At 65.7% G+C, this 54,191-nt stretch carries 62 protein-coding genes and 2 pseudogenes (2 of these 64 running past the window's edge); 37 read left to right on the forward strand and 27 right to left on the reverse strand.

What is annotated here, in order from left to right:
* Window positions 1-149, reverse strand: partial view of a tyrosine--tRNA ligase gene (tyrS, locus tag EBS_RS10630; protein WP_043108630.1) — the start only. The gene continues 1,063 nt to the left of window position 1, outside the view; only the first 149 of its 1,212 coding nucleotides appear in the window; its start codon is at window positions 147-149; its stop codon lies beyond the left edge, outside the window.
* 231 nt (window positions 150-380) lie between these two features.
* Here tyrS and EBS_RS13725 point away from each other — a divergent pair, with 231 nt between their 5' ends.
* Window positions 381-2,390 carry a peptidoglycan DD-metalloendopeptidase family protein gene (locus tag EBS_RS13725; protein WP_052199527.1) on the forward strand — a complete coding sequence of 670 codons (2,010 nt, stop codon included), beginning with the start codon at window positions 381-383 and terminating at the stop codon, window positions 2,388-2,390.
* A 1-nt stretch (window position 2,391) separates the two neighbouring features.
* Entirely contained in the window at window positions 2,392-3,483 is a 1,092-nt protein-coding gene (locus EBS_RS10640; RefSeq protein ID WP_043108632.1) for an anhydro-N-acetylmuramic acid kinase, read from the forward strand.
* Window positions 3,484-3,553: 70 nt separating this feature from the next.
* On the opposite strand, the gene erpA is transcribed toward EBS_RS10640, so the two are convergent.
* The 4 genes from erpA to argC form a co-directional block, all read right to left on the reverse strand.
* On the reverse strand, window positions 3,554-3,907 hold the full coding sequence (gene erpA, locus EBS_RS10645) for an iron-sulfur cluster insertion protein ErpA (protein ID WP_043108636.1): 354 nt from the start codon (window positions 3,905-3,907) through the stop codon (window positions 3,554-3,556).
* Window positions 3,908-3,996: 89 nt separating this feature from the next.
* Window positions 3,997-4,422, reverse strand: coding sequence for a bactofilin family protein (locus tag EBS_RS10650; RefSeq protein WP_043108637.1), 426 nt, complete (start codon window positions 4,420-4,422; stop codon window positions 3,997-3,999).
* Between the two features lie 34 nt (window positions 4,423-4,456).
* Complete coding sequence (locus EBS_RS10655) at window positions 4,457-5,140, reverse strand: DUF6776 family protein (protein ID WP_148307743.1); 684 nt, start codon at window positions 5,138-5,140, stop codon at window positions 4,457-4,459.
* Between the two features lie 28 nt (window positions 5,141-5,168).
* On the reverse strand, window positions 5,169-6,200 hold the full coding sequence (argC, locus tag EBS_RS10660; RefSeq protein WP_043108641.1) for an N-acetyl-gamma-glutamyl-phosphate reductase: 1,032 nt from the start codon (window positions 6,198-6,200) through the stop codon (window positions 5,169-5,171).
* Window positions 6,201-6,315: 115 nt separating this feature from the next.
* Between argC and EBS_RS10665 the strand changes: the two genes are divergently transcribed.
* The 4 genes from EBS_RS10665 (at window position 6,316) to hemJ (ending at window position 9,190) form a co-directional block, all read left to right on the forward strand.
* Window positions 6,316-7,650, forward strand: coding sequence for a chloride channel protein (locus tag EBS_RS10665; protein ID WP_231892801.1), 1,335 nt, complete (start codon window positions 6,316-6,318; stop codon window positions 7,648-7,650).
* A gap of 17 nt (window positions 7,651-7,667) precedes the next feature.
* Entirely contained in the window at window positions 7,668-8,354 is a 687-nt protein-coding gene (locus EBS_RS10670) for a DUF4126 domain-containing protein (RefSeq protein WP_043108642.1), read from the forward strand.
* Window positions 8,355-8,424: 70 nt separating this feature from the next.
* A complete protein-coding gene (locus EBS_RS13730; protein ID WP_171816242.1) occupies window positions 8,425-8,757 on the forward strand; it encodes a peroxiredoxin family protein in 333 nt (110 codons plus the stop codon).
* A 10-nt stretch (window positions 8,758-8,767) separates the two neighbouring features.
* Entirely contained in the window at window positions 8,768-9,190 is a 423-nt protein-coding gene (gene hemJ, locus EBS_RS10680; protein ID WP_043108644.1) for a protoporphyrinogen oxidase HemJ, read from the forward strand.
* Between the two features lie 57 nt (window positions 9,191-9,247).
* On the opposite strand, the gene EBS_RS10685 is transcribed toward hemJ, so the two are convergent.
* From EBS_RS10685 to EBS_RS10695, 3 genes are all read right to left on the reverse strand, one after another.
* Entirely contained in the window at window positions 9,248-9,607 is a 360-nt protein-coding gene (locus tag EBS_RS10685; RefSeq protein ID WP_043108645.1) for a HesB/IscA family protein, read from the reverse strand.
* A gap of 96 nt (window positions 9,608-9,703) precedes the next feature.
* Window positions 9,704-10,198 carry a DUF5063 domain-containing protein gene (locus EBS_RS10690; protein WP_043108647.1) on the reverse strand — a complete coding sequence of 165 codons (495 nt, stop codon included), beginning with the start codon at window positions 10,196-10,198 and terminating at the stop codon, window positions 9,704-9,706.
* Window positions 10,199-10,304: 106 nt separating this feature from the next.
* On the reverse strand, window positions 10,305-10,469 hold the full coding sequence (locus EBS_RS10695) for a rubredoxin (RefSeq protein ID WP_148307792.1): 165 nt from the start codon (window positions 10,467-10,469) through the stop codon (window positions 10,305-10,307).
* 67 nt (window positions 10,470-10,536) lie between these two features.
* Between EBS_RS10695 and thiD the strand changes: the two genes are divergently transcribed.
* From thiD to aroG, 8 genes are all read left to right on the forward strand, one after another.
* The gene (gene thiD, locus EBS_RS10700) at window positions 10,537-11,316 is read left to right on the forward strand and encodes a bifunctional hydroxymethylpyrimidine kinase/phosphomethylpyrimidine kinase (protein WP_043108649.1); all 780 of its coding nucleotides are present in this window, start codon (window positions 10,537-10,539) and stop codon (window positions 11,314-11,316) included.
* 5 nt (window positions 11,317-11,321) lie between these two features.
* Window positions 11,322-11,966, forward strand: a complete 645-nt coding sequence (gene thiE / locus EBS_RS10705) for a thiamine phosphate synthase (protein WP_043109724.1) — start codon at window positions 11,322-11,324, stop codon at window positions 11,964-11,966.
* Window positions 11,963-13,246, forward strand: coding sequence for a glutamate-1-semialdehyde 2,1-aminomutase (gene hemL, locus EBS_RS10710; protein ID WP_043108650.1), 1,284 nt, complete (start codon window positions 11,963-11,965; stop codon window positions 13,244-13,246). Before thiE ends, hemL begins: the two co-directional genes overlap by 4 nt.
* Complete coding sequence (locus EBS_RS10715) at window positions 13,243-13,842, forward strand: DedA family protein (protein ID WP_052199529.1); 600 nt, start codon at window positions 13,243-13,245, stop codon at window positions 13,840-13,842. Before hemL ends, EBS_RS10715 begins: the two co-directional genes overlap by 4 nt.
* Complete coding sequence (locus EBS_RS10720) at window positions 13,839-14,447, forward strand: histidine phosphatase family protein (RefSeq protein ID WP_043108651.1); 609 nt, start codon at window positions 13,839-13,841, stop codon at window positions 14,445-14,447. The genes EBS_RS10715 and EBS_RS10720 overlap by 4 nt, the downstream gene beginning before the upstream one ends.
* Before the next feature lie 2 nt (window positions 14,448-14,449).
* Window positions 14,450-14,989: an SRPBCC family protein gene (locus EBS_RS10725; RefSeq protein ID WP_043108652.1), complete on the forward strand. Its 540-nt coding sequence runs from the start codon at window positions 14,450-14,452 to the stop codon at window positions 14,987-14,989.
* A complete protein-coding gene (locus tag EBS_RS10730) occupies window positions 14,982-15,944 on the forward strand; it encodes an MBL fold metallo-hydrolase (RefSeq protein WP_043108653.1) in 963 nt (320 codons plus the stop codon). Before EBS_RS10725 ends, EBS_RS10730 begins: the two co-directional genes overlap by 8 nt.
* A gap of 86 nt (window positions 15,945-16,030) precedes the next feature.
* Window positions 16,031-17,083: a 3-deoxy-7-phosphoheptulonate synthase AroG gene (aroG, locus tag EBS_RS10735; protein WP_043108654.1), complete on the forward strand. Its 1,053-nt coding sequence runs from the start codon at window positions 16,031-16,033 to the stop codon at window positions 17,081-17,083.
* Window positions 17,084-17,093: 10 nt separating this feature from the next.
* Here aroG and spoT read toward each other — a convergent pair whose 3' ends face one another.
* From spoT to EBS_RS10755, 4 genes are all read right to left on the reverse strand, one after another.
* Complete coding sequence (gene spoT, locus EBS_RS10740) at window positions 17,094-19,268, reverse strand: bifunctional GTP diphosphokinase/guanosine-3',5'-bis pyrophosphate 3'-pyrophosphohydrolase (RefSeq protein ID WP_043108655.1); 2,175 nt, start codon at window positions 19,266-19,268, stop codon at window positions 17,094-17,096.
* Window positions 19,269-19,277: 9 nt separating this feature from the next.
* The gene (gene rpoZ / locus EBS_RS10745; RefSeq protein WP_043108656.1) at window positions 19,278-19,565 is read right to left on the reverse strand and encodes a DNA-directed RNA polymerase subunit omega; all 288 of its coding nucleotides are present in this window, start codon (window positions 19,563-19,565) and stop codon (window positions 19,278-19,280) included.
* 261 nt (window positions 19,566-19,826) lie between these two features.
* Window positions 19,827-20,447, reverse strand: a complete 621-nt coding sequence (gene gmk / locus EBS_RS10750) for a guanylate kinase (protein WP_043109727.1) — start codon at window positions 20,445-20,447, stop codon at window positions 19,827-19,829.
* A gap of 26 nt (window positions 20,448-20,473) precedes the next feature.
* Window positions 20,474-21,328, reverse strand: coding sequence for a YicC/YloC family endoribonuclease (locus EBS_RS10755; protein ID WP_231892803.1), 855 nt, complete (start codon window positions 21,326-21,328; stop codon window positions 20,474-20,476).
* A 104-nt stretch (window positions 21,329-21,432) separates the two neighbouring features.
* Between EBS_RS10755 and EBS_RS10760 the strand changes: the two genes are divergently transcribed.
* The 6 genes from EBS_RS10760 (at window position 21,433) to EBS_RS10785 (ending at window position 25,635) form a co-directional block, all read left to right on the forward strand.
* Window positions 21,433-22,371: a serine/threonine protein kinase gene (locus tag EBS_RS10760; protein ID WP_043108658.1), complete on the forward strand. Its 939-nt coding sequence runs from the start codon at window positions 21,433-21,435 to the stop codon at window positions 22,369-22,371.
* A complete protein-coding gene (locus tag EBS_RS10765) occupies window positions 22,352-23,182 on the forward strand; it encodes a PP2C family protein-serine/threonine phosphatase (RefSeq protein ID WP_052199530.1) in 831 nt (276 codons plus the stop codon). Before EBS_RS10760 ends, EBS_RS10765 begins: the two co-directional genes overlap by 20 nt.
* 76 nt (window positions 23,183-23,258) lie before the next feature.
* Window positions 23,259-23,984 carry a ribonuclease PH gene (gene rph, locus EBS_RS10770; RefSeq protein WP_043108659.1) on the forward strand — a complete coding sequence of 242 codons (726 nt, stop codon included), beginning with the start codon at window positions 23,259-23,261 and terminating at the stop codon, window positions 23,982-23,984.
* Window positions 23,981-24,577 (forward strand): RdgB/HAM1 family non-canonical purine NTP pyrophosphatase, encoded by a 597-nt coding sequence (gene rdgB / locus EBS_RS10775; protein ID WP_043108661.1) that lies wholly within the window; start codon window positions 23,981-23,983, stop codon window positions 24,575-24,577. The genes rph and rdgB overlap by 4 nt, the downstream gene beginning before the upstream one ends.
* Window positions 24,578-24,800: 223 nt before the next feature.
* Window positions 24,801-25,064 carry a hypothetical protein gene (locus EBS_RS10780; protein ID WP_043108662.1) on the forward strand — a complete coding sequence of 88 codons (264 nt, stop codon included), beginning with the start codon at window positions 24,801-24,803 and terminating at the stop codon, window positions 25,062-25,064.
* Between the two features lie 298 nt (window positions 25,065-25,362).
* A complete protein-coding gene (locus EBS_RS10785) occupies window positions 25,363-25,635 on the forward strand; it encodes a hypothetical protein (protein WP_043108663.1) in 273 nt (90 codons plus the stop codon).
* A 39-nt stretch (window positions 25,636-25,674) separates the two neighbouring features.
* On the opposite strand, the gene EBS_RS10790 is transcribed toward EBS_RS10785, so the two are convergent.
* Complete coding sequence (locus EBS_RS10790) at window positions 25,675-26,013, reverse strand: DUF2782 domain-containing protein (RefSeq protein ID WP_231892804.1); 339 nt, start codon at window positions 26,011-26,013, stop codon at window positions 25,675-25,677.
* A 90-nt stretch (window positions 26,014-26,103) separates the two neighbouring features.
* Complete coding sequence (locus EBS_RS10795) at window positions 26,104-26,823, reverse strand: LOG family protein (RefSeq protein ID WP_043108664.1); 720 nt, start codon at window positions 26,821-26,823, stop codon at window positions 26,104-26,106.
* Window positions 26,824-26,952: 129 nt separating this feature from the next.
* Between EBS_RS10795 and EBS_RS10800 the strand changes: the two genes are divergently transcribed.
* The 3 genes from EBS_RS10800 to EBS_RS10810 all read left to right on the forward strand — a co-directional run bounded on the left by EBS_RS10800 (window position 26,953) and on the right by EBS_RS10810 (window position 30,438).
* Window positions 26,953-27,825, forward strand: a complete 873-nt coding sequence (locus EBS_RS10800) for an NAD(P)-dependent oxidoreductase (protein WP_043108665.1) — start codon at window positions 26,953-26,955, stop codon at window positions 27,823-27,825.
* An 8-nt stretch (window positions 27,826-27,833) separates the two neighbouring features.
* Window positions 27,834-29,840: a DNA helicase Rep gene (gene rep, locus EBS_RS10805; protein ID WP_043108666.1), complete on the forward strand. Its 2,007-nt coding sequence runs from the start codon at window positions 27,834-27,836 to the stop codon at window positions 29,838-29,840.
* A gap of 268 nt (window positions 29,841-30,108) precedes the next feature.
* Window positions 30,109-30,438, forward strand: coding sequence for a sulfur globule family protein (locus tag EBS_RS10810; RefSeq protein WP_043108669.1), 330 nt, complete (start codon window positions 30,109-30,111; stop codon window positions 30,436-30,438).
* Between the two features lie 67 nt (window positions 30,439-30,505).
* On the opposite strand, the gene EBS_RS10815 is transcribed toward EBS_RS10810, so the two are convergent.
* The 4 genes from EBS_RS10815 to rpe form a co-directional block, all read right to left on the reverse strand.
* Complete coding sequence (locus EBS_RS10815) at window positions 30,506-30,973, reverse strand: hypothetical protein (protein ID WP_231892805.1); 468 nt, start codon at window positions 30,971-30,973, stop codon at window positions 30,506-30,508.
* Between the two features lie 201 nt (window positions 30,974-31,174).
* Window positions 31,175-31,492, reverse strand: a complete 318-nt coding sequence (locus tag EBS_RS10820; protein WP_043108670.1) for a c-type cytochrome — start codon at window positions 31,490-31,492, stop codon at window positions 31,175-31,177.
* A gap of 238 nt (window positions 31,493-31,730) precedes the next feature.
* Window positions 31,731-32,399 carry a phosphoglycolate phosphatase gene (locus EBS_RS10825; RefSeq protein ID WP_043108671.1) on the reverse strand — a complete coding sequence of 223 codons (669 nt, stop codon included), beginning with the start codon at window positions 32,397-32,399 and terminating at the stop codon, window positions 31,731-31,733.
* An 84-nt stretch (window positions 32,400-32,483) separates the two neighbouring features.
* Window positions 32,484-33,173, reverse strand: coding sequence for a ribulose-phosphate 3-epimerase (gene rpe, locus EBS_RS10830; protein ID WP_043108673.1), 690 nt, complete (start codon window positions 33,171-33,173; stop codon window positions 32,484-32,486).
* A 125-nt stretch (window positions 33,174-33,298) separates the two neighbouring features.
* On the opposite strand from rpe, the gene EBS_RS10835 reads away from it, so the two are divergent.
* On the forward strand, window positions 33,299-34,069 hold the full coding sequence (locus EBS_RS10835; protein ID WP_043108675.1) for a DUF3530 family protein: 771 nt from the start codon (window positions 33,299-33,301) through the stop codon (window positions 34,067-34,069).
* A gap of 6 nt (window positions 34,070-34,075) precedes the next feature.
* Here the strand turns inward: EBS_RS10835 and EBS_RS10840 are convergent, their stop codons facing one another.
* The 3 genes from EBS_RS10840 to EBS_RS10850 all read right to left on the reverse strand — a co-directional run bounded on the left by EBS_RS10840 (window position 34,076) and on the right by EBS_RS10850 (window position 38,723).
* Complete coding sequence (locus EBS_RS10840; RefSeq protein WP_043108677.1) at window positions 34,076-34,639, reverse strand: SPOR domain-containing protein; 564 nt, start codon at window positions 34,637-34,639, stop codon at window positions 34,076-34,078.
* Window positions 34,640-36,400, reverse strand: a complete 1,761-nt coding sequence (gene argS / locus EBS_RS10845) for an arginine--tRNA ligase (RefSeq protein ID WP_043108679.1) — start codon at window positions 36,398-36,400, stop codon at window positions 34,640-34,642.
* A 115-nt stretch (window positions 36,401-36,515) separates the two neighbouring features.
* Window positions 36,516-38,723, reverse strand: a complete 2,208-nt coding sequence (locus EBS_RS10850; RefSeq protein WP_043108682.1) for a primosomal protein N' — start codon at window positions 38,721-38,723, stop codon at window positions 36,516-36,518.
* A gap of 675 nt (window positions 38,724-39,398) precedes the next feature.
* On the opposite strand from EBS_RS10850, the gene EBS_RS10855 reads away from it, so the two are divergent.
* From EBS_RS10855 to EBS_RS10885, 7 genes and pseudogenes are all read left to right on the forward strand, one after another.
* A complete protein-coding gene (locus EBS_RS10855; protein WP_231892806.1) occupies window positions 39,399-39,956 on the forward strand; it encodes an RNA polymerase sigma factor in 558 nt (185 codons plus the stop codon).
* Window positions 39,953-40,318: a DUF3619 family protein gene (locus EBS_RS10860; protein ID WP_052199534.1), complete on the forward strand. Its 366-nt coding sequence runs from the start codon at window positions 39,953-39,955 to the stop codon at window positions 40,316-40,318. Before EBS_RS10855 ends, EBS_RS10860 begins: the two co-directional genes overlap by 4 nt.
* A complete protein-coding gene (locus tag EBS_RS10865; RefSeq protein ID WP_043108684.1) occupies window positions 40,315-40,548 on the forward strand; it encodes a hypothetical protein in 234 nt (77 codons plus the stop codon). The genes EBS_RS10860 and EBS_RS10865 overlap by 4 nt, the downstream gene beginning before the upstream one ends.
* The gene (locus tag EBS_RS10870; RefSeq protein ID WP_081999938.1) at window positions 40,545-41,120 is read left to right on the forward strand and encodes a DUF3106 domain-containing protein; all 576 of its coding nucleotides are present in this window, start codon (window positions 40,545-40,547) and stop codon (window positions 41,118-41,120) included. The genes EBS_RS10865 and EBS_RS10870 overlap by 4 nt, the downstream gene beginning before the upstream one ends.
* A 54-nt stretch (window positions 41,121-41,174) precedes the next feature.
* Window positions 41,175-41,762 carry an HNH endonuclease gene (locus EBS_RS10875; protein ID WP_043108685.1) on the forward strand — a complete coding sequence of 196 codons (588 nt, stop codon included), beginning with the start codon at window positions 41,175-41,177 and terminating at the stop codon, window positions 41,760-41,762.
* A 2-nt stretch (window positions 41,763-41,764) separates the two neighbouring features.
* Window positions 41,765-42,640 carry a fructosamine kinase family protein gene (locus EBS_RS10880; RefSeq protein WP_043108687.1) on the forward strand — a complete coding sequence of 292 codons (876 nt, stop codon included), beginning with the start codon at window positions 41,765-41,767 and terminating at the stop codon, window positions 42,638-42,640.
* A 1-nt stretch (window position 42,641) separates the two neighbouring features.
* Window positions 42,642-43,237, forward strand: a pseudogene (locus EBS_RS10885) (uracil-DNA glycosylase family protein).
* Window positions 43,238-43,339: 102 nt separating this feature from the next.
* Here EBS_RS10885 and EBS_RS10890 read toward each other — a convergent pair.
* Window positions 43,340-43,744: a MerR family transcriptional regulator gene (locus EBS_RS10890; RefSeq protein WP_043108689.1), complete on the reverse strand. Its 405-nt coding sequence runs from the start codon at window positions 43,742-43,744 to the stop codon at window positions 43,340-43,342.
* A 73-nt stretch (window positions 43,745-43,817) separates the two neighbouring features.
* On the opposite strand from EBS_RS10890, the gene merC reads away from it, so the two are divergent.
* Together merC and merA are read left to right on the forward strand one after the other, a co-directional pair.
* Window positions 43,818-44,231, forward strand: a complete 414-nt coding sequence (gene merC, locus EBS_RS10895) for an organomercurial transporter MerC (protein WP_043108691.1) — start codon at window positions 43,818-43,820, stop codon at window positions 44,229-44,231.
* 16 nt (window positions 44,232-44,247) lie between these two features.
* Window positions 44,248-45,612: pseudogene (merA, locus tag EBS_RS10900) on the forward strand (mercury(II) reductase); the annotation flags it as partial.
* 30 nt (window positions 45,613-45,642) lie between these two features.
* Here merA and EBS_RS13160 read toward each other — a convergent pair.
* The 5 genes from EBS_RS13160 to cfa all read right to left on the reverse strand — a co-directional run bounded on the left by EBS_RS13160 (window position 45,643) and on the right by cfa (window position 50,126).
* The gene (locus EBS_RS13160) at window positions 45,643-46,101 is read right to left on the reverse strand and encodes a DUF4124 domain-containing protein (RefSeq protein ID WP_052199537.1); all 459 of its coding nucleotides are present in this window, start codon (window positions 46,099-46,101) and stop codon (window positions 45,643-45,645) included.
* A gap of 190 nt (window positions 46,102-46,291) precedes the next feature.
* Window positions 46,292-47,590 carry an ammonium transporter gene (locus EBS_RS10910; protein WP_043108692.1) on the reverse strand — a complete coding sequence of 433 codons (1,299 nt, stop codon included), beginning with the start codon at window positions 47,588-47,590 and terminating at the stop codon, window positions 46,292-46,294.
* A 23-nt stretch (window positions 47,591-47,613) separates the two neighbouring features.
* Window positions 47,614-47,952, reverse strand: coding sequence for a P-II family nitrogen regulator (gene glnK, locus EBS_RS10915; protein WP_043109742.1), 339 nt, complete (start codon window positions 47,950-47,952; stop codon window positions 47,614-47,616).
* A gap of 74 nt (window positions 47,953-48,026) precedes the next feature.
* Window positions 48,027-48,725 carry a TorF family putative porin gene (locus tag EBS_RS10920; protein ID WP_043108693.1) on the reverse strand — a complete coding sequence of 233 codons (699 nt, stop codon included), beginning with the start codon at window positions 48,723-48,725 and terminating at the stop codon, window positions 48,027-48,029.
* A 234-nt stretch (window positions 48,726-48,959) separates the two neighbouring features.
* A complete protein-coding gene (cfa, locus tag EBS_RS10925; protein ID WP_052199650.1) occupies window positions 48,960-50,126 on the reverse strand; it encodes a cyclopropane fatty acyl phospholipid synthase in 1,167 nt (388 codons plus the stop codon).
* A 167-nt stretch (window positions 50,127-50,293) separates the two neighbouring features.
* Between cfa and EBS_RS10930 the strand changes: the two genes are divergently transcribed.
* The 4 genes from EBS_RS10930 to EBS_RS14345 form a co-directional block, all read left to right on the forward strand.
* Window positions 50,294-50,545, forward strand: coding sequence for an accessory factor UbiK family protein (locus EBS_RS10930; RefSeq protein WP_043108695.1), 252 nt, complete (start codon window positions 50,294-50,296; stop codon window positions 50,543-50,545).
* Between the two features lie 53 nt (window positions 50,546-50,598).
* The gene (locus EBS_RS10935) at window positions 50,599-52,107 is read left to right on the forward strand and encodes a YifB family Mg chelatase-like AAA ATPase (RefSeq protein ID WP_043108696.1); all 1,509 of its coding nucleotides are present in this window, start codon (window positions 50,599-50,601) and stop codon (window positions 52,105-52,107) included.
* Window positions 52,108-52,351: 244 nt separating this feature from the next.
* Window positions 52,352-54,037 (forward strand): ABC transporter ATP-binding protein, encoded by a 1,686-nt coding sequence (locus tag EBS_RS10945; RefSeq protein WP_052199538.1) that lies wholly within the window; start codon window positions 52,352-52,354, stop codon window positions 54,035-54,037.
* A protein-coding gene (locus EBS_RS14345) for a hypothetical protein (protein WP_171816243.1) crosses the window boundary here: on the forward strand, window positions 54,034-54,191 show its 5' portion. 76 nt of this gene lie beyond the right edge of the window; 158 of the gene's 234 nt are visible here — the first part of the coding sequence; it begins with the start codon at window positions 54,034-54,036; its stop codon lies off the right edge, out of view. Before EBS_RS10945 ends, EBS_RS14345 begins: the two co-directional genes overlap by 4 nt.

Genomic DNA, 54,191 nt, shown 5'->3' on the forward strand with positions numbered 1-54,191 from the left:
CCGAGATGCAGATCGGGTGCGGTCGGATCGAAACCGGCCTTGATGCGCAACGGCCGTTCCTGCTCGAGCTTCTTGCGCAGCTCCTCCTCGGGCAGGATCTCCTCGGCCCCGCGCCGGATCAGTTCCAGAGAATCTTCCAGCATGCCCATCGCAAGCTCCCCGAAATCAACGAAAGGCGGGGAATGTAACAGATTTCACGCCGCCGGTGCCCTGTCCCGGAGAAACGTGAACCGCCCCCTTACAGGGCAGGGCTTTTCTGCCATAATCAGCCAAAACTTGCAGGCAGTTAGGTTGACTAGATGATCCGCGACGCCAGGTTTTGTGCCAAAATCCCAGTTTTCTCTCGAAAAAGTCGCGGAACCACGTCACATTTTCTGAAGATGCTGCCGCTGCTGCTGGCACTGCCGGGGGCAACCCGGGCCGACACGGCACCCTCCGACCGGCTGGTCGCGCCACTCGCACTGCCCACCCCATCCAAGACCACTGCCGCGCCGGCACCACCTGCACCTGACGACAGGCCCAGCCTGCTTGCACCCGAGATCAAGGCGCCCGCAACCGAGGCAGCCGGCCGGGAGATCCGTCACGAGGTGGCCCGAGGGGATACGCTGGCCACCATCTTCTCGCGTCACGGCCTGTCCGATGCCACCCTGATGGCCTTGCTTGAAAACGCGCCGGACGCCCGCTCCCTGGCCCACCTGCAACCGGGCGACATCCTGACACTGCGCCTCTCGCCGGACCGCCGACGACTCGAACACGTCATGCTCGAACGCCGGCGGGGAACAGCGCAGGCATTTGATTTGCCGGCCACGGCTCGGCAACAGAAGAATCCCGCCGCCGCCCCCCCTCCTGCGACAAAGACACGGGAGATCGTGCACCGCATTCGCCGTGGCGAGACCCTGGCCGGCATCTTCAAGCGACTCGGAATCCCCGCGGCCACGCTGCAACGCGTCCTGGACGAAGACCGGCACAAGGCCCGGGCACTGGCCAGGATCCGTCCCGGCCAGCGGCTCCGGCTGCTGGTGACCCGCCGCGCCGGGCGCCTGCTGCGCCTCACTCTGGAAGGCGGCGACGAACCGCTGGTAGTGGCACTGGACTCCAAGGGCAAGACGGTCGCGGAGCCCCCTCCGGCTGCCCCGGCACCGGCCGTTCCTGTCGCGCCGCCTCGCCCGTCCTCCCCGGCTCCCGCCGCCATGACGCAGACAACCGAGAACACGGTCGAGCCCCCCCAAACCAGGATCGCAGAAGTCGCCGAAACGGCAGCCCCGATCACCCTTGAACACGCCTCCCCCCGCGAGATCGTGCACCGGGTGCACCGCGGCGAGACCCTGGCGGCCATCTTCAAGAAATACGGCCTGGGCCCCTCGGTGGTCCACCAGGTACTGCACGCAGGCAAGCCGGCCAAGGCGCTGTCGCGCATCCGTCCGGGACAGGAACTGCGCTTCGAGCTGACTCCCGACGGCCAGTTGCAGCGCTTGACCTTCACGCGCAGCCCGATCGAGCGCCTCCTGGTGGCACAGGCAGACACGGGCTATCGGGTCCGACTCGACAAGAAGAAGGTCGAGCACCGGATCGCCACGGTCGCGGGCACTATCCATTCCTCGCTGTTCGTGGACGGCCAGAAAGCCGGTTTGACCGACAGGCAGATCATGGAACTGGCCGAGATCTTCGGCTGGGACATCGACTTCGCCCTCGAGATCCGCGCCGGCGACCAGTTCCGCGTGGTCTTCGACGAACAACTGGTGGACGGCGAAAAATACGCCAACGGCCCCATCCTGGCCGCGGAATTCGTCAACCGCGGCAAGACCTATACCGCCTTCCGCTTCGAACACGATGGCGAGGTGGGGTATTACGACGCCCAGGGCCACAGCAAGCGGCGCGCTTTCATCCGTACCCCCATCCGCTTCGCCCGCATCAGCTCGCGTTTCACCCGCAAGCGCTGGCACCCGGTGCTCAAGAAGTGGCGCTCCCACAAGGGGGTGGACTACGCGGCTCCCAAGGGGACGCCGATCAAGGCCACGGGCGACGGCAAGGTGGTGTTCCGCGGCTGGAAACGCGGCTATGGCCGGGTGGTGATGATCCAGCATGGACACAAGTACCAGACTGTCTATGCCCACATGTCGCGCTTCCGCCGCAGCGTGCGCGCCGGCAGCCATGTCCGCCAGGGTCAGGTGATCGGCTATGTCGGACAGAGCGGCCTGGCCACCGGCCCGCACCTGCACTACGAGTTCCGGGTGAACGGCCGGCACCGCAACCCGCTCACCGTAAAGCTGCCCCGTTCACTGTCACTGCCGCGGCGGCAGCTGACGGTCTTCAAGCAGCAGACCGCCCCCCTGGCGCAACAACTGGCCTCGCTGCGCGCCAAGAGCATGGTGGCCAAGAACGATCTCTGAAATGCCGGCCACTGCAATCCATGTCGGCCTGATGTCGGGCACCAGCATGGATGGCATCGATGCGGTGGCCGTCACCTTCGCGGAAGAGGGTGTCCGCCTGCTGCGCACCCACCAGCATCCCTGGCCATCCGAATTGCGCGAGCGCCTGCAGCTTGCAGCCAGCCGGCACCCCCTGACCGCTGCTGACCTTGCCGAACTGGACAGTGCCGCCGGTGAAGTGCTGGCCGAGGCCGCCCTGGTCGTGCTCGACGGACTGAAAGGCGAGGTCCGGGCCATCGGCAGCCACGGGCAGACCCTGGCCCACCGTCCCGGCGGCAGACCGCCTTCAACCTTGCAGATCGGCAATCCCGCCATCATCGCCGAGCGCACCGGTATCACCACGGTGGCCGACTTCCGGCGCCGCGATCTGGCCGCCGGCGGCCAGGGCGCGCCACTGGTTCCCGCCTTTCACGAGGCCCTGTTCCGCACGACGGATCGTTACCGCGTCGTCCTCAACATCGGCGGCATCGCAAACATCACCCGCCTGCCGAACAACCCGGGCGAGCCGGTTACCGGTTTTGACACCGGTCCCGGCAACTGCCTGATGGACGCCTGGATCCGCCAGCAGACGGGACAGACAATGGACGAAAACGGACGTTTCGCCGCCAGGGGAGAGATCCGCCCGGCCCTGCTCGAGCGCCTGCTGGCCGACGACTACTTCCGCCAACCCTCACCCAAGAGTACGGGGACCGATCATTTTTTGCTTGACTGGCTCAACGCCCGGCTGCCCGCGGAGCCCATCGCAGCCGCGGACGTCCAGGCCACCCTGCTGGAACTGACCGCCCGCAGCATCGCCGCCGCCATCGACCATCGTACCGAGCAGGTGCTGGTCTGCGGTGGCGGCGTTCACAACCCTCTGCTGATGCAACGCCTGGATGAGTTGCTGCCTTGTCCCGTGGTCTCCACCGCCATGGCAGGACTGGACCCCGACTGGGTGGAGGCGGCGGCCTTCGCCTGGCTGGCCCGCCAGACCCTGGCCGGACAAGCCGGCAACCTGCCAGCAGTCACCGGCGCGACCGGCCCCCGCATCCTCGGCGCCATCTACCCAGCCTGAAAACCGCAAAAACGAAAAAGCCCCCGCCGGCAGCACCGGCGGAGGCTCCTGGCCTGTCGGCGAGACTCCGTCAGACCGAGAAGGAAGAACCGCAGCCGCAGGTGGTGGAGGCATTGGGATTGCGGATCACGAACTGCGCGCCCTGCAGGCCCTCGGTGTAGTCCACCTCGGCACCCATCAGGTACTGGATGCTCATCGGGTCGATGAGCAGCTTGACGCCGTCGGTCTCGACCACCTCGTCCCCTTCGTTGATGTTCTCGTCGAAGGTGAAACCGTACTGAAAGCCCGAACACCCGCCACCTTGCACATAGATGCGCAACATCAGATCGGGATTGCCTTCCTCGGCGATCAGGTCGGCCACCTTCTTCGCCGCCGCCGAGGTAAAGACCAGCGGGGCCTCGGATTGCTGTGCTGCTTCACTCATTTCGGTATTCCTGTCGCTGATGTCCGCCGCCTGCCGACGAACTTCGGGTTAGCCGGAAGTATGCGTATTCCGAGCAATTTGGTCAAGTATTAGACTTCGGCCGTGGCCGACGCCGCTTCCTCGTCCTGTTCCCCGTCATAGCCCAGCCGGCGTGGCGCCTCTTCCGAGACATGCACCAGCTGACCGTTGACCTCGGCTCCCATGGCCATCTCCAGCAAGCGATAGTGAACGGTGCCGGTCACCCGCGCCTGGGAGGCCAGTTCCACACGCTCGCTGGCGTGCACGTCGCCGACCACGGTGCCATTGAGAATCAGCACATCGACCCGTACGTCACCCTCGATGGCGCCCTGCTCACTGACCGTGATCGCGGACCCACCGCCTTCGATGCCGCTGACGTTGCCGATGATCCGCCCGTCGAGGTGCAGACCGCCCTCGAACTCCAGGTCACCGCGAATGACTGTCCCCCGACCGATGACGGTAGACACCTTGGGCGCCTTGAAACGTTTCCTTGCCATTACCGCTGCCTCCACGAGCGTCCGCGACGCCCGTCTATACCTGCCACTTGATGCGCTTCTCGAACGGCTTGAACTTCCTGCCGTCCGGATAGCCCTTGATCACCAGCTCCCGCGGGATGAAACCCACTGGCAGCTTCAGCTTTCCACCGAAACGCTGAAAATGCTTGAACCCCATCTTCAATCCCTGGGCGATGTCGAGCCGCTTCTCGTCGAGCAGACCGGAAAGCCTCAGCTCCAACCGGCCGCTGACCCGTTCGCCCCCCTTGTCCCGCTTCGAGACCAGGAAGCTGAAGGCATACTCACTGCTGTTGCCCTGTCGGGCCAGCTTGACTTCCGACACCTCCAGCGCGGTGACCTTGCCGGAGATCAGGCTGTTGAGAAAGGTCACCTGCTTGCGCAGCTTCGCCTGTTCTTCCTGCGCCACGCGCAGGCTCTCGCGTACCTCCTCGGCGGCTGCACGATCGATCTGCGCGGCCCGCTGGTAACGGGCTGCCAGCTCGCGCTGCTGATCACACTCCTCTCGCAGCTCACCGATCCGCGCCTGCAAGGCCGTGATTTCGGCCTCGGAAGCATTGGCATAGTAACCGGCATGCTGCTGCCCCTGGTGATAGGCAAGCCAGGCCACGCCCGCGAGCGCGACCCCCCCGAGCAGCCAGGGCCAGACCTGGCGCCGCTCGGTCTGCACGATTCGCGGTGTCTTGAATTGCCGCTGTGACATCCTGTACCCCGGCTCCTCACCCACCGCTTCAGGGCGACAACGCCACCTGGCGCAGACCGGTCTGTTCCTCCAGCCCAAACATCAGGTTCATGTTGTGCACCGCCTGCCCGGCGGCGCCCTTGGTGAGGTTGTCGATCACCGACAACACCACCACCACGTCACCGCTCTGGGGGCGGTGCACCGCGATGCGGCAGTAGTTCACGCCGCGCACACTGCGCGTCTCGGGGTGTGAGCCTGGCGGCATCACATCCACGAAGGGTTCCCCGGCATAGCGGCGTTCGAACAGCGCCTGCAGATTGCCGGGCTCGCCGGACAGGCGAGCATAGAGGGTGGCATGGATGCCGCGGATCATGGGGACCAGGTGCGGCACAAAGGTCAAACCCACCTCATCGCCCGCGGCCCAGCCCAGGGTCTGGCGGATCTCCGGCAAGTGGCGATGGCCGGACACCGCGTAGGCCTTGAAGCTCTCACCCACCTCGCCCATCAACATGGCGGCATTGGCCCCCCGGCCCGCCCCGCTGACCCCGGACTTGCAGTCGGCCAGCAAGCTGGTCTTGTCCACCACACCGGCCTCGACCAGCGGCAACAGACCGAGTGCAGCCGCTGTGGGATAACAGCCTGGATTGGCCACCAGGCGCGCCTCTCGAATCCGCTCGCGGTGGATCTCGGGCAGGCCATAGACCGCCTCGGCGAGCAGTTCTGGACAAGCATGCGGTATGCCGTACCACCGTTCCCAGACCTCCGGATCACGAAGACGGAAATCGGCGGCCAGGTCGATCACCTTTACCCCGGCATCGAGCAAGGCCGGGGCCATCTGCATGGCCGTGCCGTTGGGGGTGGCGAAGAACACCAGATCGCATTCCGCCAACATGGCCGGGTCGGGCTCGCTGAACGCCAGATCCACGTGGCCACGCAGGCTCTCGTAGACCTCGCTCACCGGCCGGCCGGCCTCGGCGCGCGAAGTGATTGCCCGCAGTTCCACCTCGGGATGCACGGCGAGCAGGCGCAACAACTCCACGCCCGTGTACCCCGTGCCGCCGACAATGCCCACCTTGATCATGTGCCTCACACCCGATGTGTTTGCTCAAGAAGCTGCATTCTAACCCAAAACGGCAGTGGCGCGAGGCCAGTCGCGATCGGTTAAGATGCCGCCTTTTCCACCATCCCGACGAACCATGCGACGTCATCTGCGCCGATCCAAACGCAAGTTGCTCTCGCCCTGGGCCTGGAAGGTACGCCTGATATTCTGGACTGGCGCAGTGCTCATCGGCCTGGTCTGTGCCCTGCTGGCCCGCCTGGCCGAACACGCCAACGCCGCCTTCCTGAGCCTTGCCCACACCTGGCCACTGGCGCCACTGGTGGTCACTCCGCTGGGCATGACCCTGATCGCCTGGCTGACGATCCGCTGGTTTCCGGGGGCCCAGGGCAGCGGCATCCCCCAGGCCATCGCCGCGCTGCATATCCCCGGCAAGTCGGCCATCCTCTCGCTGCGCATCGCCATCGGCAAGCTGGTGCTGGTGCTCGCCGGACTGCTGGCCGGGGGCTCCATCGGCCGTGAAGGCCCCTCGGTCCACATCGGCGCCTCGATCATGTTCAGCCTCGGTCGCTGGGTGCGTTTCCCGCCGCACTACATGGAGCGCGGACTGATCCTGGCCGGTGGCGCGGCCGGTGTGGCCGCCGCCTTCAACACCCCGCTGGCGGGCGTCCTGTTCGCCATCGAAGAGATGAGCCGCAGCTTCGAACAACGCACCAGCGGCCTGGTGACCGTGGCCGTGGTGCTCGCCGGGGTGACCGCACTGGCAGTGCTCGGGCACTACCACTATTTCGGCAGCATCCACACCGTGACTGCCCCACCGCAGGCGATCTGGAGCGCCGTACTGGTGTGCGGTATCGGCGGCGGTCTGCTCGGCGGCCTGTTCGGTGCCCTGCTGGTGACCGGCAGCCTGCGCCTGGCGCCGCTGGCCCGTCGTTATCCACTGCGCCTGGCCTTCGGTTTCGGCCTGCTGCTGGCAATCATCGCCTGGCTGTCCGGTTACAGCGCCAGCGGCACCGGCTATGCCGAGGCCACGGCCATCCTCGCGGGCACCGCCCCGCACGACCCCTGGTACAGCCTGAGCAAGTTCCTCGCCACGCTGGCCTCCTACCTCACCGGCATCCCCGGCGGCATCTTCGCCCCCTCGCTGGCCACCGGCGCGGGCGTAGGCGCCGACCTGGGCCACTGGCTTCCGGTCGCCCCGCTGCCGATCATGGTATTGCTGGGGATGGTGGGCTATTTCTGCGGCGTGGTACAGTCGCCCCTGACCGCCTTCGTGATCGTGATGGAGATGACCGCCGAGCGCGATTTGCTGCTGCCGCTGCTGGCCACTTCCTTCCTCGCCTACGGGGCTTCGCACCTGGTCAACCCACGCCCGCTGTATCACACGCTGGCCCAGGCCTTCGTCGAAAAAGCTCGCAAACATCGAACTTCCCGTCGCGATCTGCAGTCAGAAACAGCCAACGAGCCGCGATAGATAAAGGAGCCTTTGCCATGGAAGCCGTGCAGACCATCGCCCTGATGATGGGCACCGCCTGGGCCTCGGGTATCAACCTGTATGCCACGGTGCTGATGCTCGGCTGGATGGGCAGCACCGGACAAGTGGACCTGCCGCCCGGGCTGGAGGTGCTCACCGCCCCCTCGGTGATGTTCGCCGCCGGCCTGATGTACTGCGTCGAGTTCTTCGCCGACAAGGTGCCGGGCGTGGACACCGGCTGGGATACCATTCACACCTTCATCCGCATTCCCGCCGGCGCCATCATGGCCGCCGGTGCGGCCGAAGGCCTGGACATCGGGCCGGCGGCCGAGTTGACCGCGCTACTGCTGGGCGGGGCGCTGTCGGCCACCAGCCACGCCACCAAGGCGGGCACCCGGGTGCTGATCAACACTTCACCGGAACCGGTCACCAACTGGATCGCCTCGATCACCGAGGACCTGGTGGTGATCGGCGGGCTCTGGGCCTCGCTCAACCACCCCTGGTGGTTCCTCGCCGGCCTGGTGCTGTTCCTGCTGCTGGTGGCCTGGCTGCTGCCCAGGATCTGGCGCGCACTCAAGCGCATCGCCCGTGCGGTGGGCCGCTGGTTCGGGCGCAGGGATGACCCGGCCCCGGCCGAGGCTTTCGAGGAACGGCGCCGCGACGTGCTGCGCGAGCTCTACGAGGACAAGCGCGACAAGACATGAACAGGCGCAGCGTCCCGTTCCGCTCGACTCTCGTACTGGCGGTGCTGGGCGCACTGGCCCTCGCCGCCTGGTGCTCGACTTCTGGTCGGTGGACTGCCCGATCTGCCTGGCCGACATGCCCGCACTGGCCGCGCTACTGCCCGAGATCGAGGCTCGCGGCGCCCGCCTGATCGGGGTGAACATCCCGCAGGACCCGCCACCGGTGATCATGGAGGCCGCTACGACCCTGGCGCCACCCTGGCCGCTGGCGCTGGATCCACGCGGCGAACTGGCCGCTGCGGTCGGCGGTATCGTCGGCACGCCGACCCTGGTGATTCTGGACCACGAGGGGCGCGTCCACCAGCGACTGGTCGGCGAGCTGGACGCCGACGCCCTGCTGGCCGTACTCGACGCACTGAACTGAGGAGACTGCCATGTGGCTGAAGGCCTGGCATCTGATCGGCATGGTGACCTGGTTTGCGGGGCTGTTCTACCTGCCCCGCCTGTTCGTCTACCACGCCATGAGCGAAGACGAGATATCGCGCGAACGCTTCAAAGTAATGGAACGCAAACTCTACTACGGCATCACCACCCCGGGCGGTCTGTTCACCTTGTTCTTCGGCCTGTGGATGCTCTACGACTACGCCTGGGCGGCCTGGGGTGGTCAGCTCTGGCTGACGCTGAAGCTGACCCTGATCGGCCTGCTGATCGCCTACCACCTCTATTGCGGCAAGCTGGTGGCCGACTTCCGCAAAGACCGCAACCGCCGCTCGCACGTCTGGTTTCGCTGGTTCAACGAACTGCCGGTGCTGATTCTGATCGGCGTGGTACTGCTGGCGGTACTCAAGCCAGCCTGAAGACGAAAAACCCCGGCGCAACGGCCGGGTTTTCGAGGACGGGAAAGCGCCCGCAGGTCAGGAACAACCGCCCTGCGAGCCGCAGGTGCCACAACCGCCCCCCGTGGGTTGCAGGTTGTTGAATACGAAACGTGCCTCGGCACCCTCGCCCACGAAGTCGATCTCGACTCCGCGGATGTGTTCCAGGGTGGCCGGATCGACGATCACCTTGACGCCTTCATATTCGCGCACCCGGTCGTCGTCGTTGAGCTGGTCGGTGAAGGTCATGCCGAAACTCACGCCGCTGCAACCGCCGGGCGTGGCAAACACACGGATGCCCTCGATTTTGTCCTCGACCTGCCCCATCAGCTCGGCCATCTTGTCCTGCGCGGGCAGGGTCAGAGACAGTTCGGAATCGGTCAGTACTGCAGCGCTCATCTCGCTATTACCCCGGGAAGCCAGTGGGAAACGACTTCATTGTAGCACCCCCGCCGGGCAGCAAAACCCGTAACAGGTCAAGGCAAAGTCATCTTCTCACAGCATGCGCCGCGCGCGCAGACCGTAGAGATGTCGTTCGGCATCCACCAGGTGCTGCCCCCAGTGCAGACGGTAGCCGCTGCCCCAGCTGCGCAGGGTCGGCAGAGCGGTGTGTTCCTGGTCCAGTCGGTCCAGGCCGGCCTTCAGCTCCCAATAGATATCGGCCAGATCATCGGCCAGGCTGCCGCTCTGCTCCTGCCAATCGCGCCCCACGTCGAACTCGGTCCAGTAGCTGTCGAGTTCGCCAAGTGCCTGGCGCAGACGGGAAAACAGGGAAAAACGACGCTCCGGGTCGATGTCCGAGAGCAGGTCGTCGGCCTCGCCGGGATCGTCCAGGGTCTCGATAGCGGCGTGCAGTCGCGGCAGCAGCCGGGCCAGCTTTGCCAGGAAAGCGACAGAATCAGCCTCCGGCGCCTTGTCGAAGTCCTCGATGAAGGCACAGTACTCACGCGCGATGCGGGTCAGGTGCCCGACGGATTCGACTGGAGACATGGTCCCTCCCCGGCTCCGGAGCCCCGGCGCCCTTTGATGTTGCACTGACTGAGTGTAGACCAGAATCCCGGCGCCACGGCAACGCCGCGCCTGTCCGGCAGGGATGTCAGATCTCCATCATCTCGAAGTCTTCCTTGCCGGCCCCGCATTCCGGGCATTTCCAGTTGATCGGCACATCTTCCCAGCGAGTACCAGGCGAAATGCCCTCGTCGGGCACCCCCTTGGCCTCGTCGTAGACATAGCCACAGATCACGCACATGTAGACCTTCATCATTCTCTCCTGTCCGTGCAGGTCATTCTGCCAGAAGACGCAACCGACGATGTTGTAGCATGCGCGCATGCAAGAGCGTCCCACCGTGTTGTTCATCGGCGGCCACGACCCCAGTGGCGGTGCCGGTATCCAGGCCGACATCGAGACGGCCCAGGCGCTGGGCTGCCGCGCCGCCAGTCTGGTCACCTGCCTGACCACCCAGGACAGCCGCAATGTGCGTGCCCTGCACCCCCAGCCAGCCGAGGATCTGCTGAGCCAACTGGACTGCCTGCTCGCCGACATGCGCCCGCAGGCGATCAAGATCGGTCTGCTGGGCAGTGCCCAGGTGATCCCGTCGCTGGCCGAACGCCTGGCCACACTGGGTGTACCTCTGGTACTCGACCCGGTGCTGGCCGCCGGTGGCGGACAGCGCCTGGCGGACGAGCGCCTGGTAACGGCCATCCGTCGCCACCTGCTGCCGCTGACCACCCTGCTCACCCCCAACCGGGCCGAGGCCCGGCGACTGGCCATGACCGCCGAACCCGATACTGCCGCCCGCGAGCTGCGGGGCCTGGGGGCGGGTGCCGTGCTGCTCACCGGTGCCGACGAGGCGCGGGGCGACCAGGTGATCAACCGCCTGTTCCACGAGACGGGTGAACAGGACTTCAACTGGCCGCGGCTGCCCCACAGCTACCACGGGTCGGGCTGCACCCTGGCCGCGGCCTGTGCCTGCGGCCTGGCGCGGGGTGGTGATCTCGTATCCGTGACCGAACAGGCTCAGGCCTGGACCTGGCAGGCACTGGCACACGCCGAACACCCCGGCCACGGCCAGTGGCTGCCGCGCCGCCTGGCGGAGACGGAACCGTGAAGACGCTGCGCGGCTTCCCCTTCCAGGGGCTCTACGCCATCACCGACCGAACCTTGTGCGGCAACCACCTGACCGAACGGGTAGCCCAGGCCATCGCCGGCGGTGCGCGGGTGATCCAGTACCGTGACAAGACTCGGGATCACGCACGCCGGCGCGCCGAGGCCGAAGCCCTGCTGGCGCTGTGCCGCGCACACGGGGTGCCCCTGCTGATCAACGATGATGTCGCCCTGGCCTCGACCATCGGCGCCGACGGGGTGCACATCGGCCGCGAGGACGGCGCCCTGGCCGACGCCCGTGCCGCTCTGGGGCCACGGGCCATCATCGGCGTTTCCTGCTACGACCGCTTCGGCATCGCCGAGCAGGCGGTCGCAGACGGGGCCGACTACGTCGCCTTCGGGCGCTTCTTCCCCTCACGCAGCAAGCCGCAGGCGGTACAGGCGCACCTCGAACTGCTGCACCGCGCGCGCCGCGAATTGCCCTGCCCCGTGGTTGCGATCGGGGGGATTACTGCGCAGAATGGCCAGCCATTGATCGAGGCCGGCGCCGACCTGCTGGCGGTTATCGCCGGGGTGTTCGGCCACCCCGATGTCACCGCCACGGCACGGCGCATCAGCCAGTTGTTCCAGACCCATTCGGAGATCACCGCATGAGCGACGCCAGCCAGCGCTTCCAGCACGCCCAGCAACACATCCCTGGTGGGGTGAACTCACCCGTGCGCGCCTTCAAGGGCGTGGGCGGCGAGCCGGTGTTCATCGACCACGCCAGCGGCGCCTACATCTTCGACCCGGACGGTCGGCGCTACATCGACTACGTGGGGTCCTGGGGACCGATGATCCTCGGCCACGCCCACCCCGAGGTGCTGGCGGCCGTCGAGGAGACCGCGCGCCGCGGCCTGTCTTTTGGCGCGCCGACCGAGATCGAGACGCGCATGGCCGACAAGGTGTGCGAGCTGGTGCCCTCGATCGACCTGGTGCGCATGGTGTCCTCGGGCACCGAGGCCACCATGTCGGCGATTCGCCTGGCGCGCGGTTTCACCGGGCGCGACCACATCGTCAAGTTCGAGGGTTGCTACCACGGGCATTCCGATTCGCTGCTGGTGAAGGCCGGCTCGGGCGCGCTCACCCTGGGCGAACCCTCCTCGCCCGGGGTGCCGGCGGCACTGGCCGAACTGACCCTCACCCTGCGCTACAACGACGCCGAGCAGGTGCGCCAGGTGTTCGCCGAGACGGGCGAGCGCATCGCCTGCGTCATCGTCGAGCCGGTGGCCGGCAACATGAACTGCATCCCCCCGGTACCGGGTTTCCTCGAGACCCTGCGCGAGGTCTGTGACCAGTATGGCAGCGTGCTCATCTTCGACGAGGTGATGACCGGCTTCCGCGTGTCCCTCGGCGGCGCCCAGGGACACTACGGCATCCGTCCCGACCTGACCACCCTGGGCAAGGTGCTCGGCGGCGGCATGCCGGTGGGCGCCTTCGGCGGACGCCGCGACATCATGGAACACATCGCCCCGCTCGGCCCGGTCTACCAGGCCGGCACCCTGTCGGGCAACCCGGTGGCCATGGCCGCCGGGCTCCAGACCCTGGAACTGATCTCCACGCCCGGCTTCCACGAAGCCCTGGCCGGCAAGGTCGAGCGCCTGGTCGAGGGCATTCTCGCGCAGGCCCGCAGCGCCGGCGTGCCCATGACCCCCAACCGCGTGGGCGGCATGTTCGGCCTGTTCTTCACCGCGGCCGACCAGGTCACCGACTTTGCCGGAGCCACCGCCTGCGACCAGGAACGCTTCCGCCGTTTCTTCCACGGCATGCTCGAAGAAGGCGTGTACCTGGCACCCTCGGCCTTCGAGGCCGGCTTCGTCTCCTCGGCGCACAGCGACGAGGACCTGCAGGCAACCATCGACACGGCTGGCCGCGTGCTCTCCCGGCTGACTTGATCGATTCGTTCGCCCCCCTGCTCGACTGGATCGCCCAGCACCCCGAGTACGCGGGCTGGGTGATCTTCGGCATGGCCTTCGCCGAGTCGCTGGCCATCATCGGCATACTGGTGCCTGGGGTGGTGATCCTGTTCGGCGCGGGCACCCTGATCGGCTCGGGGGTGCTCGAATTCTGGCCGATGTGCGCCTGGGCGGTGGCCGGCGCGATACTCGGCGACGGCATCAGCTACGCCATCGGCCACCATTTCGACTACCTGGCCGAGCGCTGGCGCTGGTTCCGCCTGCACCCCGATCACCTCGAGCGGGCACACCGCTTCTTTGTGCAATGGGGAGACGTGAGCATCGTGCTGGGCCGCTTCTTCGGCCCCATCCGTGCCCTGGTACCCCTAGTCGCCGGCCTGATGGACATGCCGCCGAAGCGTTTCTACCTGGCCAATGTGCTCTCGGCCCTGGCCTGGGCCCCTGCCTACCTGCTGCCCGGCATGCTGGTGGGCGAGGCGGTGGACGAAGGCAACTGGACCCGGGTGGGCGTCGCCGGTGCAGGCGTCGCCGTGGTGCTCGGCCTGCTGTTCCTGCTGCGCAAGCGTTTCACATGAGCACCACTCTTCTCGACTACCTGCGCCATGGCCTCCCGGAGGGCGGCAGCCGCTACCGTGGCCACGGTGTCGACGACCCGTTGAGCGAGACCGGCTGGACCCAGATGCGCGCCACCCCCGCTGCGCTCGGCGGCTGGCAGGTGGTGGTCAGCTCGCCGCTGACCCGCTGCGCAGCCTTCGCGCAATGGCTGGCCGAGACGCACGACCTGCCCCTGCTCATCGACGAGGACCTGCGCGAAGTCGGCCTGGGCGACTGGGAAGGCCGCACCCGCGCCGAGTTGCAGGCCGAGCGCGCCGACGAGTACCACGCATGCTACGCAGACCCGGTGCACAACCGTCCCGCCGGCGCCGAACCACTGGAGGCCTTCGGCACCCGGGTGGCCACGGCCTTCCAGCGCATTGCTGCCCGCCATGCTGGACAACGGGTGCTGGTGGTCGCGCACGCCGGGGTGATCCGCGCCACCCTGGGGCATGTGCTCGCCGCCCCACCCGCCAACTGGTATCGTGCCGCGGTGGACAATGCCGCGATCAGCCGCTTCGCTCACGATGGCGAAAGCGCAAGGCTGGTCTGGCACAACTGGCGCCCACCGGAGGCCTCCTCGTGAACATGATCCGCGTGCTGTTCAAGCTGTTGCTCCTGGTCGCCGTGCTGTTCGTGGGCATCGGCCTGTTCCTGCCCGACCGGGCGCGGGTGGAGCGCGAGATCCTCATCGACACCCCGCCGGAACAGGTGTATCCCCTGATCGCCGACCTGCGCCAGTTCCAGCGCTGGTCGCCCTGGCGCCGGCACGTGGCGGACACCCGCTTTCACTTATCGGAACCGGCCAGCGGACCAGGCGCCGCCCTGAGCTGGGACAGCGGCGAAGAAGGCACTGGCGGCAGCATGACCATCGAAGAGACCCAGCCTCCGCGGCGCATCGTCATGCGCCTGCGTTTCGGCCAGGACCGCGAGGCGCGGATCGAGTTCCTGATCGAGCCGGCCGGGACCGGCGGCAGCCGTGTGCGCTGGCGATTCGACACCGCCTTCGGCCACGATATCTTCGGCCGCTACGTGGGCCTGATGCTCGACGGCATGCTGGGTCCGGATTACGAGACCGGCCTGCGCGATCTCAAGCGCCTGGCCGAGGAGAAGCACGACAATGACTGAGAGACTGTACGAACACCTTGATGCCCATACCACCCTGATCGACTGCCGCCTCTACCGCCCGCAACTGGCGGCCTGTTACCTGGTCGCCGATGGCGACCAACTGGCGCTGATCGACTGCGGCACCCGGCACTCGGTGCCGCAGATCCTCGAGGCGATCGCCGCCATCGGCGCCCGCCCCGAGCAGGTGCGCTGGATCATCCCCACCCATGTGCACCTCGACCACGCCGGAGGGGCGGGCGTGCTGATGCAACATTGTCCGAACGCCACCCTGGTCACTCACCCGCGGGGAGTGCCGCACCTGATCGATCCATCGAAACTGCAGGCCGGTGCCTCCGCCGTCTATGGCGAGGCCGCCTTCGCGCGCGACTTCGGCGCACTCGAGCCCGTGCCCAAGGCACGCACCCTGGCCGCCACCGACGGTGAGCGCCTGGCGCTGGGCGGGCGCGAACTGCTGTTCGTGCACACTCCCGGCCACGCCAATCACCATGGCTGCATCCTGGACACGACCAGCGGCTATCTGTTCACCGGCGACACCTTCGGCCTGGGCTACCGCGAACTGGCGCAACCCTCGCCCTTCCTCGTCGCCACCACCACCCCGGTGGCCTTCGACCCCGATGCCTGGTTGAGCACCCTGGAACACCTGCTCTCGCTCGATCCACAGGCCGTCTGTCTCACCCACTATGGCTGCTACCCCCAACCGGCGGCACTGGCGCCCATGCTGCGCGAGAGCATCGAGGCCCACCGGCGCATCGCCCTGGAGGAAGAACCCCGGGGCGAGGAAGGCCGGGACCAGCGTCTGCGTGAGGCCGTCGGCCAACTGCTGGTGGAAACCGCTGCGGCACATACCGGTCTGCCGCGCGAGACGGTCCACGAAGTGCTCGCCGGGGACATCACGCTCAACGCCCAGGGACTGGCGGTCTGGCTGGCACGACGTGCAAAGCGACGTGCTTCCTAGGCGCGGACCAATCCCCTCATGGAAATCAGCGCATGGATGCCGGGCAGAGCGCCCCGTATAATGGCCGACCTCCCAGGAATATCGCCATGTACCAGACAGACGACCTGCGCATCCAGAGCATCACCGAAGTCTCGCCGCCCTCGGTGATCCACGAACTGTTTCCCATCACCGAGGAGGCAGCGGCGACCGTGGCCGAATCACGCCAGGCCATCCACCGCATCCTGCACGGCGAGGACGACCGCCTTCTGGTGGTCATCGGTCCCTGCTCGGTGCACGACCCGGCCTCGGCGATCGACTATGCGCAGCGCCTCAAGGCAATGCGCGACCGCCTGATCGACGATCTCGAGATCGTGATACGCGTCTATTTCGAGAAGCCGCGTACCACCGTGGGCTGGAAGGGCCTGATCAACGACCCCCATCTGAACGAGACCTTCGATATCAACGAGGGCCTGCGCCGTGGGCGCAAGCTGCTGCTCGACATCAACAAGCTGGGACTGCCGGCGGGCACCGAGTTCCTCGACCTGATCAGCCCGCAGTACATCGCCGACCTGATCGCCTGGGGCGCGATCGGCGCGCGCACCACCGAGAGCCAGGGGCACCGCGAACTGGCCTCGGGCCTGTCCTGTCCCATCGGCTTCAAGAACGGCACCGACGGCACGGTGCGCATCGCCATCGACGCCATGCGCGCTGCCGCGCGCCCGCACGTCTTCATGTCGCTCACCAAGAAGGGGCACTCGGCCATCTTCCGCACCACCGGCAACGAGGACACTCACATCATCCTGCGCGGCGGCCAGCGGCCCAACTACGACCAGGAATCGGTCGCCGATGCCGCCGAGAAGATGCGCCAGGCCGGGCTGCGCGCCAACCTGATGATCGATTTCAGCCATGCCAACAGCCGCAAGCAGCACGAGAAGCAGATCGACGTGGCGCGCGACGTGGCCGGGCAGATCGCGCGCGGCAATCGCGACATCATGGGCGCCATGATCGAAAGCCACCTGGTCGGTGGTCGTCAGGACCTGGTCCCCGGCCGCAAGCTGACCTACGGCCAGAGCATCACCGATGCCTGCATCGCCTGGGAGGATTCGGTGCCGGTACTCGAACAGCTCGCCGAGGCGGTGCGCGCACGCCGCAAGGCCTGATTCCCGGCGTTCAGCCGATCATGCGTGAAACCTTGAGCACCTCGGGGATGGCGCGGATACGGCGGAAGATGGCGGCCAGGTGCTTGCGGTCACGCAGCGTGATGGCAAAACGCAGGCTGGTGCTCAGGCCGTCGCGCTCCTCGCTGCGCACCTCCTCGATGTTGGAGCCGGCCCCGGCGATGGCCGAGGCGACCGTTGCCAGCAGGCCGCGCTGGTTGCCGGCGTCCACACGGATGGTGGTGGTGAACTCGCCCTCGACCTGATCGGCCCATTGCACATCGATCCAGCTCTGTCCCTGGCGGCGGAAGTCGCCCAGGTTGGGGCAGTTCTGGTGATGCACCACCATGCCGCGCCCCGGCGAGAAGATGGCCACCACCGGGTCGCCGGGGACGGGGCCGCAGCACTTGCCGAAGCTCACCACCAGCCCCTCGCTACCCTTGATGACCAGCGAACCGGCCGCCGCCTCGTCGCCCTCATCCTCGTGATCGTGCAGCACCAGCAGGCGCGCTACCAGGCGGGCCATGCGGTTGCCCAGGCCGATCTGCTGCAACAGCTCATCGAGATCGGGATGCCCCAACTCCTCCAGCGCCGCCTGCAACTCCTCATGGCCAATGTCTTCCAGGCGCACGTCCAACAGCTCCAGTTCACGCTCGAGCAGCCGCCGCCCGAGCTCGATGGCCTCACGCTGCTCCAGGCGCTTGAGATAGGAACGGATGGTGGCACGCGCCTTGCCGGTGACCACGAAGTTCAGCCAGGCGGGATTGGGCCGGGCGTCGGGCTTGGTGATGATCTCCACCGTCTGCCCGCTGCGCAGCGGGGTGCGCAGCGGCGCAAGCTGGCGATCGACCCGCGCCGCCACGCACTGGTTGCCGATGTCGGAGTGCACCGCGTAGGCGAAATCGATCGCCGTGGCGCCGCGCGGCAGCACGATGATTTTGCCGCGCGGGGTGAACACGTAGACCTCGTCGGGAAACAGGTCGACCTTGACGTGCTCGAGGAACTCGATGGAGTTGCCCGAGCTCTTCTGCACCTCGAGCAGGCCACGCAGCCATTCGGCAGCAGCGTCCGAACTGAGATTGCCGGCCGGCGCACCCTTGTACTGCCAGTGGGCCGCGATGCCCTGCTCGGCCACGCGGTGCATGTCGCGGGTACGGATCTGGATCTCGATGGGGATACCCTGGGGACCGAACAGCACGGTGTGCAGCGACTGGTAGCCGTTGGCCTTGGGGATGGCGATGTAGTCCTTGAAGCGTCCCGGCATGGGACGGTAGAGATTGTGTACCGCGCCGAGCACGCGATAGCAGGTGTCCACCGAATCGACCACGATGCGGAAGGCGAACACGTCGGCCAGGTCGTTGAGCGACTGCTTCTTGTCGCGCATCTTGCGGTAGATGCTGTAGACCCGCTTCTGCCGGCCATAGACCTCACCTTCCAGGCCTTCCTGCTCGAGACGCGCCGTGATGACCTTCTGCACGTCCTCGACAAGCTCGCGACGGTTGCCACACAGGCGCTTGAGCGCGGCACGCAGCACCCGGTCGCGCCATGGCCAGTAAGCGCTCATGCACAGGTCTTCCAGCTCGTGCCGGATGCTGTTGATGCCCAGACGGTTGGCGATGGGAACGTAGATCTCGAGGGTCTCGCGCGCGATGCGTCGCGCCTTGGTCGGCTTCATCACCCCCAGGGTACGCATGTTGTGCAGGCGGTCGGCCAGCTTGATGAGGATGACCCGGATGTCGCGGGTCATGGCCAGCAGCATCTTGCGGAAATTCTCGGCCTGCGCCTCGGCGCGGGAGCGGAAGTTCAGGTGTGTCAGCTTGCTGACCCCGTCGACCAGCTCGGCCACGCCTTCGCCGAACTCTTCGGTCAACCGCTCCTTGGAGATGCCGGTATCCTCGATGACATCATGCAACAGGGCGGCCATCAGGCACTCGTGGTCCATGCGCAAGAGGATACGCGCCACCGCGATGGGGTGATAGACGTAGGGTTCGCCGGAGAGGCGCTTCTGGCCCTCGTGGGCCTCGGCACTGAACAGGTAGGCGCGATAGGCTTCACGCACCTGGTCGGCATCGAGATAGGTTTCGAGTTCGGCCAGCAGGTCACTGACCAGGAAACGCTGCTCGACCGCCGCCTGCGCGGCCTCCTCGCCACTCTGTTTCAGGGGTGGATCGGCAGCGTCGCGCGACACCGGTCAGGCTCAGCCTTCGTCCTGCGGCTCCTCGAAGGCCCCCAGTTCCCCGGCCAGGGCCGCAGCCAGCTCCTCGTCGATGGACTCCTCGCTCTCTTCCGGCTCTTCCAGGATGTCGCGGGTGATCAGTCCCTCGGCGATCTCGCGCAGGGCCACCACGGTCGGCTTGTCGTTCTCCCAGGGCACCAGCGGCTCGACGCCATTGGCCAGCTGGCGCGCGCGCTTGGCGGCCATCAGGACCAGATCGAACCGGTTGTCCAGATGCTCCAGACAGTCTTCGACAGTGATACGGGCCATGTGCTACTCCAAAAAACCGTGTTTCCGCGGGATTTCCGCGGGAATAAAGGCGAATTGTACCCCAGAATGCCCTTTCGCGGCCAATCGGCCGAAGTCTGGCCCCGGGAGCGGTTCGGCACGGAATGGGTTCGGCCCGTGGACGGACCTCCTACCGGTGGGAGCGGCGTCCTCGCCGCGAACGGTTCGGCCCGGGGACGGGCCTCCTACAGATAGGAGCGGCGTCCCGCTGCGAAAAATCCGCAACAGGGATTGCGCCGAAAATCATTCCCCCAGCATGGCCCGCAGGGCCGTTTCGTGACGCAGCGCCTGGCGCTGGGTGCGCAGGCGCTCAGCGGCGACGATGTGCGCCAGGTCCTCCAGCGCGGTCTCGAAGCGGTCGTTGATCACCAGGTAGTCGTACTCGGCATAGTGCGACAGCTCGGCGCGGGCATCGCGCATGCGGCGTTCGATGACCTCTTCGCTGTCCTGGCCACGGGCGCCCAGACGCTCATGCAGAGCCTCGATGGACGGTGGCGCGATGAAGATGGACACCGCCTCGGGGAAACGCGCCCGCACCTGGCGCGCACCCTGCCAATCGATCTCTACCACCACGTCATGACCTGCGGCCAGTTGTTCACGCACCCCGGCCTCGCTGGTGCCGTAGTAGTTATCGAACACCCGGGCATGCTCAATGAAGGCCTGCTCGGCCACCAGGTGCTGAAAGGTCTCGACATCGACGAAATGGTAGTGCACCCCATCCTGCTCACCGGGCCGCATCGGCCGGGTGGTATGCGAGACCGAGAGCCTGAGCCCCGAATCACGCGCCAGCAACTCGCGCAGCAGGCTGGTCTTGCCAGCCCCGGAAGGGGCCGAGACGATGAAGAGGATGCTGGGTCGGGTCATGACGCAGGGCTCCTGTTCGCTGTGAGTCATTCGATGTTCTGCACCTGTTCGCGCATCTGCTCGATGAGCACCTTCATCTCCACCGAGATGGCGGTGGTCTCGGCATCCGCCGACTTCGACCCCAGGGTGTTGGCCTCGCGGTTGAGTTCCTGCATCAGGAAGTCCAGGCGGCGTCCCACCGGCTCGTCGCTGCCCAGCACGCGCTCGACCTCGTCGAGATGAGTGGCCAGACGGTCCATCTCCTCGTCCACGTCGAGGCGCTGTGCGAGCAGGACCATCTCCTGCTCCAGGCGAGCGGGGTCGAGCTCTCCTGCGACCTCGGCGAGCCGGGCGCGCAGGCGCTCGCGGACACCCTCGATGACCTCCGGCATGCGCTCGCGGGCACGGACCACCTGCTCGCGCATGGCAGCCAGGCGCTGGTGGATCAATTCTGCCAGGCGCGCGCCCTCACGCTCACGCGCGGCCACCAGTTCATCCAGTGCAGAATCCAGGGCCTGCAGAGCCACCTGTTGCACCGGGGTGAAATCCTGTTCCGCGGTCTCCAGCACGCCGGGCCACTGCATGATATCGGTGACGGTCGGCAACGAGGAGGTGTGCAGGAACCTGAGCAACTGCTGCGAGGCATCCAGCAACTGAGACACCACTCGCTCGTTGACCCGGATCTCGCCCTTGGCCGCCTCGCCAGGGCGAAAGCGCAGGCTGCATTCGACCTTGCCGCGTCCCAGACGCTGCCCGACCCGCTCGCGCACACTCGGCTCGAGGGCGCGTAATTCCTCGGGCAGGCGCACTGTCGTCTCCAGGTAGCGATGGTTGACGCTGCGGATCTCCCAGGTCAGTTCGCCATAGGCGTCGCGCACCTGGTGACGTGCAAAAGCGGTCATGCTGCGAATCATCGTTACCTCACCAAATCCCGATTGCAAATCGGTGTATCATAGGGGGCAGGAAGCTACAGCGTACAGGATTTATCGCTGCCCTACTGACTGCCATGTCCACGACGCCACCCCGCGAAGCCCTGCGCCCGGGCACTCACCTGGACTGCTATCGCATCATCAAGTTGATCGGCAGCGGCGGCTTCAGCCTGATCTACCTGGCTGAAGACGAGGACAGCCACGACGAGGTGGCCATCAAGGAGTACTTTCCCAAACGCTTTGGCCATCGTTCCGAACGCACCGGGCACGTCTCGGTCAATGCCCCGGAGAAGCACACCAGCTTCGAACGCGGGCGCCGCCTGTTCTACCAGGAAGCGAACATCCTGGCCCAGCTCGATCACCCCAACATCGTGCGCGTGCGCAATTGCTTCCTCGCCAACAACACTGCTTATCTGGTAATGGACTACGAGCCGGGCAAGAACCTGGGACGCTACATCAAGAAGCGCAATGGCAATCTCAGCACCAACTTTCTGATGACGGTGTTCCCGCCACTGCTCGACGCGCTGGATGCGATTCACGCCACCAACAATCTGCACCTGGACATCAAGCCGTCCAATATCCACCTGCGCCCCGGGGGCAATCCGTTGCTGCTCGATTTCGGAGCGGTCTATCACCTGGACGACGTGGGAGAAAAGAAGGCACAGGTCATCACCCCCGGATTTTCCCCGATAGAACAATACTATACCTCCGCAAAGGTCGGTCCCTGCTCGGACGTGTACGCCATTGGCGCGAGCATGCGCGCCTGCATAGAGGGGCGCCCGCCCCCCTCGGCCGTGGAACGCCACGCCAAGGACGAACTGGTGCCGGCGGTCGAGCTGTTTACCAAACTTTATCCCCGGCACCTGCTGGAAGCCGTGGACTGGGCGATGCGGGTGGAGGCGAACGAGCGTCCCCAAACCGCCCTGGAACTGCGCAAGGCCTTGCTGGGAGAGATAGCTGTGCCTAAACTGGAGGCGAAGGGAGGCGCATCGTCCAATGAACAAGCAGCTCCATGAGGCAAAAAGGATCAGCCTGACCGGCGACCGGCAGAACAACCAGGATCGGAGCATCGTACTGGAGTCCGGCAGCACCACGCTGCTGGCGGTAGCCGACGGGCTTGGCGGACACCCCAAGGGTGAGGTCGCTGCCCAGCTGTTCATCGACACCTGCGAGCATATGCTGCGCCGGGCGGAGCAGCCCATCCGCGACCCCCGCCGCTTCATGTACGAGTGCATCCAGCGCGCACATCACGCCATCATCAACTTCGGTGACCGGCAAACCCCGCCGATCTGTCCACGCTCGACCGCGGTGATGGCCATCGTCCAGTATGGCAAGGCCTGGTGGGCCCATGTGGGCGACAGCCGCCTGTACCTGATCCGCGAGAGCAGCATCCTGGTGCAGACCCACGACCACAGCCTGGTGCACTCCATCGACCAGCCGCCAACCACCGGCAAGAGCCGTTCTGCCATCACCCGCAGCCTCGGCGGCCTGGATCAGCCACCCGAGATCAGCTTCGGCATCCCCATGAGCCTGCAGGAAGGCGACACCCTGCTGTTGTGTACCGACGGACTCTGGAACCAGGTCCCCCAGGACGACCTGATCAGCCTGCTCTCGGAACAGGACCTCGGCGCCGGCCTGCAACGTGCCGGGCACGTCGCCGCCAGCCGGCCACGCAGCGACAACATCACCGCCATTGCCCTGCGCTGGGGGCCGCCGCCCGGTCGCCCTGCCGAGCGCGCCACCGCAGGCCGGGTCTCCGATCCACTCGAAGAGACCATCAGCGAGCTGCGCGAAGTACTGACCCGCGGCAGCACGACCTCCCCCTGAGCCGGCCCCCTTTTCATCGCGCGCTGCGGGCGTTACTGTTCGCGCCTGTCTGAAACCCTTGCCCAGAGATAGCCCCATGAGACCCAGTGGCAGAGCGCTCGAACAGCTGCGCCCCGTGCAGTTCGCCCGTCATTTCACCAAACATGCGGAGGGTTCGGTGCTGGCCAGCTTCGGCGACACCCGTGTGCTGTGCACCGCCTCGGTGGAAAACCGCCAACCGCGCTGGATGAGCGACGCCCCCGGTGGCTGGATCACCGCCGAATACGGCATGCTCCCTCGCTCCACGCACGAACGCATGGGACGCGAGGCGGCGCGTGGCAAGCAGGGTGGCCGCACCCTGGAGATCCAGCGCCTGATCGGCCGCGCCCTGCGCGCCGCGGTAGATCTGGAGAAACTCGGGCCACGCACCATCACCCTGGATTGCGACGTGATCCAGGCCGATGGCGGCACCCGCACCACCGCCATCTCCGGCGCCTTCGTGGCCCTGCGGGACGCCATCGATCACCTGCTGGCCAACGGTACGCTGACCGAAGACCCGGTGCTGCACCACGTCGCCTCGGTGTCGGTGGGCATCTACCAGGGGGTACCGATACTCGACCTCGACTATGCCGAAGATTCCAATGCCGAGACCGACATGAACGTGGTGATGGACGTGACCGGCCGCTTCATCGAGATCCAGGGTACCGCCGAGGGCGCCCCCTTCGACCGCCAGGAAATGCTGGCCATGCTCGATCTGGCCGGTGAAGGCATTCGGCAGATCATCGCCGCCCAGCGGGCGGCCCTGGAGGAGACAACCACATGAAGATCGTTCTTGCGAGCAACAACAAGGGCAAGCTGCGTGAGCTCGGCGAGCTGCTGGCCGATCACGACATCGAACTGGTCCCACAGGGCGAGCTGGACATCCCCGAGGCCGTGGAAGACGGCCTGAGCTTCGTGGAAAACGCCATACTCAAGGCGCGCCACGCCTGTGCCCTCAGCGGCCTTCCGGCCATCGCCGACGACTCCGGCCTGGAAGTCGATGCCCTGAGAGGCGCCCCCGGCATCCACTCCGCTCGCTATGCCGGCACGCACGGAGACGATGCCGCCAACAACCGCAAACTGCTCGAGGCGCTGCGCGAAGTGCCCGACGAAGACCGCACCGCCCGTTTCCAGTGCGTGATGGTGTTCATGCGCCACGCAAAGGATCCGACCCCCATGGTCTGCCAGGGGAGCTGGGAAGGGCGCATACTGCACGAACCACGGGGCGAGAACGGCTTCGGTTACGACCCGCTGTTCTGGGTGCCGGATGAGAACGCCACCGCGGCCGAACTGCCGGCCGGGGTCAAGAATGCCCTGAGCCACCGGGGCAAGGCCCTGCGCGAGCTGATGCGGCGGCTGACGGAACGCGGATTATGAGGAAAGGGCCTTAGACAACCCGCAATCAAGCCCCCCCACCTGGAGGAACATCAGGAGGGAAAGAGGGGCCGAAGGTACTTCTTCAGGGGCGCCTATGCGCTCACCGCAAGGCCCCCGAAAAATTCTGAAAGACCGGAAAAGTCGCCGGCACACGGCGGGTCTCCTCTTGCGAAGCAGGCAGCATTGCCGCTCATTTACTTCCATCGCAGAGAGGAGAGTCCCCATGAAGACCCTGATTGCAACCGCCATCATCGCCCTGGTCAGCAGTTCGGCCCACGCCTGGCAGCCGCGTTTCGACGCCCAGCAATTCTACGAAGGGCAGAAGACCTCGAACCTGCGCATCGCCGCCGAACCCTCGGACAGCGCCCTGTACACCGAGGGCAACATCGATACCGGCGCGAGTGCCCCGACTCAAGGTCACCGGATCGGCCACATCGACCAGGGCAACGACAACAATCTTTACCAGGAAGGCAACTACGAGGTGTGATTCCAGCGCTTGGTGACTGTCACCTGGCCTCCCTCGGGAGGCCTTTTCTTGTGGTGCCGGAGGCCTGTCTCAAGGAAGCCAACGCGGGGAGGAGACCGGCTGGAGAGTCCAGGCCAGCACAATCCCTCCTTATGACTTCTCCCGCAAACGGCGAAGGTACCTGTTTGGCAGCCCCTTGAAGCAACCTTCTGCCGGCGACCTCGGTGCCGATTTATGTGCCTCCGGTGAAAGAAGCAAGGCCGACAACCGGTCTCATAAGCGGACCCGTATAGATATCACGCATTGTGGAGAAATCATCATGAAAACCCTGATTATCGCCGGCCTCATCGGCCTGAGCAGCAGCGTCCTGGCTCTCGACAACGACCTGTATATCGAGGGGCACTTTCCCATCATCACCGACGTTGTGACCATGGGGACTCCCATGCCGATCGGTGACCCTGCCAACGAGGAGCTGTATCTCGAAGGCCACTTCCCGATTATCGACAAAATCCGCGATCGCGAAGCAATCGTGGACAGCATCAACCCGGACGACCTGTACCTCGAGGGCAACTACTCCTTCTTCCCGGTCTGAGGCACATCGCAACGTGGGCTGCCCCAAGCGGCCCATCCCCTACCAGCGGAATAGGATCCACTGGTTGACGTTTGGCCCCCTGGTGGGGTCATCGCGCGTGTACTCCAGTTCACCGTCACCATCGTGATCAACAAAGTAGTAGGGCGGCCCGACACGGGGCTGCACCCGCACCATGACCAGGCGACCGTTGAGGCGGTACTCGTAGATCTTTTCGGTACGGGTCTCGCGGATGGTGACCTCGGGCTCCAGCGGCTCGCCCGAATGCAGCACCGGCGGCGGCTCCGGCGCCTCGATGGGGACCGGCTCGGATTCGGCCCACGCCACGCTCATCACTACCTCCAGCATCATGCCGCCCAACCACCTGGCTACCGGTCGCATACCTGCACTCCCAAAAGACTTCATGTTCCGGTCTCCAAGTATAGGGGTTGCGGGAAACCGGTGCGTAACGTAGGTCACGGATTGTTCCCGTTACAGTTCCAGCAGGATCTCCTGCTCTTCCTCGGAGGGCTCGAGACTGCGCGACTCATAGTGCGCAAAGATGGCATCCACGATCTCGGCCGGTTCGTCGAGCACCTGGATCAGGTCCATGTCCTCGGGACTGATGGTACCCGCTGCAATCAGGGTGTTGCAGAACCAATCCACCAGCCCTGCCCAGAAATCGGACTCCACCAGAATGATGGGAATGCGCCGTGACTTGCCGGTTTGCACCAGGGTGAGGATTTCGGCCAGCTCATCGAGGGTGCCAAAGCCACCCGGCAACACCACGTAGGCCGAGGCGTATTTCACGAACATCACCTTGCGTGCAAAGAAGTGCCGGAAATTCAACGAAATGTCCTGGTAGCGGTTGGGCTCCTGCTCGTGCGGCAACTCGATGTTCACGCCGATGCTCGGCGACTTGCCGGCCTGTGCGCCCTTGTTGGCCGCCTCCATGATCCCCGGCCCGCCGCCGGAGACCACCGAGAAACCGGCATCGGAGAGCAGGCGCGCCGTCTGCTCCGCCTTGGCATACCAGGGGTGATCCACCGGCGTGCGTGCCGAGCCGAAGATGCTCACCGAGGGCTGGATCAGGCACAGCCGCTCGAAGCCTTCGACGAACTCGGCCATGATCTGGAAGATGCGCCAGCTCTCTCGCGTGAGTTCCTTCCTGGCCTCGTTGCGGGTGAAACGTCCGACGGTCTGGTGATTCATGGTCCTTACCCTTGGAAAACAGGGGATGGAGCCCCCTTGCCGAAGCGGTTAGGATAACAGCCGGACGCAGGCTTCTGCCTGCCCCTTTTCCGTCAGCGAACAACGGCCCGCCGGCCGCACCGAGAGACCATGATTCGAACCACTGTGATCGGCCTGGGCGCCATGGGCGCCGGCATGGCCGCCAACCTGCATCACGCCGGCCTGCTGGCCGCCGCCTGGAACCGTACCCCCGAGCGCGGACGCGCCGCTGCCGAGCGCTTCGGTTTCCGCTACACCGAGCACCTGCAAGCAGCCGTACAGGCGGCCGACCTGGTCATCACCTCGGTCTCCGCCGACGAGGATCTGCTCGAGATCAGCCGACGCATCGCCCCGCTGTTGCAGGCCGGCAACGTGGTGATCGATACCTCCACGGTGGCCATCCAGACCGTGCGTGAGGTCGCCGAGCTCTACGGCGCACACGGAGTGCACTTTCTCGACGCCCCGGTCTCCGGCGGTCGCGAGGGCGCCGAACAGGGCAAGCTGGTGATGATGGTGGGCGGCGATGCCGAGATCCTGCACCAGGTCATGCCGGCGCTCGAGGCGATCAGCCGCAAGGTGGTGCACATGGGGCCGGTGGGCAGTGGGCAGGCGACCAAGGCCATCAACCAGATCATGGTCGCCGGCATCAATCACGCGGTCACCGAGGCCCTGGCCTTCGGCCGCCACCAGGGGCTGGACATGGACAAGGTGATCGAGGCGGTGAGCAGCGGCGCGGCGGCCAACTGGTTCCTGGAACACCGGGGCCGATCGATGTGCGACGGGCGCTTCGAGCCAGGTTTCCGGGTTGCCCTGCACCACAAGGACCTCCGCATCTGCCAGCAGATGCTGGCCGAAGACGACCTGCGCCTGCCGATGATCGAGATGACCCTGGTCAACTACCAGCGGCTGATGGATGCCGGCCACGGCGACGAGGACATCTCCGCCCTGTTCCGGCTCAAGAAAGACCTGTTCGACAAGGGCTGAGCCCAGGCATGCACAACCTCAACCCGCGCCAGCGCGAGGCGGTGCGCTACCTCGATGGTCCCTGCCTGGTGCTCGCCGGTGCCGGCTCGGGAAAGACCCGGGTCATCACCGCCAAGATAGCCCACCTGGTCGAGCACGCCGGGATAGCGCCGCGTCACCTGTTTGCCGTGACCTTCACCAACAAGGCTGCGCGCGAGATGAAATCGCGTGTCGAGCAATTGATCGGCGGCCGCGACACGCGCGGACTCAATGTCTCGACCTTTCACACCTTCGGCCTCAACCTGCTGCGCCGCGAACTGGCAGCAGCCGGACTACGGCGCGGTTTCAGCATCCTCGACGAACAGGATGTCGAGCAACTGCTGCGCGAGCTGTCGAAACAGACCGAACTGGACCGCCAGCGACTGCAGATGGCGCGCCACCGCATCTCGGCCTGGAAGAACGAACTGATCTCGCCCGAGGCCGCCCTGTCGCGGGCAGAAGATGATCTCGACGCCTTCCACGCCGCGCTCTACGGCGCCTACCAGGAGGCGCTGAGAGCCTACAATGCGCTGGACTTCGACGATCTCATCCTGCGCCCGGTACAACTGCTGGAACAGGACGCCGAACTGCGCGAGCGCTGGCAGAACCGCGTCCGTCATCTGCTGGTCGATGAGTACCAGGACACCAACGGCGCCCAATATCGCCTGGTGCAGTTGCTGGTCGGGGTACGGGCGGCCTTCACCGTGGTGGGGGATGACGACCAGTCGATCTATGCCTGGCGGGGTGCCCGCCCCGAGAACCTGGCGCGCCTCAAGGCCGACTATCCGCAACTGGCGGTCATCAAGCTGGAGCAGAACTACCGCTCCACCGGGCGTATCCTGCGCGCCGCCAACACCCTGATCGCCAACAACCCCCACGTATTCGAAAAACGCTTGTGGAGCGAACTGGGCCCGGGCGAACCGATCCGCGTGATCCACTGCCGTGACGAGGAAGCCGAGGCCGACCGGGTCGCCAGCGAGATCGTCCAGCACCGCTTCCGTCACGGCAGCCGGTACGGCGACTTTGCCATCCTGTATCGCGGCAACCATCAGGCACGTGCCTTCGAGAAGGCCCTGCGCACGCACAACATCCCCTATTTCCTCAGCGGCGGCACCGCCTTCTTCTCGCGCACCGAGATCAAGGACCTGATGGCCTACCTGCGCCTGCTCGCCAACCCCGACGACGACACCGCCCTGCTGCGCATCATCAACACGCCACGCCGCGAGATCGGCCACACCACCCTGCAGAAGCTCGCTGCCTGGGCTGCCGAGCGGAACGGCTCGCTGTTTGACGCCATCGACAGCCTGGGGCTGGAACAACAGCTCGCCGCCCGCCCCCTGGCGCGCCTGCGCGAGTTTCGCGAATGGCTCATCGGCCTGCAACGCCTGGCGGAGCACACACCACCGGCGAACGTGCTCGAACAACTGCTCGACGACCTGGAATATCGAGACTGGCTGAGCCAGCAGAGCAGCAGTGAACGGGTCGCAGAGCGGCGCTGGGAGAACGTGCGCGATCTGGTCGAATGGCTGCAACGCCTGCAGGCCGACGAACACAAGGGCGAGACCCTGCCCGAACTGGTCGCCCACCTGTCGCTGATGGACATCCTCGAGCGCCAGGACGAGGACGAGGCGGGTGACCGCGTGGCGCTGATGACCCTGCACGCGGCCAAGGGCCTGGAGTTCCCGGTGGTGTTCCTGGTCGGCATGGAAGAAGGCCTGCTGCCTCACCAGAGCAGCATCGAGGATGACGATATCGAAGAAGAACGCCGCCTCGCCTATGTGGGCATCACCCGCGCTCGCCGTGAGCTTATCATCACCACCGCCGAATACCGCCGCCGCGCGGGCGAGCGGGTACGCTGCGAACCCAGCCGCTTTCTCCAGGAACTTCCCGCCGACGACCTGCAACAGGAAGGACGCGGGATCAAGATCAGCGAAGAAGAACGCCACGCCCGCGGGCTGGCCAGCCTCGCCAACCTCAAGGCCATGCTCGAGGGCTGAACGCCATTCGCGGCGAGGACGCCGCTCCTACCGCAGGTGGCCTGCCCTCGGGCCGAACCGTTCGCGGCGGGGACGCCGCTCCAGCACCAAGAGACCCGTCGCCAAGCCGCATATCCGTGGCCGCAACCCGGCCCCTTGCTCTCCTCCTGGAAATTTTCTTGAAAAAGCATATTGACATTTAAGAAAATGCTTATATACTGTTTCACATCGACAGCAGCACCGTCGAATCAGAACCCCGCTAAATCGATACGTTCAGGAGAACAACACCATGAAAAAGATCATCGCTATCGCTGCCATCATCGCTTCCGCCCAAGCTGCTGCCTTCTGGGATTCCAACAACGGTTCCACCAACGGTGCCTACAACGGTAACGGCGACTTCGTCGGCAACGGCAACGCCGAAGGCGAAGCCACCTTCTCCATGACCTTCAAGGGCCGTGGCAAGACCGCCGGCGACTTCAAGGGCAACGGCGACACCAACGGCAACTGGGCCGGCTACGGCTACGACCAGCCCTACTACGCCCCCTACGGCTACGGTGCTCCGGCTGCCCCGGTGGCTCCCGCCGCCCCCGCTGCTCCGGCCGCTCCCGCTGCCAAGTAATTCGGCTTCGGCCTGAGTTCGCAGCAAAAGGCCCCGTGCTCCGGCACGGGGCCTTTTTCGTGTGCATTCAGCGAACCGAGTCGCCGATGGCGAAGTCACGCCGCGCCGCCACGATGGAAACCGTAAAGCCAGCGATCACATCCAGCAGCGACATCAGCGCCAGGGCAAAGAAGGTCGAGGTGCCACAACCGGCCACCATCAGGAACTCGACCAGGAAGACAATGAACACCAGCATCGACAGGGTATGGTCCAGCACCGAGGCCATCCCCGTGCCGGTGGACTTGAAGATCTCGAAATACAGCACCAGCACCCCACCGACCACGAAGGCATCATGGGCACTGAACACCCACTGCGCGCCGGACATGAGGTGGACGGCAAACAACTTGCCTGCCAGCGCAGTGTGTACGTCGCCGGTCAGCATCACCAGGTTGTAGATGGCCAGGGGAACGACAAACAGGGGGGATGGCGCGCAGCATCGGGAAATCTCCGGGAACAGTACGAGGTGTGGCGCATTATCCCCCGGATTCGATGGCACTGCATCCGGGCCTTGCGGCCGGCAGACCCCGTGGCACACCGAAGCCACGTGAGTCGAAACCTTGCTCCCCTCGTGATCGACTTCCCGTTCGCAATCTGGCGGGCTTCAGGGTATTCGCCCATCCAAAAGCAACGGGCCTTCCCGCCGATGGCAGAAAGGCCCGTCTCGCAGGGCGCCGGCAAACCCGGCGCGGGATCCGGCTTACTTCAGGCTCAGGATCCACTCGACCAGTTTCCTGGCCTCTTCGTCGGTCACGTTGTTGGGCGGCATGGGGATCTGACCCCAGACACCGGCGCCACCCGTCTTGACCTTGGCAACCAGCTTGTCCACCGCACCGGCGTCACCGGCGTACTTGGCGGCAACGTCCTTGTAGGCAGGACCGACGACCTTGTTGTCCACCTGGTGACAACCCAGACAGTTCTTGGCCTGGGCCAGGGCACTGGCGTCCTCGGCGGCCATGACCGGCGCGGTCAGGACGGAGGCCAGCAGGGCGGAAAGCAGCAGTACCTGTTTCTTCATCTGGATTACTCCCTATTCAGTTGATGGGTCTCGTGCAGATCTCGATCGGCGACGGCACCGGTTGCAGGGCGATCGACCAGACCGCGACATAAGCTGTATCAGCATATCATGAATCAGCGACCATCCAGATCTGCTCCACGCACCCCAGTTGATCCAGCGCAAATGGCCAGAGCAGCCGCTATCGCGACCCGGCCCCATGTCACCACAGTAGACGGATGGGGTTCCACGGAAGCAGGCGTTACAGGAAGTCGCGCAGTTCCGCCATGGAGTCGATCACCCGGTCCGGGCCGTAGTTGCGAATGTCCTCGCCGTGGTTGTAGCCATAGCTCATGCATACGATCTGGAAACCGGCCGCGCGCGCGGCCTTCACGTCGCTGACCGAGTCGCCGATCATCAGCGACTGCTCCGGTGCCACGCCGAAGTGCTGCGCCGCATGCAGCAGAGGGCCGGGGTCGGGCTTCTTCACCGGCAGGGTATCGCCGGAGACGACAATACCGAAGTCATCGTACACCCCCAGATCCTTGAGCAGGGGGATGGTGAACTGCGCCGCCTTGTTGGTCACGCATCCCAGGCGGTACCCCTGCGCCTCGAGGTAATCCAGGCCCTCGCGCACGCCGGGGTAGAGGCAAGAGCGTTTTGAAGTGTTCTCGGCGTACAGGCCCAGGAAAATGGGATAGGCACGCGCGAATTCCTCGTCCGAGGGCTCACCATCCAGGCTGCCGGTCAGTGCCCGACGCACCAGGCGTTCGACCCCGTTGCCCACCCAGTCACGCACCCGGACCTCGCCCCAGGGCTCGCGACCGATGGCCTTCATCATCTCGTCCACGCAGAAGGCCAGGTCGGGTACCGAATCGACCAGGGTGCCATCCACGTCGATCAGGATCATTTCAGGCTTGCGAATGCTCATGCAATGCCTCCGGAAAGAGAAGAAAATACCCTGACAGCGTCCGGGACCCTGTCAGGGTGGGCGACACGTCAGCCGGGGCGGCGCTCAGCCAACCTTGGCCAGCTCGTCGCGCATCTCCTGGATGATGGTGTCGTACTTGTTGGGATCGGACTCGTTGCGCTTGCCGAAGATACCGGAGCCCGAGACGAAGGTGTCGGCGCCGGCCGCGGCGATCTCGGCGATGTTGTCCACCTTCACCCCGCCGTCGATCTCCAGGCGGATGTCCAGGCCCGCGTCGTCGATGATCTTGCGTACCCGCTTGAGCTTGTCCAGCGCCGAGGGGATGAAGCTCTGGCCACCGAAGCCGGGGTTGACCGACATCAGCAGGATCATGTCGAGGTTCTCCAGCTCGTAGTCCAGGTAGCTCAGCGGGGTGGCGGGGTTGAACACCAACCCGGCCTTGCAGCCGGCCGACTTGATCATCTGGATGGTGCGGTCGATGTGATCCGAGGCCTCGGGATGGAAGGTGATGTAGGTGGCACCGGCCTCGGCGAAGTCACCGACCAGGCGATCCACCGGGCTGACCATCAGGTGCACATCGATGGGAGCGGTGATGCCGTGCTTGCGCAGGGCCTCGCAGACCAGCGGGCCGATGGTCAGATTGGGCACATAGTGATTATCCATGACATCGAAATGGATGATGTCGGCACCCGACGCCAGCACGTCGTCGCATTCCTGTCCCAGCTTGGCGAAATCCGCCGAGAGAATGGAGGGTGCGATCTGGAAATCTGCCATGGTTCTGCTCCTGACCGGCCGGGCCGGTGATAAACTGAAGTATCTGGGGTCCGGCCGCCGGCCGGACGAAAATCCGGGCCGCCACTCTAACGCAAAAGGCCCATCCTGTGCAGTCGGGAGGGACCATGCGCCGAACCATCTGCCTGTTGATGCTCTGCTGCCTGCTGCCCGCCGCCTGGGCAGGCGATGCGGCACGCGAGCGACGCATTGCCGAACAGATCCGCGACGCCATCCTCGACGGCGAGGTGCTGACGCTCGAGGCGGCAGGTCAGCCTTTCCTGGCTATCCACCAGCGCACCGAGCGCAGCCCGGCGCGCGGCGCGGCGCTGATCCTGCACGGCCGCGGCGCCAACCCCGACTGGGTGGACGTGATCCATCCCCTGCGCACCATCCTGCCCGAACATGGCTGGGACACCTTGTCCATCCAGCTCCCGGTGGCCAGCGAGGGCGCCGGCGAAGCCGAATGGCAGGCCACCATTGGCGAAGCGGTACCGCGTATCACCGCCGCACTGGACTGGCTGAAACAGCAGGGCATGCAGAATGTGGTGCTGATCGCGCACAGCTTCGGCAACCTGGCTGCCGCCGAATACCTCGTCTCGCAACCGGCCGACACCCTCCAGGCCTGGGTGGCCATCGGCATGCCGGAGGCAACTGGACTCACCCCTCGCCTGGAGAAGATCACCCTGCCGGTACTCGAACTGTATGGCGAACGTGACCTGCCCGGCGTGCTGGCCGGGGTGCGCGCACGGCGCCTGGCCCTGCGTGGCAACAAGAACTGGGTCTGGCGCGAGAGCCCTGCTGCCGATCACTTCTTCGAGGGCATGGACGAGTTGCTGGTGAGCACGGTACGTGCCTGGATCAACAAGGTGGCCAGCGGCACCGAAGTCCGCCGCTGAGCCGCTTCAGCGGATGATGCGCACCAGCAGGTCGCGATAGCCGTTGCGCTTGAGTCGGCGACGTGCGCGGTCGAGCGCCGAGCGCCCCAGGTAGGGTCCGGCCTGCACGCGATAACGCACTCGCCCGCCTTCCAGGCGCGCCTTGCTGACCCGGGTCTCGATACCCAGCAGTGCCAACTCGGCCTGCAGGCGATCGGCATCCTCGGGGCGCGCGAAGGATCCCACCTGCACCAGGTACTGAGCCGTGGGATCGGCGGTCTTGCGTGCATCGAGCTGCTCCTCGGGGATCACCACCTCCTTGCGGCGCAGCTCGTCGTAGAACTGGTAGCGCGGCTTGTACTCGGGGATCTGCGGACGGGTGACCTCTTCCTTGCGTGGCGCAGTGCGCGGAGGATCGTCCGGTTTCCCGCCGATCCATTCGCGCGCCCGCTCCGGTGTCTCCAGCTTGAGCCAGACCAGCCCCATGATGAACAGACCCAACAGCAGCCCCGCCAGCGCCCACAGCCAACCGGGGACCCCACGGCGCGGCTTGCCGCGACGGCTCGACCTGGGCTTGTAGTCGCGCGGCACTTACATCTTCTCCGGTGCACTCACCCCGATCAGCCCCAGGCCGTTCGCCAACACCTGCCGGGTGGCCCGGATCAGGCGCAGGCGCGCATCGCGCAGTGCCGCATCCTCGACCAGGAACTGGTGGGCGTTGTAATAGGTGTGCAGATCGTTGGCCAGCTCACGCAGGTACTGGGTGAGCTGGTGCGGCTCCTCGTTGAGCGCCGCAGACTCGACCACCTCGGGATAGCGCGCCAGCGTCTTGAGCAGCGCCTCCTCGTGTGCCTCGGTGAGCCGCTCAAGGTGCGACATCCCCTCCCCGGGCGTGGTATCGATACCCTTCTCCTGCGCCTGGCGCAGTACCGAGCAGATGCGCGCATGCGCATACTGCACGTAGTAGACCGGGTTGTCCGACGACTGCGAACGTGCCAGGTCGAGATCGAAATCCAGGTGCTGCTCGCACTTGCGCATGATGTAGAAGAAGCGCGCGGCATCGCGGCCCACGTCCTTGCGCAGCTCGCGCAGGGTAACGAACTCGCCCGAGCGGGTGGACATCTGCTTGCGCTCGCCGCCTTCGTAGAGGATGGCGAACTGCACCAGCAGCACGTCCAGCCGTGAAGGATCCTGCTCCAGTGCCTGCAGGGCTGCCTTCACCCGCGGCACATAGCCGTGGTGATCGGCACCCCAGACATCGATCACGCGCTGGAAGCCGCGTTCGAATTTCTCGAGGTGATAGGCGATGTCGGAGGCAAAATAGGTCGTCTGGCCGTTCTCGCGCACCACCACCCGGTCCTTTTCGTCACCGAAGTCGGTGGAACGGAACCACCAGGCCCCATCCTTCTCGTACAGGTGACCCGCCTCGCGCAGCCGGTCGATGCACTTGTTGACCGCACCAGACTCCACCAGCGAGCGCTCGGAATACCACTCGTCGTAGGTGACACCGAACTTTTCCAGGTCGTCGCGGATGTCGTCGAGAATGACGTTGAGCCCCAGCTCGAACACGAAGCGGTAGCGATTGTCGCCCAGCAGTTGCCGGGCACGCGCGATCAGCGCATCGATGTGCGCCTCCTTGTCGCCACCGGCGGGTTCGTCCGCAGGTACTCCCTCGAACACCTCGGCGGCGGCGTGCCGGTAGGCATCGCCATGCTCGCGATGCAGGGTAGCCGCGATGTCCCAGACGTAGTCACCCTTGTAACCGTTGGACGGAAACACCAGCTCCTCGCCACACAGCTCGAGATAACGCAGCCACACCGAGGTGGCGAGGATGTCCATCTGCCGCCCGGCATCGTTGACGTAATACTCGCGATGCACAGCGAAGCCCACCGCCTCGAGCAGGTCGGCCACTACCGAGCCATAGGCCGCGCCGCGCCCGTGGCCCACGTGCAGCGGCCCTGTCGGGTTGGCGGAGACGAACTCCACCTGCACCCGGCGCCCGCCACCGAGATCCGAACGCCCATAGGCCTCGCCGGCCTCGAGGATGCGCGGCACTACCGCCAGGTGCGCATCGCGCGCCAGGCGAAAATTGATGAAACCCGGCCCGGCAATGGCCACCTCGGCGATCAGCGACGATTCGGGCAGAGCCGCCACGATACGCTCGGCCAGTTCGCGCGGCTTGACTCCCGCCGCCTTGCTGTTGATCAGCGCGGCATTGGTGGCGAAGTCTCCATGCTTCGGGTCACGCGTACGCTCGATCACGGGATCGCGCAGCGCATCGGCAGGCAGCACGCCCTGCGCGGCCAGCGCCTGCAGGGCAGATCGGACCAGTTGGGCAATCTCGGCTTTCATGGCGGTTTCCGCTGCTCGAAGGAAGCGCGGAAGGATAGCAGGAACCGGCCTTGCGGCTCAAAAAAGCCTCGAGGGACAGAGTGTTTCAGGACCCGCTCCCGGGCCGAAGGAAGGCTTACAGGCCATCCACCGGGTCCACGTCCAGACTCCAGCGCACACGACGCGCCTCGGGCAGGGCGCGAGCGATGCTCAGCAGGCGATCGAGCAGCGGGTGCAAGGCCTCGCGGCGGCTCGCCTGCACCAGCAAGTGTGCCCGGTAGCGTCCCTGCCGACGCTGCATGGGGGCAGGCACAGGCCCCCACAGTTCGACGCCTTCGGGCAGCTCGCCGGCGAGCGCGTCGGCCAGTCCTTGCAGGAAGGCCTGGGGACGCTCGGCCTGTGTCGCCTCGGCACGCAGCAGGGCCTGATGGCTGAAAGGCGGCCAGCCGGCCTCGGCGCGCTCGCGCAGGGCGGCACGGGCAAACCCCTCGTAGCCCTCGCGCACCAGGACCTGCAACAGGGGATGCTCGGGATAACGGGTCTGGATCAACACTCGTCCGGGCTTCTCGCCGCGCCCCGCGCGACCGGCCACCTGCACCAGCAGCTGAGCCATGCGCTCGGGAGCGCGGAAATCGGCACTGAACAGACCACCATCGGCGTCCACCACCCCGACCAGGGTCACATCGGGGAAGTGATGCCCCTTGGCCAGCATCTGGGTACCGACCAGCAGCGCCGCCCCGGCAGCATGTACCTGTGCCAGCAGGCGGTCGAGGCTGCCCTTGCGCGCCGTGGCGTCGCGGTCGATGCGGATCAGCGGGACATCGGGAAACTCGGCAGCCAGCAGCTGTTCGATGCGCTCGGTGCCCTGGCCGAGCGGGCGCAGTTCGGGGCTGCCGCATGCCGGGCACTGCGCGGGCACGCGCCGCTGCGAGCCACAATGATGGCACCACAGCAACCCGTGACCGCGATGCACGGTCTGGCGCGCATCGCAGCGTGGACAGTCCGACACCCAGCCGCAGGCGTGGCAGGCCAGCACCGGCGCATAACCGCGACGGTTGAGAAACACCATCACCTGTTCTCCCGCAGCCAGGGTCTGGCCGATCTCGCGCAGCAGCGGATCGCTCAGACCGGAACGCAGGGGCTGGTCACGGATGTCGAGCAGGCGGACCTCCGGCGGCTGTGCCCCACCGGCGCGCTGGCGCAGCCACAGGCGCCGATAACGACCCAGTTCGACATTGCGCAGCGACTCGAAGCTGGGCGTGGCCGAACCGAGCACCACCGGACAGCCGGCACGCCGGGCGCGGATCACCGCCAGATCGCGCGCCGAGTAACGAAAGCCTTCCTGTTGCTTGAACGAGGTGTCGTGCTCCTCGTCCACGATCACCAGCCCGAGGCGGTCGATCGGGTAGAGCACGGTCGAGCGGGTGCCCAGCACCACGCGGTCACGCCCCAGGCGCACACGCTGCCAGGCCAGTTCACGCTCGCTGTCGTTGAGCCCCGAGTGCAGCAAGGCCACGCCCCCGCCCAGGCGCTCGGCAAAGCGGCGGGCCAGTTGCGGGGTCAGCGCGATCTCGGGCACCAGCACCAGCACCGAGTCACCGCGAGCCAGCACCTGTTCGGCGAGCCGCAGGTAGACCTCGGTCTTGCCGCTACCGGTCACACCCTGCAACAGAAAGGCCGCAAACCCACCCAGCGCCTCGCTCACCGCCTGTACCGCCGCCGCCTGCTCGGCATGGAGTACCGGCAACGGCGAGCCGGGGACCGGCGTCTCCGCATCCACCTCCCCGAGCTCGCATTCGACGATCAGCCCCTTGGCGAGCAAGCGCCGGATCACCGCGCCCGCATCGCCACCCTGAACACGCAGCTCGGCCCGCAACTGGCGCCGCCCCGGTGCGGCGGCCAGGCGCTCGATCAGTTCGCGCTGGCGCGGCGCGCGTGCCACCTGAGCCAGGGCCTCGGCCGGGCCGACTGCCAGCGCATAACCCGGGGCTCGCAGGGGCAGGGGCTCGGCGCGCTTGCGCAGGCGCAGGGGCAAGGCGCTGGCGAACACCTCGCCGATCCCGTGGTGGTAGTAGGCGGCCACCCAGGCCAGGAAATCCCGGTGCACATCATCCAGCAGGGGGGCCGAATCGAGCAGACGACAGGCCGGGCGCAGACGCTCGGGCGGCACCGGGCTGTCGTTGACCCGTTCGACCAGCACGCCGATGCGCCGCGACGGCCCGAACGGGACCTCGACCCGCATGCCAGGCTCGCAGTCCTCGGCCATCACGCCGGGCGGCGGCAAGTAGTCGAACAAGCCGTGTACCGGCACGGGCAGGGCGATGCGCAACAGGGGGGAGACCATGGCGGCATTGTATGGGAAGCCCTGCGGGATTTCCCTGCTCCCTTCGGGTTCTTCCTGTAAAACAAGCACTTGCCAAACAATCCACAGAACCTGTGGATAACTCTATGGAGGAAGGCTGCGTATCCGGCGGCACGCCAGCAGCCAGCGCAGGGCCATTGGATTGGACAGAAATTGACCAGCCTTGGTCGACTCTAAAAATCAACAACTTAACGAACAACCTGACCCGCGGCAGCCGTCAACCAGCACAACCGGCCGCCATCCCGTCCCCCATCGGGCCTTGTGCATAAGTGGCTTGACACGAGGCGATTTCTCCTGCCCCCCCTGTCCGTCGAGAGTGGGAGAACACCAGAAAACACCACAAGGAGCACAGAGACTCATTACGATTGTGACCCAGGGCGTTTCGAGGTCGCAGGGATAAACCGCAAAGGACGCAAAGGCGAAAGCAAAGGAGGCGGTCCGACCCGTGCCCACAACGTCCAACGAGAAAAACCGCCTCTTCGTGGCCTTCTTGTGCTTCGTGGTGATCATCGGCAACGTTCCATCCTTCAGCCATATCCCGCAAGCCCCCTGTCAACCGGGTTCGAGGTGGCACGTTGTACTGTCTGAAGCCCAACTGGGAGCACAAGAGCCGACATGCCATCATGTGCCGTCAGTCACCATTGGATGAGCCCGATCGTGAGCAATGCCCCCGTGGCCAGCCCCCGTTACCGGGATCTGGACGCCTTTCTCGGCGAGGTCGAACGCCGCGCCTTCGTGATGGCCGAACTGGCCACGCGCGACCCCGACGAGGCGCTCGACCTGGTACAAGACGCCATGCTCGCCTTCGTCAAGCGCTATTCCGGCAAGCCGCAGGCGGAATGGGCGCCGTTGTTCCACCGCGTGCTGCAGAACCGTATCCGCGACTGGGCACCCCGACGCAAGGTACGCAGCCGCTGGACGGCCTGGCTGCAACGGGGAGAAGATGACGAGGCCGACCCGGTGCAACAGGCGCCGGACACCCGCCAGCGGCCGGTGGACGACCAGCTCGATGGCCTGGCAGCGGCGGAACGACTGCGCGAGGCGGTGGCCGATCTCCCCCTGCGCCAGCAACAGGCCTTCCTGCTGCGCATGTGGGAAGGTCTGGACATGCGCGAGACAGCGCGCGCCATGGGGTGTTCCGACGGCAGCGTGAAGACCCATCTCTCACGCGCCATGAGCAGCCTGCGTGAGCGGCTGCAGGAGTTTCAGCCATGAACGACCGATTGCAACGATCCCTGACCGAGGCCCTCGACGAACGCGCGCGCGATCTCGACGGCGCCACCCTGTCTCGCCTGCGACAGGCCCGTGTCCGTGCCATGGAGCAGGCGGTTCCCCGCTGGTCGCGTCACCGGGCCTTGCTGTGGAGCGGTGGTCTCGGCCTCGCTGGCGCCGCCCTGCTCGCCGTCCTGCTGCTGCCCGGCATGGACCGGCAGGGCACGCTGGACACGCCCCCGGCGGACGAACTGATCGAGGTCGCCACTCTGGGCGTGGAACTGGAAGTCATCGAGGAACTCGAGTTCTACGAGTGGCTCAGCGCGCAGTCACTGGAAGACGAAAGGCCGGGAGGGGCGGCATGACCCGTCGTCTCCCGCTGCTGCTGGTCACACTGGGTACGGTAACGGCGCAGGCCGCGCCGCCGCCCGAGGACGACACCCTGCCCAGCATCGAATTGCTGGAGTACCTGGCCGACTTCGTCGAGGACGAGAAGGGGCGCCTGATCGACCCCCTGAGCCAGGCTGAAACAGAGGACGACGCACCGCGCAGCGTCAGCTACCGGGAATACCTGCAGAGGCAGACGGACCAATGAAAACACGCATCTTGCCCATTCTGCTCCTTCTGTTGCCGGGATGGCTCCCGGCGCTGGCCACCGCTGCGCCGGACTGGGATCAGCTACCTCCCGAGCAGCAACGCATCCTGGGCGAACTGAAGCTCGCCGAGCGCTGGGACACGCTGCCCGAGGCGCGTCGCGAACGCTTGCTCAAGGGGCTGTCACACTGGCAGAAAATGACACCGGCGGAGCGCCGCATCGCACGCAAGAACCTCAAGCGCTGGCGCAAGCTGCCCCCGGAACGACGCAAGGCCCTGCGTCACCGGCTGCGCCGCTACCTGCAACTGCCGCCCGACAAGCGCCGCCTGGTGCGCGAACGGGCCCATCAGTTCCGCCAACTCCCGCCCGAGCGGCGCCGCCAACTGCGCGAACGCTGGCGACGGCTGTCCCCGGCAGAGCGGCGACATACCCGCGAGCGCCTGCTGCGCGGCGGACGGTCCTTTTCCCGTGGTCCCATGGGACGCCGGACGCTGATCCTGCCAGGACCGCAAAGGGAACTCATCGCAAGGAGACCGCCGACCACGTTCCGCCCCTGTCCGCCAAGTGCTTGATCCCACACCGGGTTCTATGCCATAAACGGGCTAACTCGGTAAGAGGATCAAGCCGTGCCGGACCTGTCGCAACAGATACTGCGCACCGATGCCTCGGGCATGCCGCTGGAATGGATCGACTACCGTCAGGCAGTCAAGCTGCACGCCCTGGACATGGTGGCCTACACCCTGGGCTCGCCGATCCTGACCATCCACGGCGGTATCAACGCCGGCACCCGGCAACGCAGCCGGCTGCAACTGCACTCCATCGTCGCCACCCACGGCAACCAGCAGTCGCTCTACCGGCTCGACCGCGGCTATGCCCCGCCGCTGTGCAACGACACCCTGTTCCGGCGCGACGCCCACCTGTGCCTGTACTGCGGCGAGCGCTTCTCGCGGCGTGAGCTCTCGCGCGATCACGTCACCCCGATCAGCCGCGGCGGACAGGACACCTGGAACAATCTGGTCACCGCCTGCATCCGCTGCAACCTGCACAAGGCCGGGCGCACCCCCGAGGAGGCCGGCATGCAGCTGCTGGCGATCCCCTTCACCCCGACACATGCCGAGTACATCTACCTGCAGGGGCGCAACATCCTGGCCGACCAGATGGAGTTCCTCGCTGCGCATTTCCCGCGCACCAGCCCGCTGCGCGCACGGCTCTGAACATGACCCTTTGGCAACACATCGCCGCACGCATCGGCGAGCTGAGCGGCCGCGACTTTCGCCCCGAGCCACCACGCCACCTCGGCGGCGGCTGCATCAACACCGCGCTGCGCCTGACCGACGGCGAGCAGCAATGGTTCGTCAAGACCAACAGCGCCGACCGCCTGGACATGTTCGAGGCCGAGGCCGAAGGTCTCGAGGCCATGGCGGACACCGGCACCATCCGGGTGCCGCGCCCGCTCGGCACCGGGACCCACGATGGCCAGAGCTACATCATCATGGAGTACATCGCGTCGGGCGGCGCGGGCAGCCGGGGGCAGGCGCTGGCCGGCGAACAGCTGGCCGCCATGCACCGACACACCACCGAGCGCTTCGGCTGGCACCGTGACAACACCATCGGCGCCACCCACCAGCCCAATGCCAGGCACGCAGACTGGATCGACTTCTGGCGCGAGCAGCGCCTGGGCTTCCAGCTGGAGTTGGCCGGTCACAACGGCTTTCCCAACCTGGCACGCCGCGGCGAGCAGCTGCTGGAGCGCTTCCCGGCGCTGATCGACCACGATCCGCAGCCCTCGCTGCTGCACGGCGATCTGTGGGGCGGCAACATCACTTTCGACACGGACGGCCAGCCGGTGATCTTCGACCCGGCGGTCTACTACGGCGACCGCGAGGCGGAACTGGCCATGACCGAGCTGTTCGGCGGCTTTGGTCGCGACTTCTACGCCGCCTACGACGCCGCCTGGCCGCTGGACCGGGGCTATGCCACGCGCAAGACCCTCTACAACCTCTACCACATCCTCAACCATGCCAACCTGTTCGGTGGCGGCTATGCCAGCCAGGCACAGCGCATGATCGACCAGCTGCTGGCCAAATGCTGAGATGTCCGGATTGGAGGCCCTGCTGGCCGAGATCCGCGCCTGCCGACACTGTGCCGAGGCCCTGCCGCACCCGCCGCGCCCGGTGATCCACGCCCATCGTGAGGCGCGCATCCTGGTGGTTGGCCAGGCCCCGGGCCGTCGCGTGCACGAGACCGGCATTTCTTTCAACGACCCCAGCGGCGACCGCCTGCGCGAGTGGATGGGCGCCGATCGCGAGACCTTCTACGACGTCACCCGCATCGCCCTGGTGCCCATGGGCTTCTGCTACCCGGGAACCGGCCGCGGCGGCGACCTGCCGCCCCGCCCGGAATGCGCTGCGACCTGGCGCGAGGCCGTGCTGGCCGAGCTGCAACGGGTCGAGCTGACCCTGCTGGTGGGACGCCATGCCATCGCCTGGCACCTGTACCGTGACCGACGCATGCCGCCGGTGGGCGAGGTGGTGGCCGACTGGCGACGCCACTGGCCGGGGGGATACTGCCCATGCCGCACCCCAGCCCGCGCAACCACCGCTGGCTGCGCGAGCGGCCCTGGTTCGAGCGTGAGGTGGTGCCCGCGCTGCGCGAGCGGGTGTCGGCAATCCTTTCACAGGCCGATTGAGGCGCGGACGATCCTTCGTTCGCGGCGGGGACGCCGCTCCCACGGAATGGCCCACCTCACCAGCTGGTCCCGCCAGCGGCTTCTACCGGGACAGCTGGCCGCTCAACCGCCAAGCAGGTCGTCGATCAAGGGGCAATGTCCAGCCGCGCCGGATGCCGTCTCGCAGCGGCGGGTCAGGGTCTCGAGACTACCTGCCAACCGTTGCAGATCGGCGATGCGCTCGCGGACCCCGGCCAGATGCGCCAGCGCCACGTTCTTGACCTCCTGGCAACTGCCGCCGCCGTCGGCCAGCGCCAGCAGCTCGCGCACTTCGTCCAGGGTGAACCCCAGTTCCCGCGCCCGGCGGATGAAGACCAGGCGGCGCAAGGCCGGCTCCCGGTATTGCCGGTGATCGCCAGCGCTGCGCGCCGGTGCGGCCAGCAAGCCGATCTTCTCGTAGTAGCGGATGGTCTCCACCTTGACCCCGGTGCGCCGAGCCAGGGCGCCGATGCTCAAGCAATACGACATGATAAAGGCCCTTGAAGCTATAGTAACTACAGGTTCTAGACTCCAGGGACCGATGAATCAAGGAGAACGAACCATGTGGTTTGCCCGCCTGTTCGAAAACGCCGGCGCCTTCGGCTCGGTGCTGGCCGCGCTCAGCTGCGCCTCCTGCTTTCCGGCCCTGGGTGCCTTGGGCGCCGCACTCGGCCTGAGCGGTCTGGCCCGCTTCGAGGGCATGGCCCTCAATACCCTGTTGCCGGTGTTCGCCGGCATTGCACTGGCCGCCAACGTGCTGGGCTTCCTGTCCCACCGGGTCTGGCACCGCCTGCTGGCGGGTATCGCCGGACCCGCCATGGTGCTGGCCACCCTCTACCTGTTCTGGACCGAAGACTGGAGCACCTGGATGTTCTATGCCGGCCTGGTGCTGATGGTGGTGGTCGCCATCGCGGACCTGGTCTCGCCGCCGGGCGGTCGTCGCTGCAAGACCTGCGAGGTTGGCAACCATGGCTGACTGCTGCAACCTCCCCCTGCACATCGCCATCATCGGCAGCGGCTCGGCCGCCTTCGCTGCCGCGCTGCGCGCGGTGGAGGCCGGCGAACGTATCGGCGGCACCTGCGTCAACGTGGGTTGCGTCCCCTCCAAGATCATGATCCGCGCCGCCGACACCGCCTGGCGGATCAGCCACCACCCCTTTCCCGGCATCCACGCACAGCCGCCGGTGATCGACCAGCCAGCCCTGTTGGCCCAGCAACAGGAGGCGGTAGCGATGCTGCGCAAGGCGAAGTACGAGGACATCCTGGCGGCGCACCCCGAGATCACCCTGGTACGCGGCCGGGCGCGCTTCATCGATCCACAGCGACTGCAGATCAGCCTGCGCAAAGGCGGCGAGCAGACCCTGGCCTTCGATCGTTGCCTGGTCGCCACCGGCTCGCGGCCGTGGATTCCCGATATCCCGGGGCTGGCACAGACCCCCTTCTGGACTTCCACCGAGGCCCTGCAGGCCGACCAGGTGCCACAACAGCTGGCGGTCCTCGGCGGCTCCTCAGTGGCCCTCGAGCTGGCCCAGGCCTGGGCGCGTCTGGGCAGCCGGGTGACGCTGCTTGCCCGTTCCACCCTGCTCTCGCACGAGGACCCGGACATCGGCGCCGCACTGGCCGACTGCCTGCGCCGCGAGGGCCTGGATATTCGGCTGCACTGCGTGCCACACGCGGTCTCCCACGGGCCCGATGGCTTCCGCCTCGCCCTGGACGACGGCGAACTGCGGGCCGAGCGGCTGCTGGTGGCCACTGGCCGCCATCCTGATACCGATGCCCTGGGCCTGGAGAACGCCGGTGTGCGCACCGATACCCAGGGGGCCATCACGGTCGACGAACGCCTGCAAACCAACGTGCCGAACATCTATGCCGCCGGGGACTGCGCGGACCTGCCGCAGTACGTCTACGTGGCCGCGGCCGCCGGCACCCGTGCCGCAATCAACATGACCGGTGGCGATGCCCGCCTGGACCTGCGCACGCTGCCGGCAGTGGTGTTCACCGATCCGGCGGTGGCCACCGCCGGCCTGGACGAGCGCCAGGCGCGCGCGCAGGGGATCGCGGTCACCACACGCACCCTGCCTCTTGCCCAGGTGCCGCGGGCCCTGGCCAACTTCGAGACCGACGGCTTCATCAAGCTGGTAGCGCGCGAGGAGGACGGGGTGCTGCTGGGAGCACAGATCCTGGCACCCGCGGCGGGCGAAATGATCCAGACCGCCGTGCTGGCGATCCGCGCGGGGCTGACAGTCGACGCCATCGGCGACCAGCTGTTCCCCTACCTGACCATGGTCGAGGGCATCCGCCTGTGTGCCCAGACCTTCCGCCAGGACGTGTCGCAACTCTCCTGTTGCGCGGGATAGCCCGGCACGCGCGCTGCCCGGGCCAGGCGCCTAGTCGCAGTATTGCACCATCTGCTCCCGGACCTGCTGCTGTTGCTGTCTGCGCTGCGCCTCGTCGAGATAGGATCGTGCACCGGATGCCCCACGCAAATAGATGGGCCCCGGGTGTTGCAACCAGCGCAGTCGCTCATCCAGCTGTCGGCAGATGCGCTGCCGTTCCACCTGGCGGCGCGCCTGTTCACGCGCGCGTTCACGACGGTACTGGCGATCACGCTCGAAGGCCTCGAGCTGGCGGCGCTGACGCTCATGCAGCGACGACGTATCGGACGGTCGCCCGCCCTGCGACGATCCCTTCCCGCGCAACTCGATCGCTTCGGCGCCCTGTGGCGGCGGATAGCTGCTGAAATGCACCTGGCCGTCGGCATCGGTCCAACGATAGACAGTTGCGGCGCCCACACCCTGCGTACAGAGGAACAGGAGCCAGATCCATCGGTGTCGCGAGGTCTTCATCATTGTCTTTTCCATTGTGCCCGGCCACTCGGCGCGGGGACGGGCCTCCTACTGGCAGGAGAATATCCCCCAAGATGTTACCCAGAGAAACACGGACAAGCCCTTCGGTGCATCCAGATTGCTCCCGGAAAACAAAAAGGGCAGAGGCCGAAGCCCCTGCCCTTGCGGACGAAGGTCCAGGCGACAGCGATCAGATGCCACTGCCCTTGCTGCCGGTGAACTCGGGATAGGCTTCCATCCCGCACTCGGCCAGGTCCACGCCTTCGTACTCCTCCTCCTCGCTGACGCGGATGCCCATGACAGCCTTGATGACCAGCCAGGTCACGAAGCTTACGGCGAACACCCACACGAAGATGGTTGCGGCACCCACCAGCTGACCGGTGAAGGTAGCATCGCTATTGGTCAGCGGCACGGCCATCAGACCCCACAGGCCAACCACGCCGTGCACCGAGATGGCGCCGACCGGGTCGTCGATCTTCAGCTTGTCGAACATGGGGATGGCGAACACCACCAGCACACCACCCACCACGCCGATCAGGGTCGCGGCCAACGGGCTCGGGGTGGAGGGCTCGGCGGTGATGGCCACCAGGCCGGCCAGGGCCCCGTTGAGCGCCATGGTCAGGTCGGCCTTGCCGAACATCAGGCGTGCCAGCATGAGGGCAGCGACCAGGCCACCGGCCGCCGCAGCATTGGTGTTGAGGAACACCATGGCCACCGAGTTGGCGTTGGCGATGTCGCCCAGCTTGAGCACCGACCCACCGTTGAAGCCGAACCAGCCCAGCCACAGGATGAAGGTACCCAGGGTGGCCAGCGGCAGGTTGCAGCCCGGGATGGGCATGACACGACCGTCGCTGGTGTACTTGCCCTTGCGGGGGCCGAGCAGCAGCACGGCGGCCAGGGCGGCGGATGCACCGGCCACGTGCACGATGCCGGAACCGGCGAAATCGGAGAAGCCGAAGTCGTCGCCCAGGTTGAACAGGCCGAACACCGAGCCACCACCCCAGGTCCAGTTGCCTTCCATCGGATAGATGAAGCCGGTCATGACCACGGCGAACAGCAGGAAGGCCCAGAGCTTCATGCGCTCGGCCACGGCGCCCGAGACGATGGACATGGCGGTGGCCACGAACACGACCTGGAAGAAGAAGTCGGATGCATCGGAGTACACCGAGTCACCGTCGAAACCGGCCTTTTTCGACTCTTCTAGCACCGTGGCGGTCAGCGCATCGGCATTCGGCGCGCCGTCCAGCGCGATGCTGCTCAGCAGGTAGTCGCCGCCATACATGATCGCGTAACCGCAGACCAGGTACATGATGCAGGACACCGCATACAGCGCGATGTTCTTGGTGAGGATCTCGGTGGTGTTCTTGGCACGCACCAGGCCGGATTCCAGCATGGCAAAGCCAGCGGCCATCCACATGACCAACGCACCCATCACGAGAAAGTAGAAGGTATCCAGTGCGTACTGGAGTTCAAAGATCTGATTTTCCATTGATAGCGTCCCCCAGTGCCTGATCAGAGTGCTTCGGGACCGGACTCGCCGGTACGAATGCGAATCGCCTGCTCCAGCGGATAGACGAAGATCTTGCCGTCGCCGATCTTGCCGGTGCCTGCCGCGTTGGTGATGGCCTCGATGACCGAGTCGAGCTGAGCATCGTCGATGGCGACTTCGATCTTGATCTTGGGCAGGAAGTCGACCACGTACTCCGCGCCACGATACAGTTCGGTGTGGCCCTTCTGACGGCCGAAGCCCTTGACCTCGGTCACGGTGATACCGGCGATGCCGATCTCGGACAGGGCCTCACGGACATCGTCGAGCTTGAAGGGTTTGATGATGGCTGATACCAGTTTCATGATGTCTCTCTCCTGGCCGGCACCGCCCACTCATGGGGGTGCCGGCGTTTAGGATGCGGTTTGAGAAAAGTGCCTCAGAACGACCGCGATACCGTCAGCGCCAGATGCCCGCCACACAGGCCGGATCCCTTGCACATGCCCTTGTCATCGGTATCGCTGTAGGTCAGATCGAAACCGAAACCTTCGTATTCGGTGGATACCCCCAGACTCCAGTCAGCATAGTCCTGCTTCGTGATACCGGTTTTCTCGCTGATGCTGGTCTTGCCATAGTGTGCGGCAATGGTGACCATGCCAGCCGGCACTTCCAGGCCCAGGTCGTAGTAACGCTCGGAACCCAGGTTGAAGAAGTCCGGGCTGTAGTTGACGGTGAAGCTGGCGCTGGCGACACCAAAGTCTTTGGAGACACCGACGTGATACTCGTTGGTGTCTGCACTGGGGCCCGTAGCTTGCCCGGGATAGTTATAACGCAGCGCACCAACATCCAGGCTCACCGGGCCAAGGTCACCGCTCCAACCGATATAGGTATCGAGTTCCATGCTGGAACCGTTGAAAACGGCGTCATCCACATTCGACCCCCACACACCGACATAAATACCGCTCTCGTGGCTGTAATCGAAACCACCTTGGATGGCCATGTCATTGTCGTTCTGGGAAACACCCCGGAACATGTAGTCGCTTGTGATGGCCACATTGGCGCTGAATTCAGCCTGGGCTGCCGAACCCGCAATCAGGGTTGCCACTCCCATTGCAATGGCAATCTTCTTCATCTTCATTTGCTTGCTCCCGTGCCTTTCCGGCATCAACTTGGTTCAAGAAGAGGTATCGACAAAATGTTCGATGCACCGGAACAAGCACACTCCATGCCAGAGCATATTACCCATTGAATGTAAAGAACAATTTACATGACACAAGGGTGTTCCACCCCTGCCCGCCGCACCACGACGACACAATCCAGGGTAAGGTTGTGAAGCAGGCGCACCAGCTTGGTGCGCCGAATTGGTGCATGCTCAGCGCAAGGAACGGTAGAGGGCGCGACGCCCCGGGGGACTGAGCACCAGCTGCCAGAGCTGGCCACGCCGCGCGCGGAAGAAGCCGGCACAGGACTGCAGGTAGTAACGCCACATGCGCTGGAAGCGGTGGTCATAACGCGAGGCCAGTTGCGGCCAGGCCTGTTCGAAACGCGCCGACCAGCTCATCAGGGTACGGTCGTAGTCCTGTCCGAAGTTGTGCCAGTCCTCTATCACCATGCGTCCATCCAGGGAGCGGGCGAGCTGCTGGGCCGAGGGGAGCCGGCCGTTGGGGAAGATGTAGCGGTCGATCCAGGGGTCGGCGTGCAGACCGGTCCGGTCGACGCCGATGGTATGCAGCAGGAACAGCCCCCGAGGCTCGAGCAGGCGCAGCACGGTGTCGAAATAGACCCCGTAGTTGCGCGGTCCGACGTGCTCGAACATGCCCACCGAGACGATCTTGTCGAATCGTCCCTGCACGTCGCGGTAGTCCATCAACTCGATGCGCACCGGCAGGCCGGCACAACGCTTGCGCGCCAGGCGCTGCTGCTCGCGCGATACGGTAATGCCCACAACCTCCACACCATGGCGCTCGGCGGCATGTCGCGCCAGCCCACCCCAGCCGCAACCGATGTCCAGCAGGCGCTCGCCCGGTCGCAGCTCGAGTTTGCGGCAGATCAGATCGAGCTTGGCGCGTTGCGCACTCTCCAGGTCGTCAGCCTCCGCCCAGTAGGCGCAGGAATAGCTCATGCTGGCATCGAGCATGGCCTCGAACACATCATTGCCGATGTCGTAATGGTGCTCGCCGACCTGGAAGGCACGCTGCCGGCTTTGCAGGTTGAACAGGGAGTGACGCAGGATCTCGCCGAACAGGCGCAAGCGCACCAGACCGCCAAGCCGGTCGTCGATGCGCGCCGCCAGCAGGCGGTAGAACAATTCGTCGAGCGCCGCGCAGTCCCACAGACCATCCATGTAGGCCTCGCCGAAACCCAGTGAGCCCTGGCGCAGAATGCGGCTGTACACCTCGGGGTCGTGGACCTGGATGTCCCAGGGGCGGCTGCCATTGAAACGCACGTTCGCCTGTGCCACCAGCTCGGCCAGCACCCGGGGTGGCTCCGGGCTGCTCATGTTTCCGATCTTCTGGGGCAGGTAAGGGTGGCGCAACATCTTCATCGCTGTCTCCCGACACGTGGGATCACGGCCACTGCAACCAAGTATGGCGCCTCCCGGGCAGAATGAAACAGAAATGCCCCAGGGTCACGATAGCTTCGATCAATGGACAGTCCGCCGCGCCTGGCCTAACCTGTAGGCCACCGAACACGAGGGCTGTCACCATGCTCGACCCCAGGATTCTCGACGATCTCTCGCGCCGCGTCGCCGACGGCATGCCACGCGGCCTGGCCAGCCTGCAGGAAGACTTCCAGCGCAACCTGCGCGCCGCGCTCGAGGCCGCGCTGCGCCGGCTCGACCTGGTCTCGCGTGACGAATTCGACATCCAGCAGGCCGTGCTGGCACGCACCCGCGAGAAGCTGGAGGCACTGGAGAAACGGGTCGCCGAGCTCGAGGCGCGCCTCGACAAGGACTGACCCCGACAGGCCGCCAGGGAAGGCGGCCAGACCACTCGACGCAGGGAAGCCGCATGTCACTCGCCATCACCTTGTGCCGCGCCGGGCTGGGCATCGAGGCCCCGCTGGTCACCGTGGAGACCCACCTGGCCAACGGCCTGCCGGCCTTCAATATCGTCGGCCTGCCGGAAAAGGCCGTGCAGGAAGCCCGCGACCGGGTACGCAGCGCCCTGCAGAACGCCGGCTTCGAGTTCCCCGCCCGGCGCATCACCGTCAACCTGGCACCCGCCGACCTGCCCAAGCAGGGTGCGCGCTTTGACCTGGCGATCGCCATCGGCATCCTCGCCGCCAGTGCGCAGTTACCTGTCGCTCCCCTGGCAGAGATCGAACTGATCGGCGAACTCACCCTGGGCGGAAAGATCCGCCCGGTGCGCGGCATACTGCCGGTGACCGTCGCCGCTACCCGCGCCGGGCACCGCCTGCTGCTCCCTCGCGACAACGCCGCCGAGGCCTCGTTGGTGCGCGACGCCGAACTGTTGCCAGCAGACCACCTGCTGCAGGTCTGCGCTCACCTGACAGGACGCGAGCCCATCCCGCGCCACATCCCCGCACCGCCGGCGAGAGGCGAAGGCGCCACGCCGCTCCCCGACCTCGCCGAAGTGCGCGGCCAGGCCCAGGCCCGGCGCGCCCTCGAGGTCGCTGCGGCCGCCGGCCACAACCTGTTGATGATGGGCCCTCCCGGCACCGGCAAGTCCATGCTCGCCGCTCGCCTGCCCGGCATCCTGCCTCCCATGAACGAGCAGGAGGCGCTGGAGACCGCCGCCATCCACTCAGTGGCGGGCCTGGAACCCCACCCCGACCGCTGGCACCAGCGCCCCTTCCGCTCACCTCATCACACCTGTTCCGGCGTGGCCCTGGTCGGCGGCAGCAGCATCCCACGGCCCGGCGAAATCTCGCTGGCGCACAATGGCGTGCTGTTTCTCGACGAACTGCCCGAATTCGACAACCGGGTGCTCGAGGTGCTGCGCGAACCACTGGAGACCGGCCGCATCGTCATCTCGCGTGCCGCACGCAGCGCCGAATTCCCCGCGCGCTTTCAGCTGGTGGCCGCCATGAACCCCTGCCCCTGCGGCCATGTCAACGAACCCGACAAGCGCTGCGACCGTTGTACCCCGCAGCTCGCCACACGCTACCAGGGGCGCATCTCCGGCCCCCTGCGCGACCGCATCGACATCCAGATCGAGGTGCCTGCCCTGCCGACCCGCGACCTGCTCGAGGCCCCACCCGGCGAGCCCAGCGCCATGGTGCGCGCCCGCGTGATCGCCGCCCGCAAACGCCAGCTACGACGCCAGGGCTGCACCAACGCCGAACTGCAACACGCCGCGCTCGAGCGCCACTGCGCGCTCACCACCGAGGTCCGCCGCCTGCTCGAGACCGCCATCGAACGCCTGGGCCTGTCGGCTCGCGGATACCACCGCGTCCTGCGCCTGGCCCGCACCATCGCCGATCTCGACGAGAGTGATACCATTGGGCCACGACACATGAGCGAGGCGATCGGTTACCGGCGATTGGACCGGACATGACCGCCCCGCTCGTTGGTCAGATCCGCGGACGGAACCTGCCAGCACGCTTGCACCAGGAACTAACGAGGCCGAATCGAGGGGATATGCTCTAGTGGATCTCGCGGATGACAACCGACCACATCACGGTTCACCGTTCCAGTCACGCAAACCTCGGTTGAAGCTCTCATGATCGACGCCCTGAAGAAGCTCCACTCTCTGCTCGGATACCCAAGGCCGTCGACGCTTCGTCCTGCTGGTCCTGCTCATGCTGTTCGACGCGCTGCTGGAGATCCTCAGTCTGCACCTGGTACCGGCCTATGTAGGACTAGTCGCCTATCCCGAAAAACTCCAGGCCCTGCTGCCAAACACTTGGCACTTGGAATCGCACGATAAGATCGTGTTATGGGCCTCGGTGGCAATCGCCCTGTTCTTCGCTATCAAGCTGCTGGTCAATGCCCGCATTGGGCTGGCCAGGATCCACTTTGCGCAGCAGACCGCAGTGAACTTGAGCACCCGGCTGCTGGATGCCTACCTGCATGCGCCCCACGAATACCACCTGCAACACAACAGCGCGGAACTGCAACGCAACCTGAACAGCGACAGCGTCCAGCTCGCCGACCAACTGCTGATTCCGCTCGGCGACCTCCTCAGCCAAGGAGCCATCATCCTTGCCGTGCTGGGTGTGTTCTTATTTTATATTCCTGTCGATGTCCTGGCGGTGCTGGTCGGCGTACTGGCTGTGGCCGGCCACGCCGTTCTGTCACAGCAGCACAGATTGCAGCAGGAGGGAAAAGAGGTACAGCAGTTGCGTGGCCGCCTGATCAAGAACACAAATGAGGCACTGGGGTGCGCCAAAGAGATTTCCCTCCTGGGACGGCAGAAGTTCTTCGTGGAGCGCTTCCGCGATCTATTTTCACGCCTGACCCGACACCAGCGCCATATCCAGATCATGGCAGGAAGGCTCATTCCCGGTGGTATCGAGTTGGCCACCATTGTGGCACTTGCCGGCATGATCTATCTACTCTTTCGCCAAGGGCACAATTCACAGGAAGTTCTTGAACTGATCACCATAGCAGCCGTGGGCCTGGCCCGGCTCAAGGGTTCCCTGTCCGGCTTCATGGGTGCTCACAGCCTGCTCGAGCACAAGCGTGCGATCCTCGACGCCATCCATGCCGACTTGGCCGAGCTGGAAACCTTTACGACCATGACGACTGACCACGAGACAGCTCCCGCTTTCCGCAGGGAGTTGGCGCTGGCAGATGTCCACTACCGTTATCCCGGCAGCGACCACGACGTCCTACGCGGGGTAAATCTGGTCATCCGCAAGGGCGAGGCAATCGGCTTCGTAGGCAAGACCGGCGCAGGAAAGTCAACCCTCATCGACCTCATCATGGGGCTTGTTCATCCCACTGCCGGCAAGCTGTTGCTCGACAGTCGGCCGCTGCACGAACAGCTGCCTGCCTGGCAACGCCAGATTGGCCATGTCCCCCAGCTGCTCTCATTGGTCGACGGCACTATCCGCGAGAACGTGGCACTCGGCCTGCGACCCGAGCAGATCAACGAAGCAGCACTGTTACGGGCTGTCGAGCAATCACAGCTGACTGAACTGGTGGAACGTCTACCCGACGGACTGGATACCGTGATCGGTGAAAGGGGCATCCGCCTCTCCGGAGGCCAACGGCAACGGATCGCCATCGCGCGCGCTCTGTATCACGACCCGGAAATTATCATTTTCGACGAGGCCACCTCTGCTCTTGATAACGAAACTGAGGCCGAGGTGATCCGCGCGGTGGATTCGCTCAAAGGCCACAAGACCATTCTGATGATTGCGCACCGTTTAAGCTCGCTACGACAATGCGACAATGTCTACAATCTAGAGCGAGGAAAAATCATAAATATAACGCATGATAAAAGCCATTTGACACCCAGAGAAGGCAGGGCTACACAGTGACTACCAAAAAGTTACTTGCAGGCCACTCTACACCCATGGAAACAATATACACATTAAATAACAGAATGAAGGAAATAAGATATGCTTGGCAGCGCTCGACAGAAATGACAAGCAAGCATCTGCAGGGCAATATTGTTTTGAAGATGAGGATGGG

Source organism: endosymbiont of unidentified scaly snail isolate Monju (genome assembly GCF_000801295.1).
Classification (GTDB): domain Bacteria; phylum Pseudomonadota; class Gammaproteobacteria; order Chromatiales; family Chromatiaceae; genus MONJU.

What these genes read in the sequence shown, in the direction of transcription:
- EBS_RS13725 (WP_052199527.1), top strand. Translation starts at nt 381, where the DNA reads ATGCTGCCGCTGCTGCTGGCACTGCCGGGGGCAACCCGGGCCGACACG.
- EBS_RS10640 (WP_043108632.1), top strand. Translation starts at nt 2,392, where the DNA reads ATGCCGGCCACTGCAATCCATGTCGGCCTGATGTCGGGCACCAGCATG.
- erpA (WP_043108636.1), bottom strand. Translation starts at nt 3,907, where the DNA reads ATGAGTGAAGCAGCACAGCAATCCGAGGCCCCGCTGGTCTTTACCTCG.
- EBS_RS10650 (WP_043108637.1), bottom strand. Translation starts at nt 4,422, where the DNA reads ATGGCAAGGAAACGTTTCAAGGCGCCCAAGGTGTCTACCGTCATCGGT.
- EBS_RS10655 (WP_148307743.1), bottom strand. Translation starts at nt 5,140, where the DNA reads ATGTCACAGCGGCAATTCAAGACACCGCGAATCGTGCAGACCGAGCGG.
- argC (WP_043108641.1), bottom strand. Translation starts at nt 6,200, where the DNA reads ATGATCAAGGTGGGCATTGTCGGCGGCACGGGGTACACGGGCGTGGAG.
- EBS_RS10665 (WP_231892801.1), top strand. Translation starts at nt 6,316, where the DNA reads ATGCGACGTCATCTGCGCCGATCCAAACGCAAGTTGCTCTCGCCCTGG.
- EBS_RS10670 (WP_043108642.1), top strand. Translation starts at nt 7,668, where the DNA reads ATGGAAGCCGTGCAGACCATCGCCCTGATGATGGGCACCGCCTGGGCC.
- hemJ (WP_043108644.1), top strand. Translation starts at nt 8,768, where the DNA reads ATGTGGCTGAAGGCCTGGCATCTGATCGGCATGGTGACCTGGTTTGCG.
- EBS_RS10685 (WP_043108645.1), bottom strand. Translation starts at nt 9,607, where the DNA reads ATGAGCGCTGCAGTACTGACCGATTCCGAACTGTCTCTGACCCTGCCC.
- EBS_RS10690 (WP_043108647.1), bottom strand. Translation starts at nt 10,198, where the DNA reads ATGTCTCCAGTCGAATCCGTCGGGCACCTGACCCGCATCGCGCGTGAG.
- EBS_RS10695 (WP_148307792.1), bottom strand. Translation starts at nt 10,469, where the DNA reads ATGAAGGTCTACATGTGCGTGATCTGTGGCTATGTCTACGACGAGGCC.
- thiD (WP_043108649.1), top strand. Translation starts at nt 10,537, where the DNA reads ATGCAAGAGCGTCCCACCGTGTTGTTCATCGGCGGCCACGACCCCAGT.
- hemL (WP_043108650.1), top strand. Translation starts at nt 11,963, where the DNA reads ATGAGCGACGCCAGCCAGCGCTTCCAGCACGCCCAGCAACACATCCCT.
- EBS_RS10720 (WP_043108651.1), top strand. Translation starts at nt 13,839, where the DNA reads ATGAGCACCACTCTTCTCGACTACCTGCGCCATGGCCTCCCGGAGGGC.
- EBS_RS10725 (WP_043108652.1), top strand. Translation starts at nt 14,450, where the DNA reads ATGATCCGCGTGCTGTTCAAGCTGTTGCTCCTGGTCGCCGTGCTGTTC.
- EBS_RS10730 (WP_043108653.1), top strand. Translation starts at nt 14,982, where the DNA reads ATGACTGAGAGACTGTACGAACACCTTGATGCCCATACCACCCTGATC.
- aroG (WP_043108654.1), top strand. Translation starts at nt 16,031, where the DNA reads ATGTACCAGACAGACGACCTGCGCATCCAGAGCATCACCGAAGTCTCG.
- rpoZ (WP_043108656.1), bottom strand. Translation starts at nt 19,565, where the DNA reads ATGGCCCGTATCACTGTCGAAGACTGTCTGGAGCATCTGGACAACCGG.
- gmk (WP_043109727.1), bottom strand. Translation starts at nt 20,447, where the DNA reads ATGACCCGACCCAGCATCCTCTTCATCGTCTCGGCCCCTTCCGGGGCT.
- EBS_RS10755 (WP_231892803.1), bottom strand. Translation starts at nt 21,328, where the DNA reads ATGACCGCTTTTGCACGTCACCAGGTGCGCGACGCCTATGGCGAACTG.
- EBS_RS10760 (WP_043108658.1), top strand. Translation starts at nt 21,433, where the DNA reads ATGTCCACGACGCCACCCCGCGAAGCCCTGCGCCCGGGCACTCACCTG.
- EBS_RS10765 (WP_052199530.1), top strand. Translation starts at nt 22,352, where the DNA reads ATGAACAAGCAGCTCCATGAGGCAAAAAGGATCAGCCTGACCGGCGAC.
- rph (WP_043108659.1), top strand. Translation starts at nt 23,259, where the DNA reads ATGAGACCCAGTGGCAGAGCGCTCGAACAGCTGCGCCCCGTGCAGTTC.
- rdgB (WP_043108661.1), top strand. Translation starts at nt 23,981, where the DNA reads ATGAAGATCGTTCTTGCGAGCAACAACAAGGGCAAGCTGCGTGAGCTC.
- EBS_RS10780 (WP_043108662.1), top strand. Translation starts at nt 24,801, where the DNA reads ATGAAGACCCTGATTGCAACCGCCATCATCGCCCTGGTCAGCAGTTCG.
- EBS_RS10785 (WP_043108663.1), top strand. Translation starts at nt 25,363, where the DNA reads ATGAAAACCCTGATTATCGCCGGCCTCATCGGCCTGAGCAGCAGCGTC.
- EBS_RS10790 (WP_231892804.1), bottom strand. Translation starts at nt 26,013, where the DNA reads ATGCGACCGGTAGCCAGGTGGTTGGGCGGCATGATGCTGGAGGTAGTG.
- EBS_RS10795 (WP_043108664.1), bottom strand. Translation starts at nt 26,823, where the DNA reads ATGAATCACCAGACCGTCGGACGTTTCACCCGCAACGAGGCCAGGAAG.
- EBS_RS10800 (WP_043108665.1), top strand. Translation starts at nt 26,953, where the DNA reads ATGATTCGAACCACTGTGATCGGCCTGGGCGCCATGGGCGCCGGCATG.
- rep (WP_043108666.1), top strand. Translation starts at nt 27,834, where the DNA reads ATGCACAACCTCAACCCGCGCCAGCGCGAGGCGGTGCGCTACCTCGAT.
- EBS_RS10810 (WP_043108669.1), top strand. Translation starts at nt 30,109, where the DNA reads ATGAAAAAGATCATCGCTATCGCTGCCATCATCGCTTCCGCCCAAGCT.
- EBS_RS10820 (WP_043108670.1), bottom strand. Translation starts at nt 31,492, where the DNA reads ATGAAGAAACAGGTACTGCTGCTTTCCGCCCTGCTGGCCTCCGTCCTG.
- EBS_RS10825 (WP_043108671.1), bottom strand. Translation starts at nt 32,399, where the DNA reads ATGAGCATTCGCAAGCCTGAAATGATCCTGATCGACGTGGATGGCACC.
- rpe (WP_043108673.1), bottom strand. Translation starts at nt 33,173, where the DNA reads ATGGCAGATTTCCAGATCGCACCCTCCATTCTCTCGGCGGATTTCGCC.
- EBS_RS10835 (WP_043108675.1), top strand. Translation starts at nt 33,299, where the DNA reads ATGCGCCGAACCATCTGCCTGTTGATGCTCTGCTGCCTGCTGCCCGCC.
- argS (WP_043108679.1), bottom strand. Translation starts at nt 36,400, where the DNA reads ATGAAAGCCGAGATTGCCCAACTGGTCCGATCTGCCCTGCAGGCGCTG.
- EBS_RS10850 (WP_043108682.1), bottom strand. Translation starts at nt 38,723, where the DNA reads ATGGTCTCCCCCCTGTTGCGCATCGCCCTGCCCGTGCCGGTACACGGC.
- EBS_RS10860 (WP_052199534.1), top strand. Translation starts at nt 39,953, where the DNA reads ATGAACGACCGATTGCAACGATCCCTGACCGAGGCCCTCGACGAACGC.
- EBS_RS10865 (WP_043108684.1), top strand. Translation starts at nt 40,315, where the DNA reads ATGACCCGTCGTCTCCCGCTGCTGCTGGTCACACTGGGTACGGTAACG.
- EBS_RS10870 (WP_081999938.1), top strand. Translation starts at nt 40,545, where the DNA reads ATGAAAACACGCATCTTGCCCATTCTGCTCCTTCTGTTGCCGGGATGG.
- EBS_RS10880 (WP_043108687.1), top strand. Translation starts at nt 41,765, where the DNA reads ATGACCCTTTGGCAACACATCGCCGCACGCATCGGCGAGCTGAGCGGC.
- EBS_RS10890 (WP_043108689.1), bottom strand. Translation starts at nt 43,744, where the DNA reads ATGTCGTATTGCTTGAGCATCGGCGCCCTGGCTCGGCGCACCGGGGTC.
- merC (WP_043108691.1), top strand. Translation starts at nt 43,818, where the DNA reads ATGTGGTTTGCCCGCCTGTTCGAAAACGCCGGCGCCTTCGGCTCGGTG.
- EBS_RS13160 (WP_052199537.1), bottom strand. Translation starts at nt 46,101, where the DNA reads ATGAAGACCTCGCGACACCGATGGATCTGGCTCCTGTTCCTCTGTACG.
- EBS_RS10910 (WP_043108692.1), bottom strand. Translation starts at nt 47,590, where the DNA reads ATGGAAAATCAGATCTTTGAACTCCAGTACGCACTGGATACCTTCTAC.
- glnK (WP_043109742.1), bottom strand. Translation starts at nt 47,952, where the DNA reads ATGAAACTGGTATCAGCCATCATCAAACCCTTCAAGCTCGACGATGTC.
- EBS_RS10920 (WP_043108693.1), bottom strand. Translation starts at nt 48,725, where the DNA reads ATGAAGATGAAGAAGATTGCCATTGCAATGGGAGTGGCAACCCTGATT.
- cfa (WP_052199650.1), bottom strand. Translation starts at nt 50,126, where the DNA reads ATGTTGCGCCACCCTTACCTGCCCCAGAAGATCGGAAACATGAGCAGC.
- EBS_RS10930 (WP_043108695.1), top strand. Translation starts at nt 50,294, where the DNA reads ATGCTCGACCCCAGGATTCTCGACGATCTCTCGCGCCGCGTCGCCGAC.
- EBS_RS10935 (WP_043108696.1), top strand. Translation starts at nt 50,599, where the DNA reads ATGTCACTCGCCATCACCTTGTGCCGCGCCGGGCTGGGCATCGAGGCC.
- EBS_RS10945 (WP_052199538.1), top strand. Translation starts at nt 52,352, where the DNA reads ATGCTGTTCGACGCGCTGCTGGAGATCCTCAGTCTGCACCTGGTACCG.